Source organism: Tardiphaga sp. 619_E2_N8_4 (assembly GCF_051810905.1).
In the GTDB taxonomy this organism is placed as follows: Bacteria; Pseudomonadota; Alphaproteobacteria; order Rhizobiales; family Xanthobacteraceae; genus Tardiphaga; species Tardiphaga robiniae.
This window is the reverse complement of the sequence record NZ_JBPWQJ010000001.1, coordinates 5,978,620-6,035,185: the sequence shown is the minus strand read 5'-3', so window position 1 is coordinate 6,035,185 and position 56,566 is coordinate 5,978,620. Positions and strand designations below refer to the sequence as shown.

57 protein-coding genes (2 of these 57 running past the window's edge) are annotated in these 56,566 nt (G+C 63.5%); 28 read left to right on the top strand and 29 right to left on the bottom strand.

Annotated elements, in window-relative coordinates; translation table 11 throughout:
• The 3 genes from AB8A23_RS28650 to AB8A23_RS28640 form a co-directional block, all read left to right on the top strand.
• Positions 1-255, top strand: partial view of a YihY/virulence factor BrkB family protein gene (locus AB8A23_RS28650; RefSeq protein WP_439057336.1) — the 3' portion only. It extends 873 nt beyond the left edge of the window; the window shows 255 of its 1,128 coding nt (coding positions 874-1,128); its start codon lies beyond the left edge, outside the window; the stop codon is at positions 253-255.
• A gap of 153 nt (positions 256-408) precedes the next feature.
• Complete coding sequence (locus AB8A23_RS28645; RefSeq protein ID WP_439057334.1) at positions 409-1,878, top strand: EAL domain-containing protein; 1,470 nt, start codon at positions 409-411, stop codon at positions 1,876-1,878.
• 14 nt (positions 1,879-1,892) lie between these two features.
• On the top strand, positions 1,893-2,747 hold the full coding sequence (locus tag AB8A23_RS28640; protein ID WP_439057332.1) for a TIGR01459 family HAD-type hydrolase: 855 nt from the start codon (positions 1,893-1,895) through the stop codon (positions 2,745-2,747).
• 1,174 nt (positions 2,748-3,921) lie between these two features.
• Here the strand turns inward: AB8A23_RS28640 and AB8A23_RS28635 are convergent.
• Entirely contained in the window at positions 3,922-4,317 is a 396-nt protein-coding gene (locus tag AB8A23_RS28635) for a response regulator (RefSeq protein ID WP_089263591.1), read from the bottom strand.
• 260 nt (positions 4,318-4,577) lie between these two features.
• Between AB8A23_RS28635 and AB8A23_RS28630 the strand changes: the two genes are divergently transcribed.
• The 8 genes from AB8A23_RS28630 to AB8A23_RS28595 all read left to right on the top strand — a co-directional run bounded on the left by AB8A23_RS28630 (position 4,578) and on the right by AB8A23_RS28595 (position 14,444).
• Positions 4,578-5,549: a bifunctional riboflavin kinase/FAD synthetase gene (locus tag AB8A23_RS28630; RefSeq protein WP_093759349.1), complete on the top strand. Its 972-nt coding sequence runs from the start codon at positions 4,578-4,580 to the stop codon at positions 5,547-5,549.
• Positions 5,546-6,106: a sugar O-acetyltransferase gene (locus AB8A23_RS28625; protein ID WP_439060430.1), complete on the top strand. Its 561-nt coding sequence runs from the start codon at positions 5,546-5,548 to the stop codon at positions 6,104-6,106. Before AB8A23_RS28630 ends, AB8A23_RS28625 begins: the two co-directional genes overlap by 4 nt.
• A gap of 179 nt (positions 6,107-6,285) precedes the next feature.
• The gene (ileS, locus tag AB8A23_RS28620) at positions 6,286-9,318 is read left to right on the top strand and encodes an isoleucine--tRNA ligase (protein ID WP_439057330.1); all 3,033 of its coding nucleotides are present in this window, start codon (positions 6,286-6,288) and stop codon (positions 9,316-9,318) included.
• Complete coding sequence (gene lspA / locus AB8A23_RS28615; RefSeq protein WP_439057328.1) at positions 9,291-9,812, top strand: signal peptidase II; 522 nt, start codon at positions 9,291-9,293, stop codon at positions 9,810-9,812. Before ileS ends, lspA begins: the two co-directional genes overlap by 28 nt.
• Positions 9,813-9,912: 100 nt before the next feature.
• On the top strand, positions 9,913-10,626 hold the full coding sequence (locus AB8A23_RS28610) for a hypothetical protein (RefSeq protein WP_439057326.1): 714 nt from the start codon (positions 9,913-9,915) through the stop codon (positions 10,624-10,626).
• Positions 10,627-10,770: 144 nt separating this feature from the next.
• On the top strand, positions 10,771-12,168 hold the full coding sequence (locus AB8A23_RS28605; protein ID WP_439057325.1) for a M16 family metallopeptidase: 1,398 nt from the start codon (positions 10,771-10,773) through the stop codon (positions 12,166-12,168).
• 29 nt (positions 12,169-12,197) lie between these two features.
• Complete coding sequence (locus AB8A23_RS28600) at positions 12,198-13,532, top strand: M16 family metallopeptidase (protein WP_439060429.1); 1,335 nt, start codon at positions 12,198-12,200, stop codon at positions 13,530-13,532.
• Between the two features lie 9 nt (positions 13,533-13,541).
• Positions 13,542-14,444: a ketopantoate reductase family protein gene (locus AB8A23_RS28595; RefSeq protein WP_439057323.1), complete on the top strand. Its 903-nt coding sequence runs from the start codon at positions 13,542-13,544 to the stop codon at positions 14,442-14,444.
• Here AB8A23_RS28595 and AB8A23_RS28590 read toward each other — a convergent pair.
• Complete coding sequence (locus tag AB8A23_RS28590; RefSeq protein ID WP_439057321.1) at positions 14,441-15,124, bottom strand: ROK family protein; 684 nt, start codon at positions 15,122-15,124, stop codon at positions 14,441-14,443. The genes AB8A23_RS28595 and AB8A23_RS28590 overlap by 4 nt on opposite strands.
• 155 nt (positions 15,125-15,279) lie before the next feature.
• Here AB8A23_RS28590 and arfB point away from each other — a divergent pair, with 155 nt between their 5' ends.
• From arfB to mutL, 3 genes are all read left to right on the top strand, one after another.
• Complete coding sequence (gene arfB / locus AB8A23_RS28585; protein ID WP_439060428.1) at positions 15,280-15,696, top strand: alternative ribosome rescue aminoacyl-tRNA hydrolase ArfB; 417 nt, start codon at positions 15,280-15,282, stop codon at positions 15,694-15,696.
• 45 nt (positions 15,697-15,741) lie between these two features.
• The gene (locus tag AB8A23_RS28580; RefSeq protein WP_439057319.1) at positions 15,742-16,137 is read left to right on the top strand and encodes a VOC family protein; all 396 of its coding nucleotides are present in this window, start codon (positions 15,742-15,744) and stop codon (positions 16,135-16,137) included.
• A 169-nt stretch (positions 16,138-16,306) separates the two neighbouring features.
• Positions 16,307-18,127 carry a DNA mismatch repair endonuclease MutL gene (mutL, locus tag AB8A23_RS28575; protein ID WP_439057317.1) on the top strand — a complete coding sequence of 607 codons (1,821 nt, stop codon included), beginning with the start codon at positions 16,307-16,309 and terminating at the stop codon, positions 18,125-18,127.
• Between the two features lie 111 nt (positions 18,128-18,238).
• Here the strand turns inward: mutL and AB8A23_RS28570 are convergent, their stop codons facing one another.
• From AB8A23_RS28570 to AB8A23_RS28560, 3 genes are read right to left on the bottom strand one after another with little or no spacing between them, the layout of a single operon-like run.
• A complete protein-coding gene (locus AB8A23_RS28570) occupies positions 18,239-18,628 on the bottom strand; it encodes a VOC family protein (RefSeq protein ID WP_184513758.1) in 390 nt (129 codons plus the stop codon).
• A 24-nt stretch (positions 18,629-18,652) separates the two neighbouring features.
• Entirely contained in the window at positions 18,653-19,207 is a 555-nt protein-coding gene (rsmD, locus tag AB8A23_RS28565; RefSeq protein WP_439057316.1) for a 16S rRNA (guanine(966)-N(2))-methyltransferase RsmD, read from the bottom strand.
• A 3-nt stretch (positions 19,208-19,210) separates the two neighbouring features.
• Positions 19,211-21,595, bottom strand: a complete 2,385-nt coding sequence (locus AB8A23_RS28560; RefSeq protein ID WP_439057314.1) for a pseudouridine synthase — start codon at positions 21,593-21,595, stop codon at positions 19,211-19,213.
• 160 nt (positions 21,596-21,755) lie between these two features.
• Here AB8A23_RS28560 and AB8A23_RS28555 point away from each other — a divergent pair, with 160 nt between their 5' ends.
• Complete coding sequence (locus tag AB8A23_RS28555) at positions 21,756-22,202, top strand: nucleoside deaminase (RefSeq protein ID WP_439057312.1); 447 nt, start codon at positions 21,756-21,758, stop codon at positions 22,200-22,202.
• Here the strand turns inward: AB8A23_RS28555 and AB8A23_RS28550 are convergent.
• From AB8A23_RS28550 to AB8A23_RS28525, 6 genes are all read right to left on the bottom strand, one after another.
• Positions 22,173-22,427: a DUF6894 family protein gene (locus AB8A23_RS28550; RefSeq protein WP_120288571.1), complete on the bottom strand. Its 255-nt coding sequence runs from the start codon at positions 22,425-22,427 to the stop codon at positions 22,173-22,175. The genes AB8A23_RS28555 and AB8A23_RS28550 overlap by 30 nt on opposite strands.
• Positions 22,428-22,495: 68 nt before the next feature.
• The gene (gene purD, locus AB8A23_RS28545) at positions 22,496-23,779 is read right to left on the bottom strand and encodes a phosphoribosylamine--glycine ligase (RefSeq protein ID WP_439057309.1); all 1,284 of its coding nucleotides are present in this window, start codon (positions 23,777-23,779) and stop codon (positions 22,496-22,498) included.
• A gap of 103 nt (positions 23,780-23,882) precedes the next feature.
• On the bottom strand, positions 23,883-24,386 hold the full coding sequence (locus AB8A23_RS28540) for a DUF6622 family protein (RefSeq protein WP_439057307.1): 504 nt from the start codon (positions 24,384-24,386) through the stop codon (positions 23,883-23,885).
• A 35-nt stretch (positions 24,387-24,421) separates the two neighbouring features.
• Positions 24,422-24,724, bottom strand: a complete 303-nt coding sequence (locus AB8A23_RS28535; RefSeq protein ID WP_120288568.1) for a winged helix-turn-helix domain-containing protein — start codon at positions 24,722-24,724, stop codon at positions 24,422-24,424.
• A gap of 1 nt (position 24,725) precedes the next feature.
• Positions 24,726-25,277 carry a hypothetical protein gene (locus tag AB8A23_RS28530; protein ID WP_439057305.1) on the bottom strand — a complete coding sequence of 184 codons (552 nt, stop codon included), beginning with the start codon at positions 25,275-25,277 and terminating at the stop codon, positions 24,726-24,728.
• Between the two features lie 4 nt (positions 25,278-25,281).
• Positions 25,282-26,268: an alpha/beta hydrolase gene (locus AB8A23_RS28525; protein WP_439057304.1), complete on the bottom strand. Its 987-nt coding sequence runs from the start codon at positions 26,266-26,268 to the stop codon at positions 25,282-25,284.
• A 122-nt stretch (positions 26,269-26,390) separates the two neighbouring features.
• Here AB8A23_RS28525 and xseA point away from each other — a divergent pair, with 122 nt between their 5' ends.
• Both xseA and AB8A23_RS28515 read left to right on the top strand, forming a co-directional pair.
• Entirely contained in the window at positions 26,391-27,989 is a 1,599-nt protein-coding gene (xseA, locus tag AB8A23_RS28520; protein ID WP_439057303.1) for an exodeoxyribonuclease VII large subunit, read from the top strand.
• A 120-nt stretch (positions 27,990-28,109) separates the two neighbouring features.
• Entirely contained in the window at positions 28,110-28,337 is a 228-nt protein-coding gene (locus AB8A23_RS28515; protein ID WP_439057301.1) for a DUF2093 domain-containing protein, read from the top strand.
• A gap of 118 nt (positions 28,338-28,455) precedes the next feature.
• Here the strand turns inward: AB8A23_RS28515 and lpxK are convergent, their stop codons facing one another.
• The 6 genes from lpxK to AB8A23_RS28485 form a co-directional block, all read right to left on the bottom strand.
• Entirely contained in the window at positions 28,456-29,466 is a 1,011-nt protein-coding gene (gene lpxK / locus AB8A23_RS28510; RefSeq protein ID WP_439057299.1) for a tetraacyldisaccharide 4'-kinase, read from the bottom strand.
• Complete coding sequence (locus tag AB8A23_RS28505) at positions 29,459-30,763, bottom strand: 3-deoxy-D-manno-octulosonic acid transferase (protein WP_439057297.1); 1,305 nt, start codon at positions 30,761-30,763, stop codon at positions 29,459-29,461. The genes lpxK and AB8A23_RS28505 overlap by 8 nt, the downstream gene beginning before the upstream one ends.
• Positions 30,756-31,469 carry a lysophospholipid acyltransferase family protein gene (locus AB8A23_RS28500; protein ID WP_439057296.1) on the bottom strand — a complete coding sequence of 238 codons (714 nt, stop codon included), beginning with the start codon at positions 31,467-31,469 and terminating at the stop codon, positions 30,756-30,758. The genes AB8A23_RS28505 and AB8A23_RS28500 overlap by 8 nt, the downstream gene beginning before the upstream one ends.
• The gene (locus AB8A23_RS28495; RefSeq protein WP_068733639.1) at positions 31,466-31,711 is read right to left on the bottom strand and encodes a DUF4170 domain-containing protein; all 246 of its coding nucleotides are present in this window, start codon (positions 31,709-31,711) and stop codon (positions 31,466-31,468) included. The genes AB8A23_RS28500 and AB8A23_RS28495 overlap by 4 nt, the downstream gene beginning before the upstream one ends.
• 61 nt (positions 31,712-31,772) lie before the next feature.
• The gene (locus AB8A23_RS28490) at positions 31,773-32,582 is read right to left on the bottom strand and encodes a 3'(2'),5'-bisphosphate nucleotidase CysQ (RefSeq protein WP_175366460.1); all 810 of its coding nucleotides are present in this window, start codon (positions 32,580-32,582) and stop codon (positions 31,773-31,775) included.
• Positions 32,569-33,969, bottom strand: a complete 1,401-nt coding sequence (locus AB8A23_RS28485; RefSeq protein WP_439057294.1) for a TldD/PmbA family protein — start codon at positions 33,967-33,969, stop codon at positions 32,569-32,571. Before AB8A23_RS28485 ends, AB8A23_RS28490 begins: the two co-directional genes overlap by 14 nt.
• A gap of 284 nt (positions 33,970-34,253) precedes the next feature.
• Between AB8A23_RS28485 and AB8A23_RS28480 the strand changes: the two genes are divergently transcribed.
• A complete protein-coding gene (locus AB8A23_RS28480; protein WP_439057293.1) occupies positions 34,254-34,778 on the top strand; it encodes a DUF6101 family protein in 525 nt (174 codons plus the stop codon).
• Positions 34,779-34,805: 27 nt separating this feature from the next.
• Here AB8A23_RS28480 and AB8A23_RS28475 read toward each other — a convergent pair whose 3' ends face one another.
• The 7 genes from AB8A23_RS28475 to AB8A23_RS28445 all read right to left on the bottom strand — a co-directional run bounded on the left by AB8A23_RS28475 (position 34,806) and on the right by AB8A23_RS28445 (position 41,294).
• Positions 34,806-36,248 carry an FAD-binding oxidoreductase gene (locus AB8A23_RS28475; RefSeq protein ID WP_439057291.1) on the bottom strand — a complete coding sequence of 481 codons (1,443 nt, stop codon included), beginning with the start codon at positions 36,246-36,248 and terminating at the stop codon, positions 34,806-34,808.
• A 20-nt stretch (positions 36,249-36,268) separates the two neighbouring features.
• Complete coding sequence (locus AB8A23_RS28470; RefSeq protein WP_439057289.1) at positions 36,269-37,264, bottom strand: Bug family tripartite tricarboxylate transporter substrate binding protein; 996 nt, start codon at positions 37,262-37,264, stop codon at positions 36,269-36,271.
• A 115-nt stretch (positions 37,265-37,379) separates the two neighbouring features.
• Positions 37,380-37,976: a thiamine pyrophosphate-dependent enzyme gene (locus AB8A23_RS28465; RefSeq protein ID WP_439057287.1), complete on the bottom strand. Its 597-nt coding sequence runs from the start codon at positions 37,974-37,976 to the stop codon at positions 37,380-37,382.
• Positions 37,964-38,506, bottom strand: a complete 543-nt coding sequence (locus tag AB8A23_RS28460; protein WP_089261903.1) for a thiamine pyrophosphate-binding protein — start codon at positions 38,504-38,506, stop codon at positions 37,964-37,966. Before AB8A23_RS28460 ends, AB8A23_RS28465 begins: the two co-directional genes overlap by 13 nt.
• Positions 38,507-38,653: 147 nt before the next feature.
• Positions 38,654-39,592, bottom strand: coding sequence for a LysR substrate-binding domain-containing protein (locus AB8A23_RS28455; protein ID WP_089261905.1), 939 nt, complete (start codon positions 39,590-39,592; stop codon positions 38,654-38,656).
• Between the two features lie 33 nt (positions 39,593-39,625).
• Entirely contained in the window at positions 39,626-40,558 is a 933-nt protein-coding gene (gene ubiA, locus AB8A23_RS28450; RefSeq protein WP_439057285.1) for a 4-hydroxybenzoate octaprenyltransferase, read from the bottom strand.
• 25 nt (positions 40,559-40,583) lie between these two features.
• On the bottom strand, positions 40,584-41,294 hold the full coding sequence (locus AB8A23_RS28445; RefSeq protein ID WP_374725691.1) for a hypothetical protein: 711 nt from the start codon (positions 41,292-41,294) through the stop codon (positions 40,584-40,586).
• 202 nt (positions 41,295-41,496) lie between these two features.
• On the opposite strand from AB8A23_RS28445, the gene AB8A23_RS28440 reads away from it, so the two are divergent.
• The 5 genes from AB8A23_RS28440 (at position 41,497) to AB8A23_RS28420 (ending at position 46,494) form a co-directional block, all read left to right on the top strand.
• Positions 41,497-42,261, top strand: coding sequence for a 16S rRNA (uracil(1498)-N(3))-methyltransferase (locus tag AB8A23_RS28440; RefSeq protein ID WP_089261909.1), 765 nt, complete (start codon positions 41,497-41,499; stop codon positions 42,259-42,261).
• 113 nt (positions 42,262-42,374) lie between these two features.
• Entirely contained in the window at positions 42,375-43,541 is a 1,167-nt protein-coding gene (locus tag AB8A23_RS28435; protein WP_439057282.1) for an ATP phosphoribosyltransferase regulatory subunit, read from the top strand.
• On the top strand, positions 43,538-44,515 hold the full coding sequence (gene hisG / locus AB8A23_RS28430) for an ATP phosphoribosyltransferase (RefSeq protein WP_068733618.1): 978 nt from the start codon (positions 43,538-43,540) through the stop codon (positions 44,513-44,515). The genes AB8A23_RS28435 and hisG overlap by 4 nt, the downstream gene beginning before the upstream one ends.
• 90 nt (positions 44,516-44,605) lie before the next feature.
• Complete coding sequence (locus AB8A23_RS28425) at positions 44,606-45,652, top strand: glycosyltransferase family 2 protein (RefSeq protein WP_089261913.1); 1,047 nt, start codon at positions 44,606-44,608, stop codon at positions 45,650-45,652.
• A complete protein-coding gene (locus AB8A23_RS28420) occupies positions 45,649-46,494 on the top strand; it encodes a ChbG/HpnK family deacetylase (RefSeq protein WP_439057280.1) in 846 nt (281 codons plus the stop codon). Before AB8A23_RS28425 ends, AB8A23_RS28420 begins: the two co-directional genes overlap by 4 nt.
• On the opposite strand, the gene AB8A23_RS28415 is transcribed toward AB8A23_RS28420, so the two are convergent.
• Both AB8A23_RS28415 and AB8A23_RS28410 read right to left on the bottom strand, forming a co-directional pair.
• A complete protein-coding gene (locus AB8A23_RS28415; protein WP_089261917.1) occupies positions 46,491-47,459 on the bottom strand; it encodes a tripartite tricarboxylate transporter substrate-binding protein in 969 nt (322 codons plus the stop codon). The two genes, AB8A23_RS28420 and AB8A23_RS28415, sit on opposite strands and share 4 nt — an antisense overlap.
• Positions 47,460-47,533: 74 nt before the next feature.
• Complete coding sequence (locus AB8A23_RS28410) at positions 47,534-48,607, bottom strand: tartrate dehydrogenase (RefSeq protein WP_115034037.1); 1,074 nt, start codon at positions 48,605-48,607, stop codon at positions 47,534-47,536.
• 135 nt (positions 48,608-48,742) lie between these two features.
• Here AB8A23_RS28410 and AB8A23_RS28405 point away from each other — a divergent pair, with 135 nt between their 5' ends.
• Both AB8A23_RS28405 and AB8A23_RS28400 read left to right on the top strand, forming a co-directional pair.
• A complete protein-coding gene (locus AB8A23_RS28405; RefSeq protein WP_184513707.1) occupies positions 48,743-49,648 on the top strand; it encodes a LysR family transcriptional regulator in 906 nt (301 codons plus the stop codon).
• 136 nt (positions 49,649-49,784) lie between these two features.
• Positions 49,785-50,591, top strand: a complete 807-nt coding sequence (locus AB8A23_RS28400; RefSeq protein WP_068733608.1) for a DUF2076 domain-containing protein — start codon at positions 49,785-49,787, stop codon at positions 50,589-50,591.
• Positions 50,592-50,848: 257 nt separating this feature from the next.
• Here the strand turns inward: AB8A23_RS28400 and AB8A23_RS28395 are convergent, their stop codons facing one another.
• Entirely contained in the window at positions 50,849-51,640 is a 792-nt protein-coding gene (locus tag AB8A23_RS28395; RefSeq protein WP_439057277.1) for a L,D-transpeptidase, read from the bottom strand.
• 296 nt (positions 51,641-51,936) lie between these two features.
• Here AB8A23_RS28395 and AB8A23_RS28390 point away from each other — a divergent pair, with 296 nt between their 5' ends.
• Entirely contained in the window at positions 51,937-52,710 is a 774-nt protein-coding gene (locus AB8A23_RS28390; RefSeq protein ID WP_089261924.1) for a protein phosphatase CheZ, read from the top strand.
• A gap of 29 nt (positions 52,711-52,739) precedes the next feature.
• On the opposite strand, the gene AB8A23_RS28385 is transcribed toward AB8A23_RS28390, so the two are convergent.
• Positions 52,740-53,948, bottom strand: coding sequence for an MFS transporter (locus tag AB8A23_RS28385; protein ID WP_439057275.1), 1,209 nt, complete (start codon positions 53,946-53,948; stop codon positions 52,740-52,742).
• A 47-nt stretch (positions 53,949-53,995) separates the two neighbouring features.
• On the bottom strand, positions 53,996-54,523 hold the full coding sequence (locus AB8A23_RS28380; protein ID WP_439057274.1) for a hypothetical protein: 528 nt from the start codon (positions 54,521-54,523) through the stop codon (positions 53,996-53,998).
• A gap of 311 nt (positions 54,524-54,834) precedes the next feature.
• Between AB8A23_RS28380 and AB8A23_RS28375 the strand changes: the two genes are divergently transcribed.
• On the top strand, positions 54,835-55,131 hold the full coding sequence (locus AB8A23_RS28375) for a co-chaperone GroES (RefSeq protein ID WP_089261928.1): 297 nt from the start codon (positions 54,835-54,837) through the stop codon (positions 55,129-55,131).
• A gap of 149 nt (positions 55,132-55,280) precedes the next feature.
• On the top strand, positions 55,281-56,566 hold the 5' portion of the coding sequence (groL, locus tag AB8A23_RS28370) for a chaperonin GroEL (protein WP_068733597.1). The gene runs 370 nt beyond the window's last position; only the first 1,286 of its 1,656 coding nucleotides appear in the window; it begins with the start codon at positions 55,281-55,283; its stop codon lies beyond the right edge, outside the window.

Genomic DNA, 56,566 nt, shown 5'->3' with positions numbered 1-56,566 from the left:
TGGCTTGCCGGCTCGGCGCTGCTGTCCTGGTATCTGTCCAATTTCGGCAATTACAGCGCCACATACGGCTCGCTCGGCGCCGCCATCGGCCTGATGATGTGGATGTGGATGTCCGCGATCATCGTTCTGTGCGGGGCCGAGCTGAATTCCGAGATCGAGCACCAGACCGCCGTGGATACCACCGTCGGACCGGGACGACCGATGGGCGCACGTGGCGCCGCCATGGCCGATACGCTCGGCCGCGCCAGCACCTGAGGTGCAAAAGCACCGGTGGGCAAGTTCTCCCAGCCCTGCTTTCCGAATCAACAATAATGCTAAGGTTGGCCGGGTACTTAGCGCCGGGAGCGCTCGCGGCCGGACCTTTGTCGTGCCGTGCAGGAGTTTGGATTTGAGGATGTTGCGCGCGTTATGATCCGCATCTCCACGATTTTTGTCGGCATTTGCATGGTGCTGGTCTCAGCTTCGCTTGGCCTGGTGCTGTATGCAATCGCCGGCATCAGCGGCTACGAATCGGCCATCGTCGCACTGACGGCGCTTACCGTGATGATCCTCTACAATGCGGTGTCGATGCGCATCAAAGACCGCAACGAATCCACCGGTCAGATCACCGATCTGTCGCGCGGCACTGCCGACCTCGCCCGGCAGGTCGCCGAATTCGGCCGCCGCCTCGCGGTGGTCGAGAGCAAGATCGCATCCGCCGGCACAGCCAATCAGGACCGTATCCAGACCGTCGCCGGCGAGATCGGCGAATTGGGCGCGCTGGTGAAGCAACTCGCTACATCGGTCGCCACCCACGAGGACATGCTGACGGCGATGCCAGCGACGGCGACCGCGTCTGCCGCCATCGCGCCGCCATCGCCACCGGTCAAACCCGCGACCGCTGCCGATGTGCCGCTCGCTGTCGAGGTCGCCGAAGACACCGTGACGCCGACGGCGCCTGCCATCATCGTCAGGCCGGAGGCAAAGCCGGCGCGCGATAATGCGCAGTTCACCGCCATGGTGAAGGATGCCATCGCCGACAACCGTATCGACATCTATCTGCAGCCGATGGTTACGCTGCCGCAGCGCAAGGTGCGCTTCTACGAGGCGATGACGCGGCTGCGCGACGACAAGGATCAGGTGATCACCGCCGACGAGTTCATCGGCCCCGCAGAAGCCGCGGGCCTGATGGGTCAGATCGATCACATCGTGCTGCTGCGCTGCATGCAGGTGCTGCGCCGCCTGATGGTGCGCAACAAGGATGTCGGCGTGTTCTGCAACATGGCTGGCGCGACCCTGTCGAATGCCGAGACCTTCGCGCAATGCATCGACTTCCTCGAGGCCAACCGCGCGCTGGCGCCATCCTTCGTGCTGGAATTCAAGCAGAACGTGTTTCGCAATCTCGGCCCGATCGAGAGCGAGCATCTCGCCGCCCTCGCCCAGCGCGGCTACCGCTTCTCCATCGATCACGTCACGGATTTGCGGATCGAGCCCCGCGACCTCGCCGATCGCGGCGTGCGCTTTATCAAGGTACCGGCAGCACTCCTGCTCGACCCCAAGCAGACGTCGAATTCCGACATTCACCCCGCCGATCTCTCCGACCTGCTCGGCCGGTTCGGAATCGACCTGATCGCCGAGCGAATCGAGGGCGAGCGGGCCGTGGTCGACCTGCTCGACTTCGACGTCCGGTTCGGGCAAGGCTTCCTGTTCGCGGCGCCCCGCCCGCTCAGGCCGGAAACGCCGGCCAATGGCGGTGCGCCAAATCCCTCCGCCAAGGACCCCGCAAAGGCGCCCACAGATGGCCTAGCGAGATCCGCCCCAACCACGCCTGCGCGGCCTGAGCCGCCGCGCTCCACCGGCAATGCCGCGCTGGCGCGCCGCGCCACCGGCCCGAACTGATCGGCCCTCAATTCATGACCACACTGCGTTTCGTCGAGCGCTTGCGCGACCTCACCGGACATGTCGACATCGTCCTCAGCGACATCTGGGGCGTCGTCCATAACGGCCTCGAGTCCTTCCCCGAAGCCTGCGAGGCGTTGCATACGTTTCGCGCCAAGGGCGGCACGGTGATCATGATCACCAATGCGCCGCGCCCCGCCGACTCCGTGCAGCGGCAGCTCCGCAAGCTCGGCGTCGCTGACGACACCTATGACGCCATTGTCTCGTCCGGCGACCTGACGCGCAATTTCGTCGCCGGCCGGCCGGGTCAGGCGATGTATCTGATCGGGCCGGACCGCGACAGTTCGATCCATCGCGGCCTCGATGTGAAGCTCACCCAGCTCGAACAGGCCGACTACATCGTCTGCAGCGGATTGTTCGACGACGAGACCGAATCCGCCGACGACTATCGCGACATGATGAGCCAGGCGCTGGCGCGCAAGCTGACGCTCGTATGCGCCAATCCCGACATCATCGTCGAGCGCGGCGACCGCTTGATCTATTGCGCCGGCGCGGTCGCTGAACTCTATCGCGAGATGGGCGGCGAGGTGATCTTCTACGGCAAGCCGCATCGGCCGATCTACGATCAGGCCATGGCGCTGGCCAAGGCGAAGCGCGGCCAGGACACGGCGCTGGATCGCGTGCTGGCCATCGGCGATTCCGTGCGCACCGATCTGACCGGCGCGCATGCTTATGGCATCGACCTGCTGTTCGTCACCCGCGGCATCCATGCCGGCGACTTCGAAGGCATCGAACAGATGGGCGCCTCGGAAGTGAAGGAACTGTTCGGCCATCCACCGAAGGCGCTGATGCGCGAATTGAAGTGGTGAGCTGAGGCGACTTCTCCCTCCCTCAAGCGCGGCGAAGCCGCGCGCAGCGGGGAGGGTGGCGCATTTGAGAGCGAAGCGAACAAACGTGACGGGTGGGGTGCCCCACGTGAGGGCGTCGCTCGTGGCACCCCCACCCCGGTCTCCACTTCGTCGATGCTGCGCATCGCCTCGCTCGGCCGACCCTCCCCACTGCGCGGCTTCGCCGCTTGAGGGAGGGATATCGCGACCGCCTGCGCGTCTCAGCGTCTTCAACTGTCAAACAGCCCTGCTCTTCAGACATGCGTCATCGCCCCCATTATTTACGGCGCGGGGGCGCCGTCGTGGTTTGCATTCCCACCCTCTTGTGAGAGGGCGTGCGGAACGCCGGGTGCCCGTTGCACCCTTGGGCCTGATGCGAATGCGGTCTTCCGCAGGTTAGTGTGCATCAGGACTTTCGGAGGCGTCAGGCAAGTGCCCGACGTTCCGCATACGGTGTTTTTTCGGTTGCCTGCACATCTGCCATGGCGAACGGTCCCATCACCAAAATTAATGTCCCAGGGCGGAGGGACAGGGTAGCCGCAAAGCACTTGGCCGAACGCGTTTCGATTTGGTCGTCCGTCACACTGTCCAGGGGGTTGTCCATCTCAAGGTCGGCCGTCTCCTTGCCAGTGGCAGTGCTGGCGCAGATCCGTCCTGCCCGAAGACAGACGTCACCCCCAAACCGCGTAACGCCGCATCTCCGGCGTCCACCGCATCCCACCCCGCGAACGTGACGATCGCGATCGCCCCTCTCGGTGGGGCAGGACGGAGGGGAATATAAACCCGATGGGGATGTTGTCAACGGAGAATAGGAAAAAATGTTTAGGCGCTGTCTTCCCGCCCCAAACTGTCATTCCGGGTCGCGAGCGCGCCTTCGCGCACGCGAACCCGGAATCCCAGCATGAGAGTCTCTGGTCAGCGCCAAACACTTCGAGATTCCGGGTTCGCACTACGCGGCTGCGCCGCTTCGTGCGCCCCGGAATGACGAGTGTGGATCGAGATTCCCCGCCACTCGAATTGGAGTGGCTGAAGTTCGCCTGCGTGTGACGTCGTCGCATTCCGACGTCCCGGAATGACCGGGCGAGCCGAAACGCAAAATGCCCGGCACGAGGCCGGGCATTGCGAAATTCGAAAGCTCTGAGCGAAGCTGCGCGGCTTACGCCGGCACGGTGTCCGGGAACACGGCTTCGATCTTGGTCTTCAGCGTCGCCGCGTTGAACGGCTTGACGATGTAGTTGTTCACGCCGGCCTTCTTGGCGGCAATCACGTTCTCGGTCTTGGATTCTGCCGTGATCATGATGAAAGGGGTCTGCGACAGGTTGGGATCGGCGCGGACTTCCTTGAGCAGGTCGTAGCCCGTCATCGGCTCCATGTTCCAGTCGGAAATCACGAGGCCATACTTCTTGGTGCGCATCTTTTCCAGCGCCATCGAACCATCGCTGGCATCGTCGATGTGTTCGAAACCAAGCTGCTTCAGAAGATTGCGAATGATGCGGATCATGGTGTTGTAATCGTCCACCACCAGCACCGTCATCGACAAATCAACCGCCATCTTCATTCCCCCTGAGGCACGATACGCAAATGCAAAAGATGATATTTGCCGTCAGGCAAACCGTTCCAACCGGGATTGGCGAGTATTGCTGTCCGCGGCTTGGGGCAAGAATTAGCAGGGTGGGTTAAATTTCCAGTTAACCGCCCCATGGCGCGAAATTCGTCAAATTCGAGAAGAAAGCCGATTTTACCTTCGCTTGACTTCGACGTGGTGGGCGCGCCACGGTCCCTCACCCGCCAAAACCACCAACGAATCCAATCATGACGACTGCTTTCAGCGTGATCCGCGACACAACGCCCGCCAATGCCATCCCGCGCGGATGCGTCGTGGCAATGGGTAATTTCGACGGCGTCCATCTCGGCCACCGCGCCGTCATCGGTGCTGCGTTACGCATGGCGGAACTGCATAAAACAAGCGCTTTGGCGGTGACCTTCGAGCCGCATCCGCGCAGTTTCTTCAGCCCGAACACACCGCAGTTCCGGCTCTCCGACGAAGCCGCCAAGCTGCGCCTGCTGGCAGGAACCGGCCTGGCCGGCGCCGTCGTCATGACCTTCGACAAGGGACGCGCCAGCACCACGGCGCAAGACTTCATTCACCACGATCTCATTGAGCGTCTCGGCATCAGCGGCATCGCCGTCGGCTACGACTTTCATTTCGGCAAAGGCCGCGTCGGTTCGCCCAGCCTGCTGGCCAACGAAGCGCCGCGCCTCGGCATCGAGGTCGACATCCAGCCGCATGTCGATATCGATGAGCGCCCGGTGTCTTCGACGGCCATCCGCATGGCCTTGGCCGAGGGCCAGGTGACCGAGGCCACGGAGATGCTGAACGGGCCGTGGTTCATCACCGGCGAAGTGATCCACGGCAAAAAGCTCGGCCGCGACCTTGGCTATCCCACCGCCAATATCCGCCTGAATAACAATTGCGGCCTCAAGCACGGCATCTACGCCGTGCGGGTCGGCCGCGGAAACGAGCGCTTCGACGGCGTTGCATCCTTTGGCCGCCGCCCGACCTTCGATAACGGCGCGCCTTTGCTCGAAGTGTTCCTGTTCGACTTCAAGGGCGACCTTTACGGCCAGGCACTGGACGTCGCCTTCATTGCCTTCATCCGCGATGAAATGAAATTCGAGGGCATCGAACCCCTGATCCGCCAGATGGACGACGACAGCGCCAAAGCGCGGGCCGCGCTGGCGGCTGCGCCGGATGCGTTTCCGAAACTGGGAGACATCGACTGACCAGGACCGAAAAGCAGAAAATGCTGGCCGGCGAACTCTATCGTCCCGGCAGCCCCGAGCTGGTCGCTGACGAGAAGGCCAACAAGGCCTGGCTCGCGAAATACAACGCGCAACTGGACCGGCCTGTCGCCGAACGACGGACGCTGCTCGCCGAGCATTTCGGCAACGTCGGCGCCGACTGCGTGATCCGGCCGCCGTTCTTCTGCGACTACGGCTACAACATCCATCTCGGCGACAATGTTTTCCTGAATTTCAACTGCGTGATCCTGGACATCGTCGAGGTCACCATCGGCGACCGCACCCAAATCGGCCCGGCTGTGCAGATCTACGCTGCGGACCATCCGCGGGACGCCGAGACCCGCCGCAGCGGGCTGGAATTCGGCCGGCCGGTCAAAATCGGTGCCGATGTCTGGATCGGCGGCGGGGCCATTATCGTGCCCGGTGTCACCATCGGTGACGGCGCCGTGATCGGGGCCGGCAGTGTCGTAACCCGGGACGTTCCGGACGGCGCCACCGTGGCCGGCAATCCGGCCCGGTCGATTGGCAAACGGGGCTAATCCGACCCTTTGCGATCGTCTCCCCGGCTGCTATTGAGTGCCGGATGTCTGCACGGCGCCCCATCATAAGCATTATCGGCCCGGCTTCCGCCTGAGCTTTGCTCGGCGCAAGACCGGGACCGTCCAGTTTCATCGCGTTTTCACGCGTTTCAGCGCCATTCGAGCAAGCCAGAGCCATTATGTCCGACAAGCCCGCCAAATCAGATACCCACGACTATTCCAAGACCCTCTATTTGCCGCAGACCGAATTTCCGATGCGCGCCGGCCTGCCGACCAGCGAGCCGAAAATGCTGGCGCGCTGGAACGAGATCGACCTCTACGGCAAGCTGCGCGAGACCGCGAAGGGCAAGCCGAAATTCGTGCTGCATGACGGCCCGCCCTACGCCAATGGCAACATCCATATCGGGCATGCGCTCAACAAGATCCTCAAGGACGTGGTGACCAAGAGCCAGCAGATGCTGGGCTTCGACAGCAACTACGTGCCGGGCTGGGACTGTCACGGCCTGCCGATCGAGTGGAAGATCGAGGAAGAGAACTACCGCTCCAAGGGCAAGGTCAAGCCGAACTTCAAGGACGGCGCGGCGATGATCGCGTTCCGCCAGGAATGCCGTGCCTATGCCAACAAGTGGCTCGACATCCAGCGCGAGGAATTCAAGCGGCTCGGCATCATCGGCGACTGGGCCGGCCGCTACGCCACCATGGACTATTTCGCCGAAGCGCAGATCGCCCGCGAGCTGATGAAGTTCGCGGCCAATGGCACGCTGTATCGCGGATCGAAGCCTGTGATGTGGAGCGTGGTCGAGAAGACCGCGCTGGCCGAAGCGGAAGTCGAATATGAGGACTACACGTCGGATGCGGTGTGGGTGAAATTCCCGGTCGCCGCCGAGTTCGGCCGGCTTGCCAAGGCTGCGGTGGTGATCTGGACCACCACGCCATGGACGCTGCCCGCCAACCGCGCCATCTCGTTCTCCAGCAAGATCGCCTATGGTCTCTATGAAGTCACCGAGGCGCCGGAGGATAACTGGCTGAAGACCGGCGATCTGCTGATCCTCGCCGACGCGCTGGCCGAGAGCGTGTTCAAGCAGGCGCGCGTCACGTCATGGAAGAAGAGCAGCGAGCTGTCGTCGGACATCCTCGAGGATCTGGAATGCCGTCATCCGCTCAAGGGTCTCGCCGGCGGCTATGACTTCATCGTGCCGCTGCTCGACGGCGATCACGTCACCGACGATACCGGCACTGGCTTCGTGCACACCGCGCCGAGCCATGGCCGCGACGACTTCGATATCTGGACGTCGAATGGCCGCCAGCTCACCGAGCGCGGCATCGCGACCACGATCCCCTACACCGTCGATGAGAACGGCGCGCTGACCGAACAGGCGCCGGGCTTCGCCGGCACGCGCGTGATCAACGACAAGGGCGAGAAGGGCGACGCCAACGAGGCCGTCATCAAGGCGCTGGTCGAGCGCGGCATGCTGGTGGCGCGCGCGCGCCTGAAGCATCAATATCCGCATTCCTGGCGCTCCAAGAAGCCGGTGATCTATCGCAACACGCCGCAATGGTTCATCGCGATGGACAAGGACATTTTGGAAGTGAACGCTCCCGGCAAGCCGGGAGCTATGGCGGACGACGGCAAGGCGAAGTCCGGCGACACGCTGCGTCACCGTGCCCTCGAAGCCATCAAGGTCACGCAATGGGTGCCGGCCACCGGCCAGAACCGCATCAACGGCATGATCAACACCAAGCCCGACTGGGTGATCTCGCGCCAGCGCGCCTGGGGCGTGCCGATCGCGGTATTCGTGCGCGAGAAAGGCGACGGCTCCGCAGAGATCCTGCAGGACGAGGCCGTCAACAAGCGCATTGCCGACGCGTTCGAGAAGGAAGGCGCCGACGCCTGGTATGCCGAAGGCGCGCGCGAGCATTTCCTCGGCTCGCTTGCCAATGAAGAGTGGAAGAAGGTCGACGACATCTGCGACGTCTGGTTCGATTCAGGCTCCACACACGCCTTCGTGCTCGAAGACCCCGTGCACTTCCCCGGCCTTGCCGGCATCAAGCGCAAGGTAGAGGGCGGCGCGGACACCGTCATGTATCTGGAAGGTTCCGACCAGCACCGCGGCTGGTTCCAGTCGTCACTGCTGGAGAGCAGCGGCACCCGCGGTCGCGCGCCGTTCGACGTCGTGCTGACCCACGGCTTCACGCTCGACGAAAACGGTCGCAAGATGTCGAAATCGATCGGCAACACCATCGAGCCGCAGAAGATCATCAAGGACTCCGGCGCCGACATCCTGCGCTTGTGGGTCTGCGCCACCGATTATGCCGACGACCAGCGCATCGGCCCGGAGATCATCAAGAACACCATCGAGACCTATCGCAAGCTGCGCAACAGCGTGCGCTGGATGCTCGGCAGCCTCGCGCATTTCCGCGACGAGGATCGCGTCAAGGCCGACGATATGCCGGAGCTTGAGCGGCTGATGCTGCATCGTCTCGCTGAAGTCGACGGTGTTGTGCGGCAGGCCTATGCCGATTTCGACTACAAGACGGTGGTGGCCACACTCGCCGCCTTCATGAACACCGAGTTGTCGGCGTTCTATTTCGACATCCGCAAAGACACGCTGTATTGCGACGCGCCGTCGTCGGTGACACGCAAGGCCTCGCTGACCGTGATCGACTACCTGTTCCGCTCGATCGTGACCTGGTTCGCACCCATTCTGAGCTTCACCGCCGAGGAAGCGTGGCTGTCGCGTTACGGCAGCAGCTCCGTGTCGGTGCATCTCGAAACGTTCCAGAAGACGCTGCCGGCATGGCGTAACGAGGCGCTCGCCGCGAAGTGGGAGACCATCCGCAATGTGCGCCGCGTTGTCACCGGCGCGCTGGAAGTGGAACGTGCTGCCAAGAACATCGGCTCGTCGCTGGAGGCCTCACCGCTGATCCATGTCACAGACCCCGCGATCTTTGCCATACTGGCTGACGTCGACCTCGCGGAAATCTGCATCACCTCGAATGCGATGCTGACCAATGCCGAAGCGCCCGCAGGCGCCTTCGCGCTGAATGACGTGCCCGGCGTGGCCGTTGTGGTCGAAAAAGCCGTGGGCACCAAATGCGCGCGGTCGTGGAAGATCCTGCCGACCGTGGGTGAGGACAAGGAGTATCCCGACGTCACCCCGCGCGACGCGCAGGCACTGCGGGAATGGAAGGCGCTGGGAGTGGCTGTTTGAAACCAGCCGTCCGCTCCGGGCTGATCGCAGCCATCGTCGTCCTGATCCTCGATCAGGCGACGAAGCTGTGGCTGCTCTATGCCTTCGATCTCGGCCATCGCGGTCTGGTCAGGATCACACCGTTCTTCGATCTCGTCCTGGCCTGGAATACCGGCATCAGCTACGGCTGGTTCTCCGATTCCGGCCCCACCGGTCAGGTCGTGCTGGTGGCCATCAAGGCGATCGCGGTGGTGGCGCTGGCCGTCTGGATGGCGAAATCGGAGACCAGACTGGCCACGATCGGGCTGGGACTGATCATCGGGGGCGCGATCGGCAATGCCATCGACCGGTTCGCCTATGGCGCCGTGGTCGATTTCGCCCTGCTGCACGTCGAAATATCAGGCAAGACCTACAACTGGTACGTGTTTAACCTTGCCGATGTCGCCATTGTTGCCGGTGTAGCGGCCCTGCTGTATGACTCTTTCTTCACGGTACCCGCCGCAAAAGCGCCCTGATCCCAGCCGATACGCAAGGCCAAGGGCGATACCAGCGGAACCGCACCAAGATTCTTCGGATTCTTGCCGATCCGCCAGATATTTGAACAGGATGAACACGATGCGCGAGACCGAAACCGGTTGGGCTCTGCACACTTCATCGGGCGCCTGGACGCGCGCCCTGCGCCTTACCGCCGCTGCCCTCAGCGTTGGTCTCGTGATGTCCGCTGGCGCCGCACGCGCCCAGGATGCCGAGGAAGAAGACCAGCCATTCGAGCAGAAGGTGATCAAGCAGATCATGACCGGTCTCGGCGGCACCAATATGGAAAACACCGGGATCGATTACCGCGAGCGCTCGCCGCTGGTGGTGCCGCCGAAGATCGACCTGCCGCCGCCGGACGCCAAGGGCCCTGCGCCTGTCGCCAACTGGCCGAAGGATCCGGATGTACAGCAGCGCCGCGCAGCCGCCGCCAACGCCAAGACCGGACGTCCGGAAGAAGTGCTGGAAGCCGCGCGGCCGTTGACCCCGCGCGAGATGGCGCCGAAGCGCGCACGTGGCGCCTCGTCCGCCGTGGACAATTCCTCACCAGGCGATCCGAACAAGAACATCGTGCTGAGCCCGAAGCAGCTCGGCTATGAGGGTGGCCTGTTCAAGAACATGTTCGGCAGCAACAAGGGTGAGACCGCCGAATTCAAGGGCGAGCCGACACGCGAGTCGCTGACCCAGCCGCCGGCCGGTTACCAGACGCCTGCCTCGGGCTATGCCTATGGCACCGGGCCGAAGGAAACCATGAAGAACGATTACAACATCAACCCGATGACGGGTAAGTTTTGATCGCAGCGCTTCCTTTGCACTGCCATTCCAAAGACGTCCTTTCACTGCGATCAGCTAGCACGCGCGGATGTGTCCCGCGCGATGGCTTGGTCACGCCTTTCTCTTTGCCTTCTTTCCCCGTGCTTTGGAGCTGTTAGCCCCGCCATGACCTCTTCATTCCGACTTGCCGTACGATCCGTCGCAGTCGTCGCTGTGCTGCTGGCTCCAGCCCTCGCCATATCGGGCGCCCGCGCGCAGACGGTGACGGCGAAGCCGCCAACCACGTTCAAGCTCGATAACGGCATGCAGGTCGTGGTGATCGAGGATCACCGCACGCCCGTCGTGACGCAGATGATCTGGTACAAGGTCGGCTCCGCCGACGAGACGCCCGGCAAATCCGGCCTCGCGCATTTCCTCGAACATCTGATGTTCAAGGGCACCGCGAAACATCCGGTCGGTGAGTTCTCGCAGACCGTGCAGCGCGTCGGCGGCGAGGAGAACGCTTTCACCTCGACCGACTATACCGGCTACTACCAGCGCATCAGCAAGGACCAGCTCGGCAAGATGATGGAATTCGAGGCCGATCGCATGACCGGCCTGGTGCTGAAGGACGAGAACGTGCTGCCCGAGCGCGACGTCGTGCTGGAAGAATACAACATGCGCGTCGCCAACAGCCCGGATGCCCGGCTGTCCGAGCAGATCATGGCCGCGCTCTATCTCAACCATCCCTATGGCCGCCCGATCATTGGCTGGCATCAGGAAATCGAGAAGCTCGACCGCGAGGACGCGCTCGCCTTCTACAAGCGCTTCTACGCCCCCAACAATGCGACGCTGATCATCGCCGGCGATGTCGACCCGGCGGAAATCCGCCCGATGGTAGAGCGCACCTATGGCGTGGTCCCGGCACAGCCGGCGATCCCCGAACGCCGCATGCGCCCACAGGAGCCGACGCCCGCCGCGCCGCGCACGGTGACGCTCGCCGATCCGCGTGTCGAACAGACAAGCCTGCGCCGCTATTATCTGGTGCCGTCAGCCACCACCGCTGCGGCCGGCGAGAGCCAGGCGCTCGATGTGCTCGGCCAGTTGATCGGCGGCGGCGCGAACTCATATCTCTACCGCGCCCTCGTCATCGACAAACAGCTCGCGATCAATGCCGGTGCCAGCTACCAGGGCACGGCCCTCGACAGCGCACAGTTCATGATTTCAGCCTCGCCGAAGCCGGGCACCGAATTCGCCGATATCGAAAAGACCATCGACGCGGTGATCGCCGACCTCGCGACCAACCCGGTGCCGGCTGCCGACCTCGAACGCGTCAAGACGCAGCTCGTCGCCGAGGCCACCTATGCGCAGGACAGCCAGGCCTCACTGGCGCGCTGGTACGGCGCGGCACTCACCACGGGCCTCAGCGTCGAGGACATCCGTAGCTGGCCCGACCGCATTAAGGCGGTCACCGCCGAACAGGTGCGCGCAGCCGCGCAGACCTGGCTCGACAAGAAGCGCTCGGTCACCGGCTATCTGATCAAGGATACATCTGCGCCGAAGCGCGAGGAGAAGCGGTCGTGAGCATCATCTTCAACGCCGGCCGCCTCGGCATTGCCGTCGCCACCGCCTTCTCACTCGTCACCCTGACGGTGACGCCATCTTTCGCCGCCGCCAAGGTGCAGCGGCTGGTGACGCCAGGCGGCATCGAAGCCTGGTTCGTGCAGGATGCAACCGTTCCCCTGATCGCGATGGAATATGCGTTCGGCGGCGGTGCGGCACAGGATCCGAAGGATAAATCCGGCACCGCCAACATGGTGGCCAGCCTGATGGACGAAGGCGCGGGCGATCTCGATTCCACGACCTTCCGCGATCGCATGGAGCGCCGCGCCATCGAGCTCAACTTCAACGCCCAGCGCGATTACCTGCGTGGCTCACTGCGCATGCTGAAAGAGCATCGCGACGAGGCGTTCGACCTCGCCCGCCTCGCTTTGACGTCGCCACGCTTCGACGCTCCCGATGTCGAGCGCATCCGCGCGCAGATCATGTCCGGCCTGCGCCGCGAAACCTCGAACCCGAATTCGCTGGCGACGCGCAAGTTTCTGCAGATGGCATTCGGCGACCATCCCTATAGCCGACCGTCCAACGGCAGCCTGACCGACGTGCCGACCATCAATGTCGATGACATCAAGGCCTACAAGCAACGCATCGTTGCCAAGGACACGCTGAAGATTGCCGTGGTCGGCGACGTCGATTCCGACACGCTCGCGACATTGCTGGACAAGACCTTCGGTGGCCTGCCCGCCAAGGCGACACTGACGCCTATCCCGGACGTCACGGCAGCCAAGCCGCCGCAGAAGGAATCCGTGACGCTGGACGTGCCGCAGACGGTCATCACCTTCGGCAGCCCCGGCGTCAAACGCGACGATCCGAACTTCATGGCCGCCTATATCGTCAATCACATCCTCGGCGGCGGCACGCTGTCGTCGCGGCTGTATCACGAAGTGCGCGAGAAGCGCGGCCTGGTCTATTCCGTCAGTGGCTCGCTGCTGTGGATGCAGCATTCCGGCATCTATATCGGCAGCACCGCGACTCGCGCCGACCGCGCCACCGAGACGGTCGATACCGTGACCAGCGAAGTGAAACGCATGGCCGAGCAGGGTCCGACCCAGCGCGAGCTGGACGAGGCCAAATCCTATCTCAAGGGTTCGCAGATGCTGGCGCTCGACACCTCGTCGAAACTGGCCGGCGCACTGCTGCAATACCAGCTCGACAGACTGCCGATCGATTACATCGAGAAGCGCAATGCCGTGGTCGATGCCGTGACGCTGGACCAGGCCAAGGCTGCAGCCAAGAAGCTGTGGGCAGATGGCCTGCTGACCGTCGTCGTCGGACGCGCGCCGCAAGCGGCCGCAGCGCCGGTAGCCCCAGCACCTAAGGCAAACTGAGGCGCCGACGTGCGGATTGCAGTGATCGGTGCCGGCGCGGTCGGCTGCTACTATGGCGCCAAGCTGCTGCGTGCCGGCCATGACGTGACATTGGTCGGACGCCAGATCCATGTCGATGCCATTAATGCACGCGGCCTTCGGTTCGAGAGCGCCGAGTTCGACGGTTTCATTGCGGCGAAGGCGGTGACGCAGATCGCCGATCTCGCGCCGCCGGACATCGTTCTGTTTGCCGTGAAGTCCGGCGATACCGACGGCTCGGCGACAGCGCTGAAGCCTGTGCTCAAGCCCAGCTCCATCGTGCTGAGCCTGCAGAACGGCGTCGACAATCCCGAGCGCCTGCGCGCCATCCTCAGCCAGCCGGTGATCGCTGCAGCGGTCTATGTGGCCTCCGAGATGCCGGGTGCCGGCCATGTGAAGCACAATGGACGCGGCGAGTTGATCATCGGCGCCTCGTCCGAGAGCGACGCGCTGGCGAAGCTGCTGTCCGACGCCGGCGTGCCGACCACCGTCGCCAGCGATATCGACGCGGTGCAGTGGTCGAAGCTCATCAACAACTGCGCCTATAATGCATTATCGGCCGTAGCTGGCATCGCCTATGGCGAGATGTTCAGGGTCGAAGGCGTGCCTGACATCGTGACCAATGCCGTTACCGAGTGCCTAGCGGTGGCGCGCGCCTGCGGCGTGTCGCTTCCCGCCGACCTCCTGGACAAGACCCTCGCGCTCGCGGCCAGCATGCCGCTTCAGCAATCGTCGACATCGCAGGATCTCGCGCGTGGCAAGCCGTCGGAGATCGACTTCCTCAACGGCTTCATTGTCCGCAAAGGCCTGGAGCATGGGATTCCGACGCCGACCAACCATGCGCTGCAGGTCATGGTGAAGCTGGTCGAACGCAGTGGATCACGCCGGTCCTAGCCGCGCTTCACGGGCTTCGGTGGATCCCAGAGCCGGAAGCCGCCTTTGAACGCATTCGCGTTGTCGCCGCGCCGGGTCTTGCGCGGGAGTTTGTCGAGCATCTCCACATTGCCACCGCCGAGCACCGTATAGTCGGGCTCCAGCGCAGCCGTCAGATCAGCAACGACATCAGCCACGCGCTGCCGCCACTTCTCCTTGCCCAGCCGCTTCAGGCCGGCTGCGCCGACATAATCCTCGAATGTCTTGTGACGATAGGGCAGATGACCGAGCTCCATCGGCTCGGACAGACCATCGATGATCATGGCCGCACCCAGTCCGGTGCCGAGGCCGAGAAACAGCATCCGGCCGCCATCATAGCTGCCGACCGCTTGCATCATGGCGTCGTTCACAAGCTTCGTGGGCTTGCGGAATGCCCGTTCGAAATCGAAACCCTTCCAGCCCGTGCCGAGATTGTGTGGCTCCTTGAGCGGACGATTGCCGGCCACCGGGCCGGGATAGCCGGCTGAGACGACGTCATAGCGCCAGTCTTTGGCCAGCGCCTTGACCTTGCGCACCATTTCCTTCGCGGACAGGTCCGGACCAGATTCGAATTCGCGTTTGATCCCTTCACGGCTGGTCATCACCTTCACATGGGTACCGCCGATATCGATGGTGAGGATATTGCGGGGGGTCTTGGTCATGAGACGTCCGGATTGACTGATGGTGCAACGATAAGCCTCGGCAGGGCGCCAGTTCCAGCATTGCCGCTATGTCCCGGGCATATCTTTGCGATCTGCGATCAAGCGCACGGAGGCACCAAGCAAAACGCGGTATCCTGTGCTACGGAGACAGAATGCTGCTCCGGATCACGCGCTCCATTGCCATCGACGAAGACGATATTGATATCGTTTTCGTCCGCGCGTCCGGACCTGGCGGGCAGAACGTCAACAAGGTCTCGACCGCCGCGCAATTGCGCTTCGACAGCCGCAAGCTGACGCTGCCGGAGGACACCGCGATCCGGCTGCGCACCCTCGCCGGCCAGCGCATGACCAAGGAAGGCGTGATCGTGATCCACGCCCAGCGTTTCCGGACTCAGGAGCGCAACAAGGCCGATGCTATCGAGCGGCTGGTGGAGCTGATGCAGGAAGCCGCCTTCCGGCAGGCGCCGCGGCGGGCCACCAAACCGACACTGGGCTCGAAGATGCGCCGCCTCGACGGCAAGAAACGCCGCAGCGACGTCAAGGCTGGCCGCGGCGGGCGCTTCGACGACTGAGCGGCGGAGCTACCACTCCGAACCATCTCTTCAAGGAATACCCCGATGGCCAAACCCGTTCATTCGATGATCCGCGTGCTGGACGAAGCGCGCGCACTGGACTTCTACAAGCGCGCCTTTGGCCTCGAGATCGCCGATCGTCTGGCCTTCCCGGACTTTGCACTGATCTATCTGCGCCACCCCTCGTCACCCTTCGAACTCGAACTGACGGTGAATTTCGACCGCACCGAGCCCTACGCGTTGGGCGACGGTTACGGCCATCTCGCCGTCGTCGTGGACGACGTGGCGGCGGAACATGCCCGGTTCGAGGGCGAGAAGCTTGCGCCCGGTCCGCTGCGCGATTTCAAACATGAAGGCCGCACACTGGCGCAGTTCTTCTTCGCCACCGACCCCGACGGCTACAAGATCGAGGTGATCCAGAAGGGCGGCCGATTCGCTTAACGCGTTTTCGAGCAAAGTGGATACCGGTTCGCGTCAGGAAAACGCGTCAAAACAAAAAGCCAGAACCGGGGAAAAGCGGGCTGCGGCGGGGACATCAGGCGCCCGGGGCCATAGAATGGCGCTCGAGGTTCCCTACATAATCCCGACCCGTCACCACGCCCCGAGATCCATGCCCGTTCGCCAGCTCCCAGAAACCATCGTCAACCGCATCGCCGCCGGCGAAGTGGTGGAACGGCCGGCCAGCGTGGTGAAGGAGCTGGTGGAGAATGCCATCGATGCCGGCGCCTCCCGGGTCGAGATCTTCACCGATGGCGGCGGGCGGCGGAAGATCGCCATCACGGACGACGGCGGCGGCATGACCCATGGCGATCTCACCCTTGCGGTGGACCGCCACGCCACCTCGAAGCTCGACGACGAGGACCTGCTGCAGATCCGCACGCTTGGCTTTCGCGGCGAGGCCCTGCCCTCCATCGGCTCTGTGGCACGACTGAGCATCACCACACGCCACGCCTCGGAGCCGCACGCCTGGTCGCGCACCGTCGATGGCGGCGAGAAGTCTGACATCGCGCCCGCCGCACTGTCGCAGGGCACCCGCGTCGAGGTCAGCGATCTGTTCTACGCGACCCCTGCCCGGCTGAAATTTCTCAAGACCGACCGCACCGAAGCCGAAGCGATCCGCGAAGTCGTGCGCCGCCTCGCAATGGCACGGCCGGATATCGCCTTCACCATGGCCGGCGAGGAACGCGCGCCGGTGACATGGGCGGCGGCCCTGCCCGGGCCGGCCGGACAGTTGACGCGGCTTGGCGATATTCTCGGACCCGAGTTTCGTCTCAGCGCCATCGAAGTGCGCAGCGAGCGCGAAGGCGTGGTGGTTGAAGGTTTCGCCGCGGCGCCATCGCTGACCCGCGCCAATGCGCTTGGACAGTATCTGTTCGTCAATGGCCGTCCGGTCCGCGACAAGCTGATCATCGGCGCGGTGCGCGCGGCCTATTCCGATTATCTGCCCCGCGACCGCCATCCGATTGTCGCGCTGTTCGTCACGCTCGACCCAACGGAGGTCGATGCCAATGTGCATCCGGCCAAGACCGAAGTGCGTTTCCGCAATGCCGGGCTGGTGCGCGGACTGATCGTGCATGCGCTGAAGGAAGGCCTCGCCCGTGAGGGGCGCCGCACTGCAGCCAATAGCGACGGCGCCGTGCTGGACTCGTTCCGCCCCAACTTCACACCCAATTTCGCGCCGCGCTCGAATGCCAACTGGGAATGGAAGCGCTCGCCTGCTTTTCCGGTCGGTGCCATGCCGGCATTCGATGGTTCGGCTGCGCTCGCCGAACCCGGCCAGGCGGCCTTCGATGTCGGCACGCCCACGGCCGATGTGCGTTTTGAAGAGACGCCGCAGACCGATCTGGTCGACCGGCCGCTCGGTGCCGCGCGCGCGCAGGTGCATGAGAACTACATCATCGCGCAGACCCGCGACGGCATGATCGTGGTCGATCAGCACGCCGCACATGAACGTATCGTCTATGAGCGGCTGAAAGCGTCGCTGGCCGCCAATGGCGTGCAGCGGCAGATCCTGCTGATCCCCGAGATTGTCGAACTCGACGAGGCCATCGTGGAGAAACTGTTCGATCGTGCCGAGGAACTCGCGAGCTACGGCCTCGCCATCGACAGTTTCGGCCCCGGCGCCATTGCCGTGCGCGAGACGCCGTCGCTGCTGGGCAAGACCAATGCCGCGTCGCTGCTGCGCGATCTTGCCGAACACATGGCGGAATGGGACGAGGCGCTGCCGCTGGAGCGCCGCCTCCTGCACGTGGCGGCGACCATGGCCTGTCACGGCTCGGTGCGCTCAGGCCGACGGCTGCGGCCCGAGGAAATGAACGCCCTGCTACGCGAGATGGAAGACACGCCGAATTCCGGCCAGTGCAATCACGGCCGGCCGACTTATGTCGAGCTGAAGCTCAGCGATATCGAGAAGCTGTTCGGGCGACGATAGACCCCTCAGCCGTCATTGCGAGCGCAGCGAAGCAATCCAGAGCCGCAAGCAAAGACTGGATTGCCGCGTCGCTTCGCTCCTCGCAATGACGTGGACGGGCTGGTGCTCGACTCACGTATATTTGGGATCGCGTTCCAGCAGCTCGATCGACACGCCCTGCGGGGCGCGGATGAAGCAGATGCGCAGGCCGGGCTTGAGCGTATGCGGCTCCTTGGTGAACTCCACGCCCTTGGCCTTCAGCGACGCAGCCACCGCGTCGATGTCCTTCACCTTCAGGCCGAAATGGTCGAGGCCCTGATAGGGCGTGGCCGGCGGCGGGTTGACGCCCATCTCCGGCGTGACCGGGGCGAGGAAGATCATGCCGCCGCCGAGCCTGATATCGATGCGGCCAGGCGCGCGCAGAATCTCCGCGCCGAGCATGTCGGCAAACCACTGCGCGGTCGCTTCGGTGTCCGGCGTGCGGATATGGACGTGATCCCAGGTGTATTCGATCGCAGACATCGGCGGCTCCTTTTTGACGTCTTTTTACACAGATCGCAGAAACGTAAATTCGGTATCGTCATAGGCGCGGCGCTCGAGTTCTTCAAACCCGTCGGGCGGCGCAAAGGCAGCATCCTTCGCCTCTTCCACCACCAGCAGAGCGCGCGGCGTTAGCCAGCCACCGTCGCGTAGCGAGGCCAGCGCCTTTTCGGCAAGCTTCATGCGATAGGGCGGATCGAGGAACACCAGCGAGAACGGCTCGACCGGATGGGCGGGGCCGAGATCGGCCGCATCGCGGCGATACACTTTGGTCACGCCGCCGAGGCCGAGCGCCTCGACATTGTTGCGGAGCAGCGCGCGCGCCTCGGAACCGTTGTCGACGAACAGCGTGAATTTTGCGCCGCGCGACACGGCCTCGATGCCCAGCGCGCCGGTGCCGGCAAACAGATCGAGCACGCGCGCGTCCGCGATCGGACTTTCGTAAGCGTGGATCAGGATGTTGAACAACGACTCGCGCAATCGATCCGCCGTGGGACGGATCGCCTGCGTCGTGGGCGACGCGATGTTGCGGCCCTTCAGCCGGCCACCGACGACACGCATGGCTTACGCGTCCCGCGGCTTCAGATCGCGCTTGCCGTGATAGCCGCGCTTCGGCTTCTTCGGCGGGCCGCCGAAGGTAGCTGCGTCCTCGTTGCGGGCACGCGACTCTTCCGAGCCGGCGCGCTGCACCAGAATGCGACGGCCCTTGCGATCTTCCACCGTGGAGCGCTTCAGAACCGGCTTCTTCACGATCACCGGGTCGAGCGAGACATCGCCCTTGCTCGGCAGTTGCCGACCGAAATCGGCGCCCGAGGCATCCGCGATCTTCTCACCAAGCTGCTCGCGCAGCACGCGGGTCTTCACCTCGTCGACCTGGCCTTCCTCGATCTCGCCGAGCTGGAACGGACCGTAGGAGATGCGGATCAGCCGGTTCACCTCGAGGCCCAGATGCGCCAGCACGTTACGCACTTCGCGGTTCTTGCCTTCACGGATCGCGAACACGATCCAGACATTGGCGCTCTTGTCGCGCTCCAGCGTCGCATCGATCGAGCCATATTTGACGCCGTCGACCTCGACGCCGTTCTTGAGCTCGTTGAGCTGTGCCTGCGTGACTTCGCCATGGGCACGCACGCGATAGCGGCGTAGCCAGCCGGTCTCCGGCAGTTCCAGCGTGCGCGCAAGGCCGCCGTCATTGGTCAGCAGGAGCAGGCCTTCGGTGTTGAAATCGAGCCGGCCGATCGAAATCAGACGCGGCAGGCCTTCGGGCAGATGATCGAACACCGTCGGCCGTCCCTCGGGATCGGCATGGGTCGTCATCAGGCCGCGCGGCTTGTGATACAGGAACAAGCGCGTGCGCTCCGGCGCCGGCAACGGCTTGCCGTCGACGGTGATCACGTCGTTGGTGCTGACGTCCAGCGCCGGCGAGTTGATGACGCGGCCATTGACGGCGACGCGGCCCTGCGTGACCCATTCCTCGGCATCGCGGCGCGAGCACAGGCCCGCGCGCGACACGACCTTGGCGATACGCTCGCCGGCCTTCTTGGCCGCGGGGACGCGCGCCGGGCGGCGCTGCTCGGGATCGCGTTCGCGATATTCACCACGACCACCAAATGCAGGACGCTTGGCGAAAATCCTGCTGTCGTCCTCGTTCTCGCGACGCGGACGCTCATCACCGTCGCGAGCCTCGCTGCGACCATGCTCCTGCCAGTCGGTGCGGCCACGCGGCTCGCGCGGGCGATCGAAGCTCGGGCGATCTTCACGCGGACGCGAGAAACGCGGACGCTCACTGTCGCTACGCTCCGGCCGGTCGTCGCGCGAACGCTCGAATTTCGGCCTGTCGAATTTCGGCCGATCGAAATTGCGCGCGCCATCGCGCGGCGGACGCGCGCTGCGGCTGCCGCGATCATCCGATCCGCCTTCGCGCTTCTGCCAGGGCTTCTGCTCGCTGCGATCAGGGCCACGCTCGAAATCACGCCCCCCGCGATCATTGCGATCGGGACGATCGTTGCGATCGCCAAAGCTCTTGCGCGGGCCGCCGCGATCCGGCGCACCACGGGAGAATTTCTTGTCGCCGCCAAACTTCTTCTCGGCGCTGAAGGGCCGGTCGCCGCGCGGACGATCGCCGTCGCGTGAGGGGCGCGGACTGAACGGTCGATCGCCATCACGCGACGGGCGCGGGCTATAGGGGCGGTCGCCCTGCGGGCGCTCGTTGCGATCACGCTGTGGCCGATCGTTGCGATCGCCTTGCGGCCGATCGAAGCGCGGACGCGGACGGTCACCATCGCCACCGCGGAAACCTTCGCCACGCGGCGTATAGGGGCGCTTCTCGCCACCACCATCACGCGATCCATATGGCTTCTTGTCACCGAACTTCTTGTCGGAGAAACGTCCGGCCGGACGCGCATCGCCGCGGTCGCCACGCGGGGCGCGGTCATCCCTGTTGAAATTCGGACGGTCGCCGCGCGGTGCCTCTCCGCGTGGGCTGTAGGGACGTTTGTCGCCGCCACCGGCGCCGGCGCGCGGTGAATAGGGACGCTTCTCGCGGTCACCGAAATCCTTACGCGGCCCACGGTCTGGACGATCACCGCCACCGCTGCGCGCGGGACGGTCATCGCGGTTGAAGCGGGCCGGACGCGCATCGTCACGATCGCGTCGCGGCGCATCGCCGTAGTCGCGGCGCGGCGCACGGTCGTCATCGCGCTTGCCGGCGTAAGGCTTCGATCCAAAAGGCTTGGCGCCAAAAGATTTGCCGCCAGAAGGCTTGCCACCGAAAGATCGCTTCTCACCGCCGCCAGCACCGGGCGGCTTCGGGGTGTATGTGCCGTCGCGCTTGGCGAATTTCTTGTCGGGTCCGCGTGCGGCGCCGGAGCGGCCCTTGCCGGCTCCGCCTTTGCCACCGGGTGGCCGGCCGCGCGAGGGGCCGTTGTTTTTGTCGTTGTCGCGGGGCATGAAGGGTCTCACTGCAGCGGAAGCTGAATTGGGTTGAGCGGTGCGGACAGGGTTCGCGGGCCGAAAATGCGCGCTCATTGGGGCGCATTCTCACGCAAAACCAGTATCCACTTTTGCTGAATGCAACTCCGTAGCAGAGTTTTGCGCAGGAAACGAGCCGTTGACCGCACCTTCTTTCATGGATCTGGCGCTGAGAGCGGCCGAAAGCGCCGGAAATGCCGGCGAAGTCCCCATTGGCTGCGTCATCGTCGGGAATAACGAGGTGATCGCCACAGCCGGCAACCGCACCGTCCGGGACCGCGACCCGACCGCCCATGCCGAAGTCCTGGCGATCCGGGAGGCGGCCGCCAGGCTCGGCAGCGAGCGGCTGATCGACTGCGACCTGTATGTGACCCTGGAGCCCTGCACCATGTGCGCGGGCGCAATCTCCTTCGCCCGGATCCGGCGGCTGTATTACGGCGCAGCTGATCCCAAGGGCGGCGGGGTCGATTCCGGCGTGCGCTTCTTCGCAGCAAAAACATGCCACCACGCGCCGGAAGTCTATCCGTCCGTGGGCGAAACCCAGTCCGCCGCGCTGTTACGAGAGTTTTTTAAAGCGCGGCGCTGAGGCTTTGCTTGCGGCTATATCGACGGGAATACGGGTCACTTCGTGCCCGTCTTCGTGAATGACGCAAATATGGCGCTCATGGTCCTCATGCGTCGCCAATCGCGTGCTGACTTCGTCGGCGATCACATAAGCTTGCGCAATCGCTTCGGCGTCGCTGCGCAGCTCCCGACCAGCATGGTCGCGCTGCGTCGTGCCGTTCTTGAGGTCGAAATAATAGTGCGCCATGGGTACCTCACAGCCCCATCAACGCGCCATACAACCTTCGGTTCCCCAAGAGGAACCCCTGAATACCGTTATTTGCCCTTGCGCTCCCGCGCCACCGCCTGCCAGCCGATATCGCGGCGGCAGAAACCTTCGGGCCAGTTGATCAGGCCGATGGCTTCATAGGCACGGCGCTGGGCCTCAGCGACGGTCTTGGCGGACGCCGTCACGTTGAGGACGCGGCCACCATTGGCGAGAATCCAGTCGCCGGATGCCTTAGTGCCCGCATGGAAAATCTCGACACCCTCGATCTTCTCGGCCCGGTCCAAGCCGGCGATGCGCGTGCCCTTGTCGTAGTCGCCGGGATAGCCCTTCGTGGCCATCACCACCGTCAGCGCCGGATCCGGGAACCAGCGCAGATCGAAATTCTTGAGCTGCCCGTCACAGCAGGCAATCAGCGCCGGCAGCAGATCCGACATCATACGGACCATCAGCACCTGACACTCCGGATCGCCGAACCGGGCATTGTATTCGACGAGTTTCGGCCCCTGCTCGGTCACCATGACGCCGGCATAGATCACGCCCTTATAGGGCGTCCCCATGGCGCTGAGCGCGCGCAGGGTCGGCATGATCATCTCGTCCATTACCTGCGCGCAGAGCGCCTCGGTCATGACAGGCGCCGGCGAATAGGCGCCCATGCCACCAGTGTTCGGGCCCTTGTCGCCGTCGAAGGCGCGCTTGTGGTCCTGCGCAGTTGCCAGCGCCAACGCGTGCTCGCCATCGCACAGCGCGAAGAACGAGGCTTCCTCGCCCTGCATGAACTCCTCGATCACGACTTCCGCACCGGCCTCGCCGAAGCCGCCATCGAACATCATGTCGACCGCGTCCAGCGCCTCGGCTTCAGACATCGCCACCACAACGCCCTTGCCAGCGGCGAGGCCATCGGCCTTGACCACGATCGGTGCGCCCTGGGTCCGGATATAAGCCTTGGCAGACTCTGCATCATGGAAATGGCCGTAGGCCGCAGTCGGGATGTTGTTGGCCCGGCACAGTTCCTTGGTGAAGCTCTTCGAGCTTTCCAGTTGGCCGGCGGCTTTACTGGGTCCGAATGCCTTGATGCCGACGGCAGCAAGATCGTCGACGATGCCCGCCGCTATCGGGGCATCCGGGCCGACCACGACGAAATCGACCTTGTTCACCTTGCAGAAATCAATCACGGCCGCATGGTCGGTGATATCCACCGCCACGCATTCGGCCTCCCGGGCGATGCCGGCATTACCTGGCGCGCACCAGAGTTTGGTCAGCAACGGGGACGCGGCGAGTTTCCACGCCAGCGCGTGTTCGCGACCACCGGAACCGAGGAGGAGAATGTTCATAACGAGCCAGACCAATTGCAATCAAACACGCCCACCGTTTAGCACGGCGCGTCGGGACAGCAATCAGTGGTCTGAGTAATCAACCGGCCAGGCGGCCAACCCGTCAAGCGACGGCGACACTTGTTTCCGCGCGATAGCGGCGGATCAACCCCACCGTCCAGCCAAGGAAATAGCCGGCGCACGCCCCCGACACCAGTTGACCGATCAGCGGGACGGCAGCACCCGAACCCAGCTTCATCGCGGTTGCGACCGCCACGGCATATTGCAGGAGAAAGACCGACAGGTTGCGGATCAGCGGCAGCCAGCTCCCGGGGCGCAGAATGGTGCCGTCCTGTCGATCGACGGTCATCTCGCCGGGACCGATCCACAGAGCGACGGCCACCATCACGATTGCCGCTGCCAGCCATGCCCCGATCAGATGCATTTGGCCGCCGGCAAAGATCAGCCGCGACAGCCCCATCAGGAGAAACACCATCGGAACGATCAGCAAACGGCGCAGCTGTGTCTTTCGCGGCCGGAGCGACAGGCCTCCGAGCCAGATCAGCAGTGCCAGCAACGCGAACACCCAGATCGGCGTGTTGGTCAGAATGCGCCACGCGATGTCCATGACAATCTCCAGAGCTTTACGTTACTTGCTTTGCTCTACTTGCCTTCCGCAGTTGCGATGATCTCACGCAAGGTCGCGACGTGCCGCGCGAAGGCGCCACGCCCGGTCGCGGTGGCCGTCACCGTTGTCTGCGGCTTCTTGCCGACAAAGGCCTTTTCGACGCTGACATAACCGGCTTTCGCCAGTGTCTCGATATGAGCGCCGAGATTGCCATCGGTGGCGCCGGTCAGTTTCTTCAATCGCGGGAAATCCAGCCCCTGTGTCGGATGCAGTGCGTTCAGCGCTGCCATGATCTTGAGCCGCAGAGGCTGATGGATGATGTCGTCGAGTTCGGCCATGTCAGCTGCGCCGCATCCAGAGGCCACCGAGCAACAGGCCGCCACCATTGACGACAGCCATCCAGAGCGTGAACCACGGTCCGGCGAAGAAGTAACCGAGCAGCGTCAGCGCGATCACGCTCATGCCGATGACGACAAAGACGCGGCCGAACCAGAACCCTGTCATCACGTAAGGCAACATGAAGTAAGTCGTCCAGAACGCGCCGATCTGCCGCGGCGCCATGTTCCCGAAAACGATGCTCCACAGACAGCCAAAAGCCACGAACGCAATGAAAGCTGCCGTCGCGCGGGCATCGAAGGTGCTGACGCCTTCGCGCTTCTTGTTGAGTGCCCCGACGATGATCGCGCAGATGACACCCGCGACAATGACGATCGACCAGATGACAGGAGCCGCAGCAGGCGCGAAGAACGAGAGCAGATAACCGATAAAAGTCGCAACGCCCCATAGAATGAGCATCGTGCTGGCGTGCCGATAGAACACCGATTGCCGCACCAGCCGACTGAGGCTCTCGATCTCCATCAACGCAGCACTGGCTTCCTGACTGTTGATCACGGTGTCACCTCGTTGCGAGATCGTCGGCGACGACGGCGACGAAACTTGCCGTGCTGACGACGTCCATGTGATTTGCGTCGTCGAGGACGCGCACGTCGATATTGGCTTTCGACTGCATCGCCTCGCGATATTTGTCGGCGAACATCAGCTCGTCATTGCGCCCGGCGATGACCGATATGGGCCCATTCGCCGGATCGAGATCCAGGCGGTAGTCGCGATGCGTGCCGAAATTCTGCAGCAGCCTGAACGAATACTCGGATGTCAGAATGCGTGTCGACCCCGGTTGCACGGCAAAGGCGACCACCGGAAGCTGCGCACAGCACGTCACCCCGAACGACTGCAGCACGCTGAGCGCGATGATGCGCGGCACACTCGGACTGGCCCATCCACCTGCGTTCTCGCGTGTGGAGGGCGACTTCAGGCCGAGATAGGGTGACAGCAGAACGGTGCGTGCGAAAAGCCCCTGATTGACGGATCCCGCCACGCGCAGCGCAAACCCGCCGCCCGACGAATGCCCGGCGAGCGTCAGTGGCGACACCAGCCCCTGCCCGCGCAAATGGCCGACGAGATCTGCGAGATCATCGTCGAGCTGACCGAGATAGGCGATATCGCCGCGGGTCCCCGACGCGCCATGGCCGCGCATGTCGGGAGCGATGCTTTCGACGCCCCGCGCGGCAAGCGCTTTCGCCAGGGCGTGCACCGCTATGCTCGATCCCGACGAGCCATGAATGAGCAGTGCGGCACGGCTCACGGACGGTCCGGATGGCGTGTAGCGCCGGTAGGCCAGATTCGAGCCGTCTCTCGCCTGGAAATACTGCAGTGGCGGAACGTCCCCGCGATACGCACTGCGCGCCGTGTCCGCAATGGAGGCCAGTGCCTTGGGCCGGGAAACCGGCACCGCAATCATGCCGGCCAGCACCAAGGCCACCAGGCCCACCGCAGCAAGGAGCCAAACGATGCCACGAACCGCGAAGGTCAATATCGACGCCATAATACCCGCCATTCTCTGAATACAGATTACTCTGTATAACAGAGTTATCTGCAAATCAATATCTGATTGGCGTTTTGCGACCGACATCCCTACTTTGCGACCATCCTGAAAGCCGAGATTCGATGCCCAAAGCCGCCGCCCCCCTCACCAATTCCCCCGAATTCACCGTCTCCGAGCTGTCCTCAGCCCTGAAACGGACGGTGGAAGACACATACGGGAATGTGCGGGTGCGCGGCGAAATCTCGGGTTTTCGCGGGCCGCATTCGTCCGGCCACTGCTATTTCTCGCTCAAGGACGAGAGCGCCAAGATCGAGGCGGTGATCTGGAAGGGTGTCCATGGCCGGATGCGGTTCAAGCCGCAGGAAGGCCTCGAAGTCATCGCCACCGGCAAGCTGACCACCTATCCAGGCTCGTCGAAATACCAGATCGTCATCGAGGCCATCGAGCCCGCCGGCGTCGGCGCGCTGATGGCGCTGATGGAAGAGCGCAAGCGCAAGCTTGGCGCGGAAGGCCTGTTCGACGAAGCGCGCAAGCAGCTGCTGCCATGGCTGCCGGAGGTGATCGGCGTGGTGACATCGCCCACTGGCGCTGTCATTCGCGACATCCTGCATCGCCTTGAAGACCGCTTCCCGCGCCGCGTGCTGGTCTGGCCCGTCAAGGTCCAGGGTGAAGGTTCGGCCGAACAGGTCGCCGCCGCGATCCACGGCTTCAATGCGCTGCCCGAAGGCGGCGCCATTCCGCGACCGGATCTGCTGATCGTCGCGCGCGGCGGCGGCTCGCTGGAAGACCTGTGGTCGTTCAACGAAGAAATCGTGGTGCGTGCCGCCGCCGAGAGCATGATCCCGCTGATCTCTGCCGTGGGCCACGAAACCGACATCACGCTGATCGACTTCGCCGCCGACAAGCGCGCGCCGACGCCGACGGCGGCCGCCGAAATGGCGGTGCCCGTGCGCGCCGAACTGATGGTGGAGATATCCGGCTTCGAGCGCCGCATGATGCTGTGCTGGCAGCGCGGGCAGGAATCCCGCCGCAACGAACTACGCGCCGCGGCGCGTGCCCTGCCGGATCTCAGCGAATTGCTCGCCATTCCGCGCCAGCGTCTCGACGGCGCAACCGCATCGCTGCCGCGTGCGTTGAAGGCCAATACGCATGCGCATCATCGCCGCTTCGCGGAGGCCAGCGCCGGGCTGACGCTGCGCGTGCTGCGCGCACAGATCGCCCACGCCACGCAGCGGCTGACGGTATCGGGCGAACGCTTGAGCCTCTCCGCGCGCGCCCTGCTTCGGCAGCGCCGCGATCGCTTCACTGGCCTTGAAGCACGATTGAAGGCCTCCAAGCTCGCCAATGCGCAGGCGCAGCGCAATGCCATCACGCGCGATCGGGAGCGCGCTCTGCGCCTCACTGAGCGCGCGCGCCGTGCGTTGACGACACTGGTGCAGCGCCAGCAGGCGCGGGTGCAGGCATCGAGCCAGTTGCTCAGTGCCCTCTCCTATCGCAGTGTGCTGGCCCGCGGCTTTGCGCTGGTGCGCGACGAGCAAGGCGCGGCACTGCATGCCGCCGCCACTGTCGGAGCGGGCGCCCGCCTGAGCATCGAATTCGCCGATGGCCGCGTCGGCGTGACCGCCGATGGCGACCGCCCGGCCGCTACGCGTGAAGCAAAGCCTGCGTCGCCGGCCGCGCCGAAAAAGGCGACGAAAATCGATCAGGGCAGCCTGTTCTAGAGGTTGCGCGGCCGCCTTTATTGGGCGACGCCGCGGCCCTATTTATGCTACGAGATGACGACATTCAGGGCCGGTGACCAATCCGGCAAGACGACTTAGTGACGATCCAGGAGACCAGCCGTGCTGAACAAATTTGGCCCCTCGGGCCACGGCGAAGCCCAGTTGCAATATCTCGACGGCGATTTCCGCGTGGTGTCGCCCGGTACCTATGTGACTTGTGCCATCACAGGCGAGCGCATTCCGCTGGATGAGCTGAAATACTGGAGCGTCGATCGGCAGGAAGCCTATGCGGTGCCGAATGCGGTGCTGGCGCGGCACTATCCGGAGGCGGTGAAGGGTCAGAAGTAAGCTTGTAGGATGGGTAAAGCGTCTTCGCGAAACCCATCATCTCCCCGCACGAAAGGTGATGGGTTTCGCGGAGTTTATCATCGGGCGCGCTTCGCGCGACCCGTTGGCCCTATCCATCCTACCTTTTGAGTGATTTCACCCGCGCCTCATTGAGCTTCTCGATCACGAAAGCCTGCAGCGCCGCCTTGTCTTCAAAGGCCAGCGTGACGGCGAATGATACGATCTCCGCTGCGGCCGGCATGCTGCTGAGCTTGACGATGTCCTTCTCTGTCGTCACCAGCACTAGCCCATCACGCTTCGCTTGCAGGGCCAGCGCATCGATCTCATCGGATGCATACGGATGATGGTCGGCGAAGGCTTTCTCCACAGCCACGTCCACACCTGCATGACGCAACGTCCGGAAGAAGCGTTGGGGATCGCCGATTCCCGCAAAGGCCAGCACGCGCTTGCCGCGCAGGGCCGCCACTGACGTCTCGTCCGGCACGAGGCGCGCCGTCAACACCGGACCGCCCTGGCCCGCGACCAGCGCCGCAACGCCCGTCGCCGCAACACCATCGCCAATCACGACGAGCGCATCGGTGCGTGCGATCTGCAGATCGAGCGGCGCGCGCAAAGGTCCCGCGGGCAGCACTCGGCCGTTGCCGAGACCGCGATTGCTGTCGATCACAATAAACGACGCATCCTTGGCGATGGCCGGATTCTGGAAACCGTCATCCATCACGATGACGCTGGCGCCGGTCGAGCGCGCCAGTGCGGCGCCAGCGACGCGATCCCCGGAGATCACCACGGGCACCTGCCGTGCCATCATCAGCGGTTCGTCGCCGACATCTGCTGCCACATGCCTCGACGGATCGACTTTCACCGGGCCGCGCAACTTGCCGCCATAGCCGCGGCTGAGCACCACCGGCGTCTCGCCGAAATCGCGCAGCACTTGCACCAGCACCAATGTCGTCGGTGTCTTGCCGGCACCGCCGACGTGATAATTGCCGACGCAAAGAACGGGAATGCCGACATCGACGCCCTTGCGGGCCATGCGGCTGCCTGCGACTTCGCCATAGATGGCGCCAAGCGGCATCAGCAGACGCGACAACCATGTCGATGGCGGCCGCCAGAACGCCGGCTCACGCATCCTGCGCTCCCGCTTCGAGCCGGAGCTGCATCAAATAAGGCTCCAGCGCATGCAGCGTACGGTCGAGTGCACCGCCAAGCCGCTCAACCACGCGGTGCCCGGCCTCGATCGCGGCATCGCGTGCCGCCTCGTTGCCGAGCATCTGGCCGAGCTGTTTCACCATTTGCTCCGAGGAGTCAGCGAGCTTTGCACCGCCGGCGCCATCCAGCGCCTCATAGACGTCGGTGAAATTGAAGACGTGCGGACCATGCACCACGGACGCACCGAGCTTCACGGCTTCGATCGGGTTCTGCCCACCGTGCGGCACCAGCGAGCCGCCGATGAACACCACCGGTGATAGACGATAGAACAGGCCGAGTTCGCCCATGGTGTCGGCCACGTAAATATCGGTGCCTGCATGCGGCAATTCCTCGCGCGAGCGCAAGGCGACCTGCGCACCCGCCACCGTGATCATCTGCGCGATATCCGCTCCGCGATGGGCGTGGCGCGGCACGATGACGGTCAACAATTTCGGGAAGAAGCTGGTCAGCGTCTTGTGGGTCTCGAAAATGATTTCTTCTTCGCCGGGATGCGTCGACGATGCGACGATGATGGGGCGACCGCGCGTTACCGCCATGAGCTTGTCCAGCTTCACGGCGTCGCCCGGCGGCGCCTGCACGTCGAGCTTCAGATTGCCCGTGACGACGACGCTGCGCGACCCCAATGCGCTGAAGCGCTCGGCGTCGGTTTCGGACTGCGCCAGGCAAATCTCGAAGCGGCCGAGCAAGGCGCCGATGGTCGCCGAAAATTTCTGCCAGCGCGGGAACGAGCGCTGCGACATGCGCGCATTGATCAGCACCATCGGCAGACGGCGTTTGGCGGCGGAAATGATCAGGTTCGGCCACAGATCGCTCTCGATAAACAGTGCCAGACTCGGCTTCCAGTGATCGAGGAAGCGCGCCACGAAACGCGGTGAATCATAGGGAATGTATTGATGGATGATATCGGCCGGAAAGCGCTTGGCGATGATCTCGGCCGAGGTCACCGTGCCCGACGTCAGCAGAATGCGCATACCCAGCGCGCGCAGCCGCTCGATCAGCGCTGCCGCCGCCAGCACTTCGCCGACGCTGGCGCCGTGAATCCAGACCAGCGGCCCGGCGGGGCGCTCGATCTGCGAGATGCCGCGACGCTCGTCGAGGCGCGCGGGATCTTCCTTGTTCTTTTTCAGCCGTTGCCTGATCAGGACCGGCGCAAGCGGCGTCAGCGCCGCCGACAATCTGCGATAGGCGCGCAGCGTGATCGGCAGCGCGTTAGGCACGACCCGCACCTTCCGGCCGACCTACCGCGTCATAGGCACGCTGCGTGGCCTCGTTCAGCGTGGCTTCGAGCTGCAGGCGCAGCGCCTCCATCGTGGCAGCGTCGGCATCGGCAGGAACGCTCAGCGGTTCACCGCCGACCAGCACGCCGCGACCGAAAGGCAGATTGATCGTGGTACGGTCCCAGTTGTTGAGCTGGACGTAGCGGCTGGTGGCCATGGCAAACGGCATAATCGGCCGGCCGCTTTCACGCGCCAGCATGATGATGCCCATGCCGGCGACACGCGAACGCTTCGGCACGTCGGCGGTCAGCGCCATATTGATGCCGCGCTCCAGCACCCGCACCATCTCCTTGAACGCACCGACGCCGCCCTTGCGGTGAAACGCGCCGCCATGATCGCCGGAGCCGCGGACGGTGGCGATGCCAAGGCGCTCGGCGGCCAGCGCGTTGAACTCACCATCGCGATGCTTCGAGATCAGCACCGCGCCGCGATAGTCCTTCTGCCGGATGAATGGCGTCATGAAGTGCTGGCCATGCCAGAACGCCAGAATGACCGGCATCTGCGGCTCGACAATGTCATAGACATCGACGGGATCGAAGGTGAAGGTGTTGGTCTTCCAGACCAGACGCAAAAATTCGGCCGCGAGAAACCCCGCGGCGCGCTGAACCCAGCTGCTGCGCAGCGTGTTTCGGAGCAGTCGTTTCAAGCGGTCGGCTTCGCGTCTTGACCCGGATCGAGCAGCCGATGGAGATGGACGATGAAGTAGCGCATGTGGGCGTTATCGACGGTCTGTTGCGCCTTGGCCTTCCAGGCGACAAATGCCGTCGCGTAATTCGGATAGACGCCGACGACTTCAACCTGGCTGAGATCCTTGAACGTCGTCTCTTTCAGGTTGGTCAGCTCGCCCCCGATGACCAGATGAAGCAGTTGCTGTGGTGTGTCCGACATGAATCCTGTTCCTGCAGCGACCGGCTGCGATCCGATAAGTCAAAGATAGTGGTGCAGCCGGTTAAACCCGGCGGTTCTGGAATTGCTCGACGATGTAAGCATGGCGATCGGCCCCCGCTGCCACCAGCAACCCGTGCGTGACTTCCCGGCGATTATAGAGGATGGGATCGCCCGAAAGCTCGGTCATCCTACCATTCGCTTCGTGCACGATCAAATCTGCGGCGGCCAGATCCCAGTCCCGGCTCTGCCCCCCGGCAAAGGCCGCATCCAGCCGGCCATTGGCGATCCAGCACAGCCGCAGCGCCAGCGAGCCGATTCGCGGATAAAGTGTGATGTCCTGCCGGGGATGGACCATCCGCTCGACCAGAGGTTTCGGGCCCGCCACGCGTGAAAAGTCCATTGCGGAACCGGTCGTGGCCCGAACCGGAACGCCGTTGCAGGTGGTGCCCTGCCCACGGATCGCCAGAAAAAATTCATCTGTGGATGGCGCAAATACCGCGGCCATCACCGGCCGTGCGTCCTCGACCAGCGCGACACAGACACACCAGTCCTCGCGACCGGCGAGATAGCTGCGGGTGCCGTCAATCGGGTCGATGATCCAGGTCAGGCGCTTGCCGAGGCGGGATTCGTCATCGGCGCTCTCCTCCGAGAGCCAGCCATAGTCAGGCGTCGCCGCACGAAGCCGCTTCTCGATCAGATCGTTGACGGCGATATCCGCTTCGGAGACGGGGGAGGATTCGCCCTTGGTCCATTTCCTGAGTTCTGTACCGAACATTGCGAGGCCGAGCTCGCCGGCCGCCCGCACCGTGTCCGCCATCAGGGCAACATCGTGCGCGAGCCGTTTGTCTGTGTCGAGATCAGCGTCCGGCAATCGTCAGTCCCTCGACGCGCACGGTCGGCGCGTTGACGCCGTATTTGAAAGCGAGGTCGTTGGCCGGGATCATCGACTTGAAAATCTCGAACAGATGACCGGCGATGGTGATCTCGCTGACGGCGTAAGTCAGCTTGCCGTTCTCGATCCAGAATCCGCCGGCGCCGCGGCTATAGTCGCCGGTCACGCCATTGACGCCCGAACCGATCAGATCGGTGACGTAAAAACCTTCCTTGATATCGGCGATCAGGTCTTCGGGGCTCACGTCGCCTGCTTCCATATGCAGATTGTAAGCGCCGGGCGATGGTGACGACGACACGCCACGATGCGCGTGGCCTGTCGTGGTCATGCCGAGTTCGCGCGCAGTGGCGCAGTCCAGCAGCCAGGTCGTAAGCACGCCACCATCAATGATGGCCTGCTGCTTCGTCGCAACGCCTTCGGCATCGAACGACTGCGAACGCAACCCGCGCACGCGCAGGGGATCGTCGATGATGCGGATATTGCTGCTGAACAGCTGCTTGCCGAGACTGTCCTTGAGGAACGTGGTCTTGCGCGCGACGGACGCGCCATTGGCGGCACCGATGACGTGACCGACCAGCGAGTTCGAGACGCGCGGATCGTACACCACCGGCACCTTGCAGGTCGGCACCTTGCGCGGATTGGCCCGCGCCACCGTGCGCTCGCCCGCGAGTTTGCCGACACTGGCCGGCGAGTCCAGATCGGACGCATGCAACGCCGAGGTGAAGGCGTAGTCGCGCTCCATCTTGGTGCCGTCGCCGACGATGGCTGTCATCGACACGCCCTGGCTCGATCGCAGATAAGATCCGTGGAAACCCGTGGAGGTGACGAGCACCATGCCGCCGATGCCGGTCGAGGCTGATGCGCCGCCCGACTTTGTCACGCCCTTCACCGCGAGTGCGGCTTCTTCAGCTTCGACAGCGCGGCGTTCGAGCTCTGTGACCGATGGCACGACGGGATCGAGCAGATCGAGATTTGCAAAGTCGCGCGCAAGCAGCGCCGGGTCCGCAAGGCCGACATATTGATCATCAGGTGCGACGCGCGCCATCGCGACAGCACGTTCGGCCAGTTGCGCGACATTGTCGCCGGACATGTCATTGGTGGAGATTACCGCCTGACGGCGACCGACGAACACGCGCAGCCCCATGTCGTCGCCTTCCGAACGCTCGGAGGCTTCGACCTTGCCGTCACGCACTTCGACGCCATGCGACACGCCGCGCACCGCGACCGCATCCGCGGCATCCGCACCGGCCTTCCTGGCAGCCTCGACGAGACGCTGCGCCAGCGTGGAGAGTACGGACTGATCGAGCAGATCGGAATTGTCGGATTTCGTGGAGACAGACGACGATGCGTTTGGTGAAGAGTTCACGAACAAAATCCCAACATTGAGAGACGATTTCAACAGGTCCGAAGCGGCGATGGCCGCTGTTAGAGATGTGCTTATTTCGCAGGGACTTCAAGCATTTGCCGCGCCGAAAAGGAAAGAATTTCAGGGCTCTCGCAACGGTTCGTCAATCATGCCTGCCAAGCTTCTGTCAATCATGAAGGGCAGTCGCATTCGATTAACCAGCCTTTTTAAGCCGATTCCGAACCGGCTCTGGCAAGGTCTCCCCATCGACCGGGAACATAATTCCGGCGGGGAGATAAAAAGCCGTGAGGCATCAAACAGCGACAGGTGGGGCCCATGCCCCGGGATCGGGCAGCGCATTGCGGCTCGATCCCCATTCACTTCCGGTTCGTTTCGAGGCGCATGACACCCGCGCCGACGGAGCGATCCGCCATATCGAACTGCATCGCACCCGCGTCGTCCTGCATCGTGCCGTCGGCGGCATGCGTATGGCGATCAATGTGCGCGTCAGCGATTTTCTCGGCGTCACCTTGCGCGGTCTCGACGACGGCAAGATGCTGATGCTCGCGCATCGCGATCCTTCACTGTCGATTCCATTGCTGGTCAGTTCGGATCGCGAAGAAATCGACATGGCCTGGCAGATGTGGAGCGAGATCTTCGCGCTTCCGCAATTGCCGGAAGAGAAGACTTACGAACCGTCTCAGCGCCGCCGTCGCCGCAATGCGATTCGCGAACGTCGCCCGAAATTTCTTGTGCGTCGTCGTCCGGGCGCTTTGCTCGGCGAAGCCGGCAGCTACAAGGGTGAACGCGAGATCATCGCGCGACACTAAGAAGACAGGCAGGAGCCTCCTGCCGTCTTACTCTCCCGGCAGTCGCAACACCTTGACCGGATTCATCATCCGGTCGGGATCGAGTGCGAGTTTCACGCGCCGCATCAGATCGAGCTCGACTTCCGACGTGTAGAGCGGAAGCCGATCGATATGCATGCGGCCGATGCCGTGCTCGGCGCTGATACTGCCGCCACAGGCGACGCTTTCCTGATGCACGATGGTGTTGGCCTCGTGCGCCGCAGCCTCGCGGACCTGCGCGTCGCCGATATCGTAGGGAAACACGACGATCACATGCACATTGCCATCGCCGACATGCCCGCAATGCGCGACCTGCGCATTCGGCAGTTCGCGCTGCAGCCGACGCGTGACGCGGTCGATGAATTCCGGCAGCGCCGAGATCGGCACCGACGTATCGTTCGACACGGTGAAGCCTTCGCGCTTGTTGGATTCAGAAATCGTGTGCCGCAGGTTCCAGATCCGATCGGCCTTGGCCTGATCGGTTGCGATCACCGCATCACCGATGAGCCCGTCCTCCATCGCTGCGGCCAGTGCGGTCTCGAGGCTTTCCACCGCGTTCCAGTCCGCGGCGCTGTCGGCCAGTTCGAGCAGCACATACCACGGGGCTTCGCCCGCCATCGGACTGCCGCTCGCAGAACCATGACGCAGCACGATCTGTAACTGGCTCTGCGACATCAGTTCAAAGGCCTCGACACGACCGCCCGTCGTGCGCTGGAGATACTGCAATAGCTCAACCGCCTGGCCGACCTGATCCATCGACACCATCGCCGTCGCCGAGACGGCGAGCTTCGGATACAGTTTCAGCACAGCGGCGGTGACGATGCCGAGCGTCCCCTCCGCGCCAACGAACAGCTGCTTGAGATCGTAGCCGGTATTGTCCTTGCGCAGCGCCCTGAGGCCATTCCAGATCCGGCCATCCGCCAGCACGACTTCCAGCCCGAGCACCTGCTCGCGCATATTGCCGTAACGCAGCACACCCGTGCCACCGGCATTGGTGGAGATCAGTCCGCCGATCTCGCAACTGCCGACGCTGCCGAGCAACACGGGAAATTGCCGGTCGTGCTGGTCAGCCAGCGCACGCACATCCGCCAGAATGCAGCCGGCTTCCAGCGTCACCGCATTGTTGAGCGGATCGATATTACGCACGCGGTTGAGCCGCGAGACATTGACGATCAGGCAGTCCAATTCATCCGGTGCGATCGCTCCGCCGGTGAGCCCGGTATTACCGGCTTGCGGCACGACCGCCACACCGAAGCTGCGGCAGACGCCCATCAGCGCCGCAACTTCCTCCGTACTTCCCGGCAGGGCTACAGCGACAGCCGCCCCGCGATAACGGGCGCGCCAGTCTTGCTGATAGGAATCGGCATCCGCACCAGTGCGCACATATTTGCCGCCAATAACTGCGGCCACGGCAGCAAGAAATGCAGCAGGATCAGCTTTCAGAGACGTCAAAACGCTATCCTTCCGCAGAGCTACTCAGCCTTCAGACCGGCGGCCTGGATGATCGGGCCCCACTTCACGCCCTCGGCCTTGACCTGTGCTTCGAGCTCGGCGCCGGTCGAGCCCACCGGATCGCCGCTCAGCTCGCGCAACTGCTTCGCCACGTCCGGATCGGCGACGGCCTTGCGGAACTCCGAACTCAACCGCTCTGCCAGCGCAGGTGCCATACCGGGCGGGCCGAACACCGCGTTCCAGGTATAGGTCTCGTAGTCAGGCAGGCCGGACTCCGCGATGGTCGGAATATCCGGGAAGGACGGCGACCGCTTCTTGGTGGTGACGGCGAGCGTGCGGATTGAGCCCGCCTTGATGAACGGTGCCGCACCACTCAGCACGTCGAACAGAACCGGGATCTGTCCGCCCATCAGGTCGTTCATGGCCGGTGCACCGCCGCGATAGGGCACGTGCTCCATCTTCACGCCCGCCTGCACCTTGAACAGTTCTCCCGACAGATTCGGCGGCGTCCCAACGCCGGACGATCCATAGCTGTATTTGGTCGGATCGGCCTTGAGCAGCGCGATAAGCTCGCCGACGGTAGTCGCCTTCACCTGCTTGGACACCATCAGCACATTGGGCACCGTCACCAGCATCGAGATCGCCGTGAAATCCTTGACCGGATCATAAGGCGGCACCTTCGCCATCAACGGATTGATCGTGTGGGTGGAGATCGTGCCCATCAACAATGTCAGCCCATCGGGCTTCGCGCGCGCGACCCGCGTGGCACCAACCACACCGCCTGCGCCGCCGACATTTTCGATGAGGATCGTTTGCCCGATCTGATCGGAGACCTTCTTGGCCACATGCCGGCTGACGATGTCGGTGGCCCCGCCGGCTGCGAAAGGCACGACCAGCGTGATCGGGCTTTTCGGCAGGTCTGCCTGCGCCCAGACACTGGTACCTGGAATCATCATGCTGGACGCCGTAACGGCTGCCGAGCGGCAGAACGTGCGGCGCGTGATCTTGCTCGCCATTGTTTCCCTACCCTTGATGATGTTTTTGTTTCCCACACTGGTTTTCCAGCATTGGGTCCCCCAGCGATCGTCAGAAGGGCGCCGCATCCATGTGGATGAGCGCCCTTCCGTCTGTTCAGAGCGGCGCGTGTCCCAGCGCTGCACGGAATCGGTTCTTCACATAGACACCATCGCGGGGCGGCAGCACGCGGGGCGGATTTTCCGCTTTCACCTTGATGGTCGCAAGCTTGACGCCATCGCGCGACGACAGCCGACCGCGCAGATCCTCCACACCGGCCATGTCGCGAATCTCGCGCGTCCAGCCGAAGCCGCAGGCTTGCGCCACGCGATCGAGATTGACGCCGAGCCCGGCATGGCTGACCTGCATGCCGGTCTCGCCGAAATGCCCGTTGTCGAGGATGGCGATGGTGAGATTGGCAGGTTTGCGCGTGGCAATGGTGGCAAGCCCGCCCATGCCCATCAGCATCTCGCCATCGCCGGTGATGACCAGCACCGAATGGTCGGGCTTCGCCGCCGCCAACCCAAGCCCGACCATGGCGGCGCTGCCCATCGCCGCCCAGAGATAGTAGTTGTTGTCGTGGTCGCCGGCAGCCATCACGTCATAAGACGGTGAGCCGAGGCCGGTGACCACGAGCAGATCCTTGCGGCCGGCCAGCAGCTTCTGCACGACCTCGCGGCGATCGAGCGCGCCAGTTTCGTTTACTTGACCCACTGCTTCTCTCCGATCAAACGCTGCCCCAGGAGCAATGCGCAGGCCGCATCGCCATTGAATGCCATCGACGCGGCACCATGCAACAGCGGTGCTACATCCTGCGGCTCATCGGCGCGCCAGGTCAGCACGCCCATCAGGTTGAGCGCCTTCTCCGTCGCCTGCCCCATCGGGTTCTGCCACGCATTGAACTCCGCCCAGTCGCCGCGCATGGTCACGACCATCAGCAGAGGAAAGCGCGTGCAAGCCTGCAGTGCCAGCGTATTGATGCAGTTGCCGACGCCGCTCGACTGCATCAGCAGCGCACCGCGCTCGCCGCCGAGCCAGGCACCCGCGAGATAGCCGATGCCTTCCTCCTCGGTGGTCAGCACCACGGAATTGATCGCATTGTCTTCGTCGGCGAGACGGATCGCCGTGGAGTGGCCGGCATCGGGCACATAGACGATGTGCTTGACGTCGGCCTCCTTCAGGATGCGGAACACATCGTGCCGCCAATCCACCTGTGAACCGGGCGTGGGCCCTGCATCTGACATTCCAGTCTCCGTTGCTTGCAGCATAGCGCTGACTCACGCTTAGCCCAAAGCAGACGGCCCGACGCATACCGATTTGCTCGAAGAGATATGCCGAGATTTGATCTCTGGCGTTGCAGCACTCGACAGCGCGCGAATGGTGCGACGCAGCTACGTTTTCCTGGGATCGATCATGTGTCCAACCCAGATATTCCGGGCGACGAGATCGGCCGCGATCTCCGTGAATGTATCGCCGACAAAGCGCGCCGCCGCGCTGACCGAACGGTCTGCCGGATAGGCCAGCACCAGCTTGCGCGCTGGTGTGGGATCGACCAGCGGCGCCGCACAGAGCACGCCGCTCTCGACCAGCGCATGGATCGGCGCGAGCGGAAGCGCGGTCGAGCCAACACCGTTGCGCACCAGATCGATCATCGCACCGAAGGAATCCGCCTCGACACTGCCGCGCAATTGAATGCCGGCCTGCCGCGCACACTCTTCCATGATTCCGCGCAGGCCATGGCGCAGACTGGGGAGAACCAGCTCTTCGTGGGCCAGCGCTGCGAACGGAACGGGACGGTCCATCCGCAATCCCTTGCTGCCCGCGCTGACGAACAGCAAGTTCTCCATCATCACCGGCACGATGCGCAGTGAACGCAGCGGCTGCGGATCGTAGGACACGGCGAGTTCGAGCTCGCCGCGCTGCAGCCAGTCGAGCAAATGCCCCGTGAAGGCCGATGACAGCCGGATCGAGAGCTGCGGATGCACTTCCTTGATCTTCTTCACCAGGGGAACGGTGACGATCTCGGCCACGGTCGGCGTCGTGCCGATGGAGACGAGGCCCTTGAACGAGGCGCTCTCCTCGGAGGTGACATTGCGAATGGCATCGAGCTCGGTCATCACGCGGGTGGCGTGGTTGAGAACTTCGCGGCCGATCTCCGTGATGACCATGCCGCGCCCGTGCCGCTCGAACAGCGCGGCGCCAAGTTCCTTTTCAAGTAATCTGATCTGCCGGCTCAAGGCTGGCTGCGCGATGCGAAGGCGATCGGCGGCCTTGCTCAGGCTTCCCAGTTCGGCCACATGGATGAGTGTCTTGAGCTGCGCGACGTCCATCTCTGCGGTCCACCAATGCCTGGGAAGGCGCGATTACGCCGCCCGCATGATGGCATCCACAAGCAATCCTGCAAACAGCAGCAGCCCCGCGTCACGGTTGGACTTAAACAGCCGCAGGCATAATGCGGAGTCGCTGATATCGATGCGGGTGATCTGCCAGGCCAAGTGCGCCGCGAACGCCGCGAGGCCGAGCCATGCCGGCCAGCGCGCGCCAGCCAGTGCTAGCGCCGCGCCGATCAGCAACACGGCAAGCCCGTAGAACAGCGTCAGCGCGGCCTGCGTGCGTTCCCCAAACAGCAGCGCCGTCGACTTCACGCCGATCAGCGCGTCGTCCTCGGTGTCCTGATGAGCGTAGAGCGTGTCATAGGCGATCACCCAGCAGATCGAACCCGCGTACAAAGCCAGCGCTGTTGCATCGATGCGGCCGAACACGACAGCAAAGCCCATCAGCGCGCCCCACGAGAAGGCGAGGCCCAGCACGCTCTGTGGCCAATAGGTGATGCGCTTCATGAAGGGATAGGCGGCAACGATGCCAAGCGAGGCGATGCCGGTGGCAATGGCGAAAGTGTTAAACTGAAGCAGCACCACGAGACCAATGAGGGCCTGCAGCACCAGAAATGCAAAAGCCTGTTTCGCCGTGACCTGCCCGGCCGGAATCGGCCGCGAGCGTGTGCGCTCCACCTTGGCGTCGAGGTCGCGATCGGTGATGTCGTTCCAGGTGCAGCCGGCGCCGCGCATGACGAAGGCGCCGATGAAGAACAGCGCGATCATCTTGGGCAATTGATGGATATCATGCGCCATGCCAGAGGCGAGCGCCGCCGACCACCAGCACGGCATCAGCAATAGCCATGAGCCGATCGGACGGTCGAAGCGCGACAGCCGCAGATAGGGCCGCGACCACAACGGCGCCGAGCGATCGACCCAGTTGCCGGTCGCATCCGCAACGCGGGCGGCCGCGTCGCTCATTGGAACAGAATGATCTGCCACCCGATCATCGGGTGAGCACGTTGCCGTTCAGCGTATCGAAGGTGGTGCCGCCGCTCTTGCGCGCATTGTTCGCTTCCGGCAGCGATGCCGAGGAGCCCAGCACGTCGCTGAGGCGCGGCGCTGCCACCGGGCCGCCACCACCGCCACCCCGTTGCTGCTGCGCGACGCTGCACACCTTCTGCCGCATGCCTTCGGTGTTCTTGTGGCCGGTCTTCATCTGTTCGCCGACATTGGGCGGGATGCCGCACTTCTGCGCATTCGCCTCGATGTATTTGATCATCTTGACTTCGGTCTGCGAGAAAGAGGTGATCAGCTTGCAGGCCTCGTCCGGAGGCGCGCGACGCTCGCTCGCAGCCTTGATGGCAGCGCCCTTCTTTTCGGCGTCCTGACGCAGGGGCAGAAAGCCCTTCATGCAATCTTCGCCGCCGGGCGGTCCCGCCTGTTGCTGCGGAGGAGCGCCAAAGCCGCCACCACCAATCGGCGCAGCGCCATTGGAGGGAAACGCGCTGGGCGCAGCCGCTGCACCGTTGACCGGCGGAAATGGCGATGCGCTGGCAGGCGCACCGTTCACCGGCGGAAACGGCGACGAACTCGCAGGCGCAGCCGAGCTGTTGCCCGGCAGCGGCGCGGGAAACGCGCCCTGGGCGTGAACTTCGATAGCCTGCATGGCGAACACGGCCATGGACAGCGGCACAATCAAACGACGGATGATCACAGATATTCCTCCGGCAGCTCAGTGCCCCGATTGATCGGGGGCGAAGCCCATCCTGATTCAGGACTTTCTACGATTCCTGCCAAGCCTTAACAACCCACCAACAGCACGCGGATTCGGGCGGCAGCACGGCGCAAAGCCGCGTTCTCGCATGATAATTCGTCGCAGTTGGGCTAAAGCTCGCCCTCTGAATGGAACATGAACGATGCCGCAAGCCGATTTCCGCAGCCCCCGCCTCTTTGTCGATGCGCCTTTTGCAGCCGACGCGACCATTTCGCTCGACCGCAACCAGAGCAATTACCTCGGCAATGTGCTGCGGCTGGGTTCCGGCGCCTCGGTGCTGGTGTTCAACGGCAAGGACGGCGAATGGCAGGCCGCCATTTCCGGCGGCAAGCGGGCGGACCGCCTGACCCTGCTGACCCAGGTCCGGCCGCAGGATCGCCTGCCCGACGTGACATACGTGTTTGCACCGCTGAAACACGCCCGGCTCGACTACATGGTCCAGAAGGCCATCGAAATGGGCGCGGCGGCACTGCAGCCTGTCATGACGCGCTTTACCCAGGCCAGCCGGGTCAATACCGAGCGGATGCGCGCCAATGTGGTCGAGGCGGCCGAACAATGCGGAATCCTGAGCGTGGCCAGCGTCGCCGAGCCGCTGAACCTGCCCAAATATCTCGACCAGCGGGAGGCCAAACGGCTGCTGATCTTCTGCGACGAGGCCGCGGAAGTGGCAGATCCCATGGCCGCGCTGACTGGCGCCCGGGAGGCCGCCTCAGCCGGAATCGATGTGCTGATCGGCCCGGAAGGCGGCTTTGCCGACGAGGAACGGGCTTTGCTGCTGAAACAGGCCAATATTCTCCGGCTGGCACTGGGTCCGCGGATCATGCGCGCCGATACGGCGGCGGTGGCTGCGCTGGCACTGGTGCAGACGGCCCTTGGTGACTGGAATGGTAACCAAGTAGGCAAATAGCCCGCTGCCATGACCCGACATTAAGGCCACCGGGTGATGGTGGTCGAAACGTCGCAACCGCCATGCTATGGGCTGCGCCAACGACCACTCTGTTGAGATTGCTGGACTTCGAGATGACCAAACCCGCCGCCCCTCGCGCGACCGGATCCGCCGCCTGGGCGGATGCGCTGCTGTTGTCGTTTGCCGAGGCCGGCTACGCCCATGCCGAGCCGGCGATCCTGCAGCCGGCCGATCCGTTCCTCGATATGTCCGGCGAAGACATCCGCAAGAGCCTGTATCTGACGACCGACGCGTCGGGCGAAGAGCTATGCCTGCGGCCGGATCTCACGATCCCCGTGGCGCGCGATTATCTCGCCTCGCCGCAGGCCGGCCAGCCCGCGGGCTTCAGCTATCTCGGCCCGGTGTTCCGCTATCGGCAGGGCACACCCAGCGAATTCCAGCAAGCCGGCATCGAATCCTTCGGCCGTCAGGACCGCGCAGCCGCCGATGCCGAAATGCTGGCGCTCGGCCTCGAGGCGACGGCCGCCTTTGGCCTCAGCGATATCGAGATCCGCACCGGCGACGTCGCACTGTTCGCGGCGCTGATCGAGGCGCTCGACCTCTATCCGGTGTGGAAGCGCCGGCTGATGAAAGACTTCAACCGCAAGATCAGCCTGACCCACGATCTCGACCGGCTGACCCTCGCAGAGTCGCCGGTCCGCAACGAATATGAAGGCGTGCTCGCTGCTCTCGCGGGCTCCGACCGCAACGCAGCGCTGGCACTGGTCACCGACCTGATGTCGATCGCCGGCGCCACCAATGTCGGCGGCCGTTCGGTGGCGGAAATCGCCGATCGCTTCCTCGAACAGTCGACGCTGAAAGGCGGCGCACTGCCGCGCGATGCGCTGGTGCTGATCAAGCGCTTCCTCGCGATATCCGGCGATCCCGACGATGCCCTGCAGCAACTGCGCAAGCTCGCCTCCGATGCCAAACTCAACATCACGGCCGCCATCGACGAATTTGAAAGCCGCATCGGCTTCATGGCGGCGCGTGGTATCGATACCACCAGGACGCGTTTCTCGACGTCATTCGGCCGCGGCGTCGACTACTACACCGGCTTCGAATTCGAGCTGCACCGCAAGGGCAATGGCACCGAGCCGCTGGTCGCCGGCGGCCGGTATGACGGACTGCTGACGCAGCTCGGCTCCGCTACGCCGATCCCTGCGGTCGGCTTCTCGATCTGGATCGAAGCCCTCACTCACAACGCGTCCTCGGCGCTGGTTTCCGGGAGCGTGTCATGACCGCACCATTCGTCCTTGCCGTTCCCTCCAAGGGCCGGCTGCAGGAAAACGCCGAAGCCTTCTTCACCCGCGCCGGTCTGACGTTGGCGAAGCCGGGCGGCGTGCGCGATTACCGCGGCACCATTGCCGGATTCGACAATGTCGAAATCGCCTATCTCTCGGCCAGCGAGATCGCCTCGAACCTGGCGCGCGGCGCCGTGCATCTCGGCATCACCGGCGAAGATCTGCTGCGCGAGAGCATCCCCGACGCCGACAAGAAGGTCGCTTTGATCGATGGCCTGGGCTTTGGCAGCGCCAATGTGGTCGTTGCCGTGCCTCAGGCCTGGATCGACGTCCGCACCATGGCCGATCTCGATGACGTCACCACCGGCTTCCGCGCGCAGCACAATCGCCGCATGCGCGTCGCCACGAAGTATATCAACCTGACGCGCAACTTCTTCGCGTCGCACGGCGTGGTCGACTATCGCATCGTCGAAAGCGCCGGCGCCACCGAAGGCGCACCGGCCACCGGCACGGCCGAACTGATCGTCGATATCACCACCACCGGCGCGACCCTCGTCGCCAATGGTCTCAAGGTACTCGATGACGGCGTCATCCTGCGCAGCCAGGCCAATCTCGTCGCCTCGCGCGCCGCCGACTGGTCGGCGCAGTCTCTGGAAACCGCGCGCATCATTCTCGACCACATTGCCGCGCGCGCCCGCGCCAGCAAATACAAGGAAGTGCGCACCCGCTTCGCCGGCTGCAATCAGGCGCTCCTCACCGAGGCACACAACCGCTTCGGCGTGGTGTCGCCGTTCGGCGGCCCGACCTCGTCGGGCATGATCACGCTGCACTGCCCGCCGGCGCAGCTTTACGCGCTGAGCAGCTTCCTGCGTGCCAACGGCGCAGATACCGTCTCGGTCGCCTCGCTCGACTATGTGATGGATCGCGAGAATCCGCTGTTCGCCAAACTTGAGGCGTTCTTGCGGCAGTAACGCGCAGCGCGGCGTTTCGCCTTGCTGGCGGACGCACTGGCTGATTACCATATGATTCATGAGCGTATTTTGGATATCGGAATCTGATCGATGATGCTGGGCAGCGACGTATCGAGCCTGTCGACCGATGCCGCGACCGCCGCGGCACAAGGCCTGTCGATCGTTGTGCCTGTTTACAACGAGGCGCCCGGCCTTGCTCTGTTTCATGAGCGGCTGGCGACGCTTGCGACGACACTGAAAGAACGCCACGGCCTCGCCTGCGAAGTCGTCTATATCGATGACGGCAGCGCCGATGGCACGCTGGCGGTTGCGCGCAGCCTGCAAGCCACGTCGCTCGACGTTCAGGTCGTGTCACTGTCGCGCAATTTCGGCAAGGAAGCCGCGCTGATGGCAGGGCTCGACCATGTCACCAAGGGCGCGGTTCTGTTCATGGATGGCGACGGCCAACATCCGCCGTCACTGGTCGAACAGCTGGTGCGGCACTGGATCGTCGAAGGTTATGACGTCGTCTATACCGCTAAAGCCCATCGCGACAACGAGTCCTTCCTGCGCCGCCAGGCCGTGCGCGGCTTCTATGCGCTGATCAACTGGGGCGCGCGGCAGAAGATCCCGGAAGATGCCGGCGACTTCCGTCTGCTGTCACCGCGTGCGGCTGCGGCGTTGCGCCAGTTGCCGGAGCGCAACCGGTTCTTCAAGGGACTGGCGACCTGGATCGGCTTCCGCCAGCTCCGCGTCGACTACGAACCGGCGGCACGCGAGCACGGCGTGACCTCGTTCAATCCGAAGCAGTTGATCGGCCTGTCGATCGAAGGCCTGACCTCGTTCTCGGTGGCTCCGCTGCGTTTCGCCAGCCTGCTCGGTCTTCTGCTCGCCTTCGGCGCGTTCCTGTTCGGTCTGTCGATCCTGTGGGAGACATGGGTCTCCGGCAAATCGGTACCGGGCTATCCATCGCTGGTCGTCGGCCTGATGACCCTCGGCGGCGTGCAGCTGATCATGATCGGCGTGCTCGGCGAATATATCGGCAAGATCCTGTCCGAACTGAAGGCGCGGCCGATCTATTTCGTCGCCGAACACAGCGTGAAGCGCAACACCCCCGATAGTGTGACGCAAACCACCGACCGGACCGCTGCCGAATGACCGGCGCAGCCCTGCGCCGCATCACACTCTGCGCCGACGATTACGGCATCAGCCCCGGCGTCAATCAGGGCATCCGCGAACTCATTGCGCTCGGACGCCTCAACGCCACATCCGTGATGGTGGTCGGTCCTGCAATTTCGCGCGATGATGTGAGCGCGTTGCAGGACGCCGTCGCCAAGAACCCGAATTGCGAGATCGGGCTACACGCGACGCTGACCGCCCCGTTTCATCCGCTGACGATGCATTACCGCCCGCTGCTCGACGAGCTGTTCCTGCCGCTCGGCAAGATGCTGCGCTTCAGCCTATTGCGAAAACTCGATCGCGAGGCGATCGAAACCGAGCTGACTACGCAGATCACGAAGTTTGTGGCCCTGTTCGGGCGCGCCCCCGACTATATCGACGGACACCAGCACGTGCAGACGTTCCCGCAGGTGCGCGATGCCCTCCTCGCCGCAGTGAAGAAAAATGCGCCGAAGGCCTGGGTTCGGCAATCCGGCCGCGTGCTGCCGTTAGGCCAACGCCTCGATAATCCGAAGGCGCTGTTGCTCGACACGCTCAGCGCCACGTTCCGCCGACGTGCGACGCGCGCCAGCGTGACGTTCAATCCGGGCTTCGCCGGCGCCTACGATTTCACGAAGCACGCCGACTTCGGCACGCTCATGGCCGGTTTCCTCAACGACCTTCCGGATGGCGGACTCGTGATGTGCCATCCCGGCCATGTCGACGATATTCTGATCGACCTCGATCCGTTCACCGACCAGCGCGAGCGCGAATATCAATATCTGGCAAGCGATGCCTTCGCGCAGTTGCTGGTGGCAAATAACGTCACGCTCGCACGCTAGTCCGCGAACTGTCCGCTCGCCTTGATGATCGGCGCCCAGCGATCGACCTCGCTGTCGAGCTGCTTCTTCAATGCCTGCGGCGTCGCCTGATCCTGTGGCACCGGATCGGTGTTGATGTCGTTGAAGCGCTTGATCAGTTCGGGATCGCGCAACGAATCCTGCAGCACCTTCGCCAGTTTCTGCACGATATCGTCAGGAGTTCCCTTTGGCGCGTAGATGCCATGCCAGGCGCCCGCCTCAAAACCCTTCAGGCCGGCTTCATCCGCGGTGGGCAGGTCCGGCATGGACGACAAACGCGTCTTCGTCGTGATCGCGTAGCTCTTCACAAGTTTCGCCGCGATCGGGCCGGTGGTGTTGGTGGTCTGGTCACAAGTGAGATCGATCTGGCCGGCGATCAGATCGTTCATCACCGGGCCGTTGCCCTTGTAGGGCACCGACAGGATCTGCTTGTCGATGGCATTCATGAACATCAGGCCACAGAGCTGCGAGGCGGCGCCGAGGCCGGCATTGCCGAATGTCATCTTGTCGCCGTTGGCCTTGATATAGGTGATCAGCTCGGCGAGCGTGTTCGGCGGCAGGTTCGGCCTGGAGATGATGGTCATCGGCGCATTGGTGACGAGGCCGATCGGCGCGAAGGCGGTCTTGGTATCGTAAGGCAGTTTGCGATACAGCGTCGCAGCCGTAGAAATTCCGATGTGATGGATCAGGATCGTGTAGCCGTCCGGCTCGGCGCGAGCTGCGCGTGCGGCGGCAATGGTGCCGCCGGCGCCTGTGGCATTTTCAATGATGATGGTCTGGCCGAGGATCTTCGACATTGTCGCAGCGGTGACGCGCGCAACGGTGTCGGTGGCACCGCCGGCCGCGAACGGCACCAGCATGGTGATCGGCCTGTTGGGATAGCCCTGTGCGAAGGCAGCGGAGCTTGCCAGCGTAATCGCAAACGCAAGTGTAGCTGTGACTTTCATGAGATCCTCCCTGAATATTGTTTTGATTATTGAAATCGAACGCCCCGGTGAGACCGGGGCGTTCGGAAATCGCGTCAGACGTTCGAACTATGGATCGCGTCTACCACAGCGTCGGTCACTTCTTTCGTTGTGGCCTTGCCACCGACATCCGGTGTGATGATGCCGGCTTCGCAGACCTTCTCCACCGCACGCATCAGCCGCGCCGAGGCATCCGGTTCGCCAAGATGATCGAGCATCTGTGCCGCAGTCCAGAAGCTGGCGACAGGATTGGCGATGCCCTTGCCGGTGATGTCGAAGGCCGAACCGTGGATCGGTTCGAACATCGAGGGGAAGCGCCGCTCAGGATCGATATTCGCCGTCGGCGCGACACCGAGGCTGCCGGCCAGTGCGCCGGCGAGGTCGGAGAGAATGTCGGCGTGAAGATTGGTGGCGACGATGGTGTCGAGGCTCTGCGGCTTCAGCGTCATACGCACGGTCATGGCGTCGACCAGCATCTTGTCCCAGGTGACGTCAGGGAAGTCCTTCGACACTTCGTCAGCGATCTCGTCCCACATCACCATGCCGTGGCGCTGCGCGTTCGACTTGGTGACCACGGTGAGCAGCTTGCGCGGACGTGACTGCGCGAGCTTGAACGCGTAGCGCATGATCCTGACCACGCCGACCCGGGTGAACACCGAGACTTCGGTACCGACTTCCTCCGGCAGCCCGCGATGTACGCGACCGCCGCAACCGGCATATTCGCCTTCGGAATTTTCGCGCACGATCACCCAGTCGAGATCGCCGGTTTCGACACCGCGCAGTGGCGAGGTGATGCCGGGCAGGATCTTGGTCGGGCGTACATTCGCGTATTGATCGAAGCCCTGGCAGATCGGCAGCCGCAGGCCCCACAGCGTAATGTGGTCGGGAACATCCGGTGCGCCCACAGCGCCGAAATAGATGGCATCGAATTTCTTGAGTTTGGGCAGGCCATCGGCCGGCATCATCACGCCGTGCTTGCGGTAATAGGCTGAGCCCCAGTCGAAGGTCTCGACATTGAAAGTCACGTCGCCGACGCGCTTCTGCAGGGCTTCGAGCACGCGGGTGCCGGCGGCGATGACTTCGGGACCGATCCCGTCGGCCGGGATGGCCGCGATGGAATATTCGCGCATGGTGAGGTCTCTGCTGAGGTGAAATGGCTCTCCCCACCCTGCAGGCGAGCTACGCCCGGCTCAATCGAGTTTGTTTATATAAATAAATGATATAATAACTTCCGAGGCGGCCGGAGGGCGCCATCGGGAGGCTTGATGGATCTGCACCAGTTGCGCTGTTTCGTGACGGCGGCGGACGAACTGCATTTCGGCCGCGCGGCGCAGCGGCTCGAGATGATGCCGTCCGCACTCGGCCGCTACATCCGCCTCCTCGAGGACGATCTCGGCACACGTCTGCTGACGCGCACAACGCGCAGCGTCGCCCTGACCGATGATGGCGTCGAGTTTCTGAAACAGGCGCGCGACCTGCTCGCCCGCGCGGATCAGATCGCGTCATCCTTCCGCGCACGCGTGCGGGCCCGTGCAGCCACGATCCGGGTCGGCGCAATCGACAGCGCCGCCGCCGGGCTTCTGCCGGCGCTGCTTCACGATCTTCGCGAACGCGCCCCTGACCTTGCCATCAAGCTGGATGAGGACAAGACGATCCGGCTGCTGCCGCGCCTGCTGTCGGGCCGGCTCGATCTCGCTTTCGTCCGACCGCCCGAGAGTGCCGACAAGCGGCTGGAATTCATGTTTCTGTTTCACGAGACAGCCGTTGTGGCCGTCTCCGAACGCCATCCGCTGGCGTCGCGCACGCATCTGACGATCGCCGATATCGCCGACGAGCCGCTAATCGTGCCGGAGCGACGGTCGCGGCCGCATAGTCATGACCTGACGATGAAGCTGTTTGCGGAATCCGGGCTGCAGGCGAATGTCGTGCAGATCGCTGACGAGAAGCAGACCATCGTCAATCTCGTCGCCGCCGAAATCGGACTGGCGATCGTGCCGCGCTGGACCTCCCGCATGCCCGCACGCGGCGTGCGCTATATGCCGCTGGGTATGGCGGCAATGAACAGGCTTCCGCTCGCCGCGGCGTGGGTCAGAGGGACCCGCGATCCGGCACGGGATCAGATTCTCGACATGCTGAAGGCCAATCTGGCGCGCTACGCGCTGGAAGCATGACAAGAGGAAGCACGACAAGGCTTGCCGGTCGTTTTGTCGCATAACTAAATTTAATCCAGGCGGCACTTATTGCGACACAAAGCGTCACTACATCTCCAGCGCGCAAAGCAAGCGCGCTTTGAAGACAGAGGACGCCATGACACCGCAAGAACGCCAACTGGTTGACGATCTCTTTGACCGGCTCAGCAAGGTCGAAGGCGCGCCACGCGATCCGGACGCGCTCGACGCCATCGCGCAGGGCCAGCGCCGCGCACCCAATGCGGTCTATGCGCTGGTGCAGACCGTATTGCTGCAGGACGAAGCGCTGAAGCGCGCCCATGAGCGCATCCAGCAACTAGAAGGCAACGGCGCCCCCGAACAGGCTGCTCAGGGCGGTTTCCTCGATTCGATGCGAGACGCCCTGTTCGGTCAGGGTCAGAACCCGAACCAGCCGCGCGGCTCCGTGCCGAGCGTTCGCCCGCCCGAGCCGAGCCGTCCTGCCTGGAACACCGGGCAGGTCATCGGCCAGCCACAGCCACAGGGTGGCTATGGTCAGGGCGGATACGGCCAAGGTCAGGCGCCGGGTCAGTTCGGCCAGCAGCAACCTCAGGCTGGTGGCGGCGGTTCGTTTCTGGGCACCGCAGCGGCAGCCGCAGCCGGCGTGGTCGGCGGCTCGCTTCTGCTCGGCAGCATCCGTTCGATGATGGGCGGCAGCCATCAGCAAGGTTTTGGCGACGCCGCCAATGCCAGCGAGAGCAAGAGCCCGTGGAGCTCCGGTTCGGATTCGTCCGGTGGCAACCTGGGCAATCAGGCCGGCGTCAATGATATCGGTTCATCCAGCGGCTCCCGCGCCGGCTCGTTCGATCAGGCGCAAGCCGATGCCGACCAGGACCAGGATCAAGACCAGGACGACGGCGATTACGACGCCATGGACATGGATTCCGACGACAGCGATTTGGCATAATTGTCGGGCGACGCAGCCTTAAACCTCTCCCCGTTTTTTACGGGGAGAGGTCGGCCGGCGAAGCCGGACGGGTGAGGGGCATCGCGCGATATGAGCCTCGGTCGCTCAACTATCGGATCGGATTTTAGCAGCAAAAGATGGCCGGCCGCGTAACGGTGGGATTCGACAGTCCCTTCGTGATGAGAGCGCATGCCCCGCCCCTCACCCGGCGCTGCGCGCCGACCTCTCCCCGCACAGCGGGGAGAGGTTAAGTAAGATCAGATCACGACGACCCGGGCGCCGACGCCGACGCGGCCATAGAGATCGATGACGTCCTCGTTGCGCATGCGGATGCAGCCTGAGGAAACGTTGGTACCGATCGTCCATGGCTCGTTGGAGCCGTGAATACGATACAGGGTCGAACCGAGATACATCGCGCGAGCACCGAGCGGATTCTCCGGACCGCCTTCCAAGTAACGCGGCAGGTCAGGACGGCGCGCCAGCATTTCCTTTGGCGGCGTCCACGACGGCCATTCCTTCTTCGCCGTGATCGTCTTTACGCCGGACCAGGTGAAGCCCGGCCGGCCGACGCCGATGCCATAGCGCATCGCCTTGCCACCGCCCTGCACCAGAAACAGGAACTTGTTCGGCGTATCGACGACGATGGTGCCGGCGCTTTCGCTGCCCTGATATTCGACCATCTGCGGTTGATACTTGGGATCCAGCGCGGGGCGCGTGGCATCTGCCGTCTCCTCCTGCTGATAGACGCGCTGTTGCGGATCCATCGGCGGCAGCAGCGAGCGGCGCTGCTCGTAAGAGTAGTCCGGCTGTTGCTGGTAACGCTGGCCCTGCTGCGCCGGACCATCACTGAACAGAAACTCGATGAAGCCGCCGCCCATGCGCGAGCGTTCGGCATAGGCCGTGCGCTGCATCGGGCGCTGCGGCTGCTGCGCATACACCACCGGAGGCTCGGCGAATTGCGCCGCGGCTTCCACCGCAAGCGCCTGATGCGATCCAGCGGCGATGAAAGATGCGCTGGCAAGAAGCGTGAGAGAGAACTTTCTGAACATCGACGTACTCTGTACTGTTTCGTCGTGCGCGTTCTCACCTGAGAAGCGCTTTGCACACTCCGACTTAAGGTTAAAATCGCCTCGGTTTGGTAAACACAATCGCCGTTTGGATTCACCACGTCGTCAAACGGCGCAGTTCTATTTAGTAGCGTTTATTTTGAATGAACGCGAAAGCCCCATGGTTAACTAACAGTTTGCGCAGCGATTATCGGCTATCGGTGCGATGTTCCCGCGTGAACTTCACGTTAAACTCATGGGTATACGAATGGGGGATTGATTGAACGTTGGGGGACCTGATGTCTGTTCGTCGCAAGCGATTTCGCATTGAAGAAGTTTTCGGTACCGCGCCTATGCCCAATGAAGTGGTGGGCAGCAGCGAGCCGATGCCGATGCATCGCGAAATCATGGCTGAGCTCCGCGCGATCCGCGCGCAGATGGGAGCGCCGGCCCGCAACGCCGTGACAGATCAGGTCGGCGCCGCCGCCGATCAGCAGGTTGCGGAAGCACAGGCGCTGCTCGCCACCTATCGCGCACAGATCGAGCAGTGCGAAAAGCTCAAGATCGAACTCGATCTGATCCACGACGCCATTACCCGCACCAAGATGGAAATCGCAGTTCTTCACGGCAAGAGCTTCGAAGGCGACGAAATGGCGAAGGTCAACGGTGAACTCGGCGCCGTCGTCGGCGGTACCGAAGAAGCCACGCAGCAGATTCTCGCCGCAGCCGAAGCCATCGATAATGCATCGACAGCGCTCGGCAAGGTGACCTCGCCCGATCAGCAGAAGCAGATGCTGGAAGAGATCGGCGATAACGTCGTCGCGATCTTCGAAGCCTGTAACTTCCAGGACCTCACCGGCCAGCGCATCAGCAAGGTGATGACCACGATGAAGTTCATCGAAAACCGCATTACTGCGATGATGGACATCTGGGGTGGCGTCGATGAGATCAAGGCGCATGCGCCGGCCAAGGTCGATGACCGCAGCGAAGACGACAAGCTGCTCAACGGCCCGAAGCTGGACGGCGACGTCGGCCACGCTTCGCAGGACGATATCGACGCGCTGTTCGGCTAAGACAATTTTCGACTACAGTTAGAGATCGTTTAACGCCGGGCAGCAATGCCCGGCGTTTTTATCATCACGAAACAGAGCAGCACCGCCAGCGCCAACACGGTCCCAAGCAGCAGCACCATGCGGTCGGACAGTGTCTCGACTGCGGACGCCACCACGAATGGCGCGAAGGCCTGCACGAACAAAGCCGGCCGCGCGATACGGCCGATCACACGGCCATACCCCGCCGGGCCGAACATCAGAAGCGGCAGCGCACCGCGCGCGATGGTCATGACGCCATTGGCCGCTCCGAAGCCGATAGCGAACAAGGCCGCCAGCGGAAACGAAATCCCCGCAAAGGCCAGCATCGCGAAGGCCGATACCACGAGCACCACCGCCCCGCGCGCGATCCACAGCGGATGGGTGCGTCCCGCCAGCATGAAGTCTGCCAGCCGCGATGCCACCTGCGCCGGACCGAACATCGCACCGATGGTCACCGCCGTTGCAGCACTGAGCCCGCCGCGCTCCAGCAGCGCGAGCAGGTTCGAGGTCACGCCCGACAGAATGAAGCTGTAAAGCGAGAACGCCGCCGCCAGCAGGATGAACGGCCAGCCTTCCGGGCGCAGGGTTGCCTGCGGGGGAACGACAACGGCGTCCACCACGGGCAGAGGCGCGACGGCGACGTGGCGCGGCAATGCAAAAGCATGAAGCGGCGCAACGACAAATGCGAAGATCGCTGCGAAGGTCAGATACGTCCCGCGCCAGCCGACGGCCTCAAGCAGAAGATGGGTCGCCGGCCAGCCAACCGTCGAGGCGAAGCCGCCTGCAAAGGTCACGAAGGTGATCTGCCGCCGCGCCGAGGCACCGAAGATACGCGTCAGCGTGGCGAAGGCGGGATCGTAGAGCGACGCAGACATTGCAGCGCCGAGCAACACCCAGCAGGCCAGATAGGTCGCGGGATGATCGGCGACTGAAAACAGAGCGAGACCCAAGGCACCGGCCAATGCGCCCGATGCCATGACGACATTGCCGCCGTGGCGGTCGATCAATCCACCAACCACCGGCGACAGCAGTCCCGATACGATCAGCCCCAGCGAAAAGCCCGCCATGCCGAAGGCCAGCGACCAGCCATGCGCCGCCGTGACATGCGGCATGGTCAGCACCGGTGGATAGATCAGGATGCCCCAGGTCAGGATCTGGGTGAATGCCAGCACAAGGACCGCGCGGCCCGGTCCGAAAACAAGGTCGCGCAATCGGTGCATGGGCTCACGTCTTCAAGGGAGTGGCGGAACCCGCCTTACGCCTCAGGTCAGGCCTTAGGTGCGCAACGGACATAGACCATGTTGCCGTAGCGAACCGCAGCGTCCTTGTCGATGAAGCGCGTGACGAGAATCCGACCGTCGAAGGAGACGATCTCGCGATCCTTCTCACCACCGGCGGGACCGGGCGGGCCGATATAGTTCTTGCCGCTCGGCGAGCCCTTGAGGCGCAGTTCCTGCGGCGTCGCCTCGTCGGCAAGATGCATGATGACGCCGCCGGTGGCGCCCTGGCCGATGATATAGGGCTGCTTGCACTGGCCGCGCGCGGCATTCTCGGTGCGAACGCGATCGTTGGGATTCATGTAAGACGCCAGACCCCAGCGGCCGACGAGTTCTTCCGAGCGGATCGAGGCTGGCAGTTCCGGCGCCGGCGGGGGCTCCGGCGGCGGTGTCGGCTGCGAGTTCCCAAAGCTGAACCCGCCCAATCCACCAGACGTGCTGCACCCGCCCAATGACAGCGCCAAAGTTGAAACGATCGCCAGATGGGCAACCGTGCGGGCGTAGCGTGACCTGATCATATTATCCCCTAGAGCAAATTCCCCGGCTGCCCGTCCCGGCAGCCAAGCGCAAAACACCTGACGGCGCAATGAGGTCGGCAGAATTACGCCGACTCTCCATTATGGTTTCCAGATCATCCTATATTGGCCTCACCAAGGCCTTAAGGCCTCGCTTGACTCAAAAAGCGTCTGGCCATATTTCCCGGACGCTCAATTAGCACTCCCGGAGCGCGATTGCTAAGGGAATGAGCCGGCCGCCTTGAGCGTTCCGGCTGGATTCCCGCCCGCCTCCGAGATGGCAACGAAATCGCAAACCCTAAAGGGACACTCCCATGGCCAAGACCAAATTCCGCCCGCTGCACGACCGCGTCGTCGTCAAGCGCATCGTCGCCGACGAGAAGACCAAGGGCGGCATCATCATCCCGGACAGCGCCAAGGAAAAGCCGTCTGAAGGCGAAGTCGTCGGCGTGGGCCCCGGTGGCCGCGACGAAGCCGGCAAGCTGATCCCGATCGATATCAAGGTCGGCGACAAGGTTCTGTTCGGCAAGTGGTCGGGCACCGAGATCAAACTCGACGGCGAAGAACTCCTCATCATGAAGGAGTCGGACATCATGGGCGTGATCGCCTAAGCGACTCGCTTCAGCCTCCCCACACGCCGTCATGCCCGGACTTGATCCGGGCATCCATCTGGCTTCTTCGCAGGAAGATGGATGGCCGGGACAAGCCCGGCCATGACAGCGTTTTAATTTCAAATTCCCATCACTTGGAGCACCATCACATGGCCGCCAAAGACGTTAAATTCTCCGGAGACGCGCGCGATCGCATGCTGCGCGGCGTCGACATTCTCGCCAATGCCGTCAAGGTCACGCTCGGTCCGAAGGGCCGCAATGTCGTGATCGAGAAGTCGTTCGGCGCTCCGCGCATCACCAAGGACGGCGTCACCGTCGCCAAGGAGATCGAGCTCGAGGACAAGTTCGAGAACATGGGCGCGCAGATGCTGCGCGAAGTCGCCTCGAAGACCAACGACACCGCAGGCGACGGCACCACCACCGCCACCGTGCTGGCCCAGGCCATCGTCCGTGAAGGCGCCAAGTCGGTTGCTGCCGGCATGAACCCGATGGACCTCAAGCGCGGCATCGATATCGCCGTCGCCGCCGTCATCAAGGACATCACCAAGCGCGCCAAGCCGGTTGCGTCTTCGGCTGAAGTCGCTCAGGTCGGTACCATCTCCGCCAACGGCGACGCCGCCATCGGCAAGATGATCGCCCAGGCAATGCAGAAGGTCGGGAACGAAGGCGTCATCACGGTTGAAGAGAACAAGTCGCTCGAGACCGAAGTCGACATCGTCGAGGGCATGAAGTTCGATCGCGGCTACCTGTCGCCCTACTTCGTCACCAATGCCGAGAAGATGACCGCCGAGCTCGAGGACGTGTACGTCCTGCTCGTCGAGAAGAAGATCTCCAGCCTGCAGGCCATGCTGCCGGTGCTCGAAGCCGTGGTGCAGTCGGGCAAGCCGCTGCTGATCATCGCTGAAGACGTCGAGGGCGAAGCCCTCGCCACCCTCGTCGTCAACCGCCTGCGCGGTGGCCTCAAGGTTGCTGCCGTCAAGGCACCGGGCTTCGGCGATCGCCGCAAGGCGATGCTGGAAGACCTTGCGATCCTGACCGGCGGTCAGCTCGTCTCGGAAGATCTCGGCATGAAGCTGGAAAGCGTCACGCTCGCCATGCTCGGCCGCGCCAAGAAGGTCGTGATCGACAAGGAAAACACCACTGTCGTCAACGGCGCTGGCAAGAAGCCGGCGATCGAAGCCCGCGTCAATCAGATCAAGGCGCAGATCGAGGAAACCACCTCGGACTACGACCGTGAGAAGCTGCAGGAGCGTCTGGCCAAGCTTGCAGGCGGCGTCGCGGTGATCCGCGTCGGCGGCGCGACCGAAGTCGAAGTGAAGGAAAAGAAGGATCGCGTGGATGACGCGCTGAACGCCACCCGTGCGGCCGTTCAGGAAGGCATCGTCCCCGGTGGCGGCACTGCGCTGCTGCGTGCCAAGAAGGCCGTCGGCCGTCT

What these genes read in the sequence shown, in the direction of transcription:
- AB8A23_RS28645 (WP_439057334.1), top strand. Translation starts at nt 409, where the DNA reads ATGATCCGCATCTCCACGATTTTTGTCGGCATTTGCATGGTGCTGGTC.
- AB8A23_RS28640 (WP_439057332.1), top strand. Translation starts at nt 1,893, where the DNA reads ATGACCACACTGCGTTTCGTCGAGCGCTTGCGCGACCTCACCGGACAT.
- AB8A23_RS28635 (WP_089263591.1), bottom strand. Translation starts at nt 4,317, where the DNA reads ATGGCGGTTGATTTGTCGATGACGGTGCTGGTGGTGGACGATTACAAC.
- AB8A23_RS28630 (WP_093759349.1), top strand. Translation starts at nt 4,578, where the DNA reads ATGACGACTGCTTTCAGCGTGATCCGCGACACAACGCCCGCCAATGCC.
- ileS (WP_439057330.1), top strand. Translation starts at nt 6,286, where the DNA reads ATGTCCGACAAGCCCGCCAAATCAGATACCCACGACTATTCCAAGACC.
- lspA (WP_439057328.1), top strand. Translation starts at nt 9,291, where the DNA reads ATGGAAGGCGCTGGGAGTGGCTGTTTGAAACCAGCCGTCCGCTCCGGG.
- AB8A23_RS28610 (WP_439057326.1), top strand. Translation starts at nt 9,913, where the DNA reads ATGCGCGAGACCGAAACCGGTTGGGCTCTGCACACTTCATCGGGCGCC.
- AB8A23_RS28605 (WP_439057325.1), top strand. Translation starts at nt 10,771, where the DNA reads ATGACCTCTTCATTCCGACTTGCCGTACGATCCGTCGCAGTCGTCGCT.
- AB8A23_RS28590 (WP_439057321.1), bottom strand. Translation starts at nt 15,124, where the DNA reads ATGACCAAGACCCCCCGCAATATCCTCACCATCGATATCGGCGGTACC.
- AB8A23_RS28580 (WP_439057319.1), top strand. Translation starts at nt 15,742, where the DNA reads ATGGCCAAACCCGTTCATTCGATGATCCGCGTGCTGGACGAAGCGCGC.
- mutL (WP_439057317.1), top strand. Translation starts at nt 16,307, where the DNA reads ATGCCCGTTCGCCAGCTCCCAGAAACCATCGTCAACCGCATCGCCGCC.
- AB8A23_RS28570 (WP_184513758.1), bottom strand. Translation starts at nt 18,628, where the DNA reads ATGTCTGCGATCGAATACACCTGGGATCACGTCCATATCCGCACGCCG.
- rsmD (WP_439057316.1), bottom strand. Translation starts at nt 19,207, where the DNA reads ATGCGTGTCGTCGGTGGCCGGCTGAAGGGCCGCAACATCGCGTCGCCC.
- AB8A23_RS28560 (WP_439057314.1), bottom strand. Translation starts at nt 21,595, where the DNA reads ATGCCCCGCGACAACGACAAAAACAACGGCCCCTCGCGCGGCCGGCCA.
- AB8A23_RS28550 (WP_120288571.1), bottom strand. Translation starts at nt 22,427, where the DNA reads ATGGCGCACTATTATTTCGACCTCAAGAACGGCACGACGCAGCGCGAC.
- purD (WP_439057309.1), bottom strand. Translation starts at nt 23,779, where the DNA reads ATGAACATTCTCCTCCTCGGTTCCGGTGGTCGCGAACACGCGCTGGCG.
- AB8A23_RS28540 (WP_439057307.1), bottom strand. Translation starts at nt 24,386, where the DNA reads ATGGACATCGCGTGGCGCATTCTGACCAACACGCCGATCTGGGTGTTC.
- AB8A23_RS28535 (WP_120288568.1), bottom strand. Translation starts at nt 24,724, where the DNA reads ATGGCCGAACTCGACGACATCATCCATCAGCCTCTGCGGCTCAAGATC.
- AB8A23_RS28525 (WP_439057304.1), bottom strand. Translation starts at nt 26,268, where the DNA reads ATGGCGTCGATATTGACCTTCGCGGTTCGTGGCATCGTTTGGCTCCTT.
- xseA (WP_439057303.1), top strand. Translation starts at nt 26,391, where the DNA reads ATGCCCAAAGCCGCCGCCCCCCTCACCAATTCCCCCGAATTCACCGTC.
- lpxK (WP_439057299.1), bottom strand. Translation starts at nt 29,466, where the DNA reads ATGCGTGAGCCGGCGTTCTGGCGGCCGCCATCGACATGGTTGTCGCGT.
- AB8A23_RS28495 (WP_068733639.1), bottom strand. Translation starts at nt 31,711, where the DNA reads ATGTCGGACACACCACAGCAACTGCTTCATCTGGTCATCGGGGGCGAG.
- AB8A23_RS28470 (WP_439057289.1), bottom strand. Translation starts at nt 37,264, where the DNA reads ATGGCGAGCAAGATCACGCGCCGCACGTTCTGCCGCTCGGCAGCCGTT.
- AB8A23_RS28460 (WP_089261903.1), bottom strand. Translation starts at nt 38,506, where the DNA reads ATGTCAGATGCAGGGCCCACGCCCGGTTCACAGGTGGATTGGCGGCAC.
- AB8A23_RS28455 (WP_089261905.1), bottom strand. Translation starts at nt 39,592, where the DNA reads ATGGACGTCGCGCAGCTCAAGACACTCATCCATGTGGCCGAACTGGGA.
- ubiA (WP_439057285.1), bottom strand. Translation starts at nt 40,558, where the DNA reads ATGAGCGACGCGGCCGCCCGCGTTGCGGATGCGACCGGCAACTGGGTC.
- AB8A23_RS28440 (WP_089261909.1), top strand. Translation starts at nt 41,497, where the DNA reads ATGCCGCAAGCCGATTTCCGCAGCCCCCGCCTCTTTGTCGATGCGCCT.
- AB8A23_RS28435 (WP_439057282.1), top strand. Translation starts at nt 42,375, where the DNA reads ATGACCAAACCCGCCGCCCCTCGCGCGACCGGATCCGCCGCCTGGGCG.
- hisG (WP_068733618.1), top strand. Translation starts at nt 43,538, where the DNA reads ATGACCGCACCATTCGTCCTTGCCGTTCCCTCCAAGGGCCGGCTGCAG.
- AB8A23_RS28425 (WP_089261913.1), top strand. Translation starts at nt 44,606, where the DNA reads ATGATGCTGGGCAGCGACGTATCGAGCCTGTCGACCGATGCCGCGACC.
- AB8A23_RS28420 (WP_439057280.1), top strand. Translation starts at nt 45,649, where the DNA reads ATGACCGGCGCAGCCCTGCGCCGCATCACACTCTGCGCCGACGATTAC.
- AB8A23_RS28415 (WP_089261917.1), bottom strand. Translation starts at nt 47,459, where the DNA reads ATGAAAGTCACAGCTACACTTGCGTTTGCGATTACGCTGGCAAGCTCC.
- AB8A23_RS28410 (WP_115034037.1), bottom strand. Translation starts at nt 48,607, where the DNA reads ATGCGCGAATATTCCATCGCGGCCATCCCGGCCGACGGGATCGGTCCC.
- AB8A23_RS28405 (WP_184513707.1), top strand. Translation starts at nt 48,743, where the DNA reads ATGGATCTGCACCAGTTGCGCTGTTTCGTGACGGCGGCGGACGAACTG.
- AB8A23_RS28400 (WP_068733608.1), top strand. Translation starts at nt 49,785, where the DNA reads ATGACACCGCAAGAACGCCAACTGGTTGACGATCTCTTTGACCGGCTC.
- AB8A23_RS28395 (WP_439057277.1), bottom strand. Translation starts at nt 51,640, where the DNA reads ATGTTCAGAAAGTTCTCTCTCACGCTTCTTGCCAGCGCATCTTTCATC.
- AB8A23_RS28390 (WP_089261924.1), top strand. Translation starts at nt 51,937, where the DNA reads ATGTCTGTTCGTCGCAAGCGATTTCGCATTGAAGAAGTTTTCGGTACC.
- AB8A23_RS28385 (WP_439057275.1), bottom strand. Translation starts at nt 53,948, where the DNA reads ATGCACCGATTGCGCGACCTTGTTTTCGGACCGGGCCGCGCGGTCCTT.
- AB8A23_RS28380 (WP_439057274.1), bottom strand. Translation starts at nt 54,523, where the DNA reads ATGATCAGGTCACGCTACGCCCGCACGGTTGCCCATCTGGCGATCGTT.
- AB8A23_RS28375 (WP_089261928.1), top strand. Translation starts at nt 54,835, where the DNA reads ATGGCCAAGACCAAATTCCGCCCGCTGCACGACCGCGTCGTCGTCAAG.